At 69.2% G+C, this 57,671-nt stretch carries 32 protein-coding genes (1 of these 32 running past the window's edge); 17 read left to right on the top strand and 15 right to left on the bottom strand.

All coding sequences use genetic code 11. The annotated features are described in order from the left end of the window. From ACXJLU_RS06190 to fabG, 6 genes are all read left to right on the top strand, one after another. A partial coding sequence (locus ACXJLU_RS06190) for an MMPL family transporter (RefSeq protein WP_489742048.1) occupies positions 1-1,129 on the top strand: 1,129 nt, incomplete at its 5' end. A gap of 57 nt (positions 1,130-1,186) precedes the next feature. Continuing rightward, positions 1,187-2,077: a polysaccharide deacetylase family protein gene (locus ACXJLU_RS06195; protein WP_457329574.1), complete on the top strand. Its 891-nt coding sequence runs from the start codon at positions 1,187-1,189 to the stop codon at positions 2,075-2,077. After that, complete coding sequence (locus ACXJLU_RS06200) at positions 2,074-3,270, top strand: beta-ketoacyl-[acyl-carrier-protein] synthase family protein (protein ID WP_457329575.1); 1,197 nt, start codon at positions 2,074-2,076, stop codon at positions 3,268-3,270. The genes ACXJLU_RS06195 and ACXJLU_RS06200 overlap by 4 nt, the downstream gene beginning before the upstream one ends. Further along, positions 3,270-4,061 carry a beta-ketoacyl synthase chain length factor gene (locus ACXJLU_RS06205; RefSeq protein ID WP_457329576.1) on the top strand — a complete coding sequence of 264 codons (792 nt, stop codon included), beginning with the start codon at positions 3,270-3,272 and terminating at the stop codon, positions 4,059-4,061. Before ACXJLU_RS06200 ends, ACXJLU_RS06205 begins: the two co-directional genes overlap by 1 nt. Continuing rightward, positions 4,058-4,516: a hotdog family protein gene (locus ACXJLU_RS06210; protein ID WP_457329577.1), complete on the top strand. Its 459-nt coding sequence runs from the start codon at positions 4,058-4,060 to the stop codon at positions 4,514-4,516. Before ACXJLU_RS06205 ends, ACXJLU_RS06210 begins: the two co-directional genes overlap by 4 nt. Beyond that, positions 4,513-5,250, top strand: coding sequence for a 3-oxoacyl-ACP reductase FabG (gene fabG, locus ACXJLU_RS06215; RefSeq protein ID WP_457329578.1), 738 nt, complete (start codon positions 4,513-4,515; stop codon positions 5,248-5,250). Before ACXJLU_RS06210 ends, fabG begins: the two co-directional genes overlap by 4 nt. Here the strand turns inward: fabG and ACXJLU_RS06220 are convergent. Then, the gene (locus ACXJLU_RS06220) at positions 5,247-5,717 is read right to left on the bottom strand and encodes a nuclear transport factor 2 family protein (RefSeq protein ID WP_457329624.1); all 471 of its coding nucleotides are present in this window, start codon (positions 5,715-5,717) and stop codon (positions 5,247-5,249) included. The two genes, fabG and ACXJLU_RS06220, sit on opposite strands and share 4 nt — an antisense overlap. 104 nt (positions 5,718-5,821) lie before the next feature. Here ACXJLU_RS06220 and ACXJLU_RS06225 point away from each other — a divergent pair, with 104 nt between their 5' ends. From ACXJLU_RS06225 to ACXJLU_RS06240, 4 genes are read left to right on the top strand one after another with little or no spacing between them, the layout of a single operon-like run. Next, entirely contained in the window at positions 5,822-6,499 is a 678-nt protein-coding gene (locus tag ACXJLU_RS06225; RefSeq protein ID WP_073463884.1) for a response regulator transcription factor, read from the top strand. Positions 6,500-6,504: 5 nt separating this feature from the next. Continuing rightward, a complete protein-coding gene (locus ACXJLU_RS06230) occupies positions 6,505-7,983 on the top strand; it encodes a sensor histidine kinase (RefSeq protein ID WP_457329579.1) in 1,479 nt (492 codons plus the stop codon). Continuing rightward, positions 7,980-8,777 (top strand): helix-turn-helix domain-containing protein, encoded by a 798-nt coding sequence (locus tag ACXJLU_RS06235; protein WP_457329580.1) that lies wholly within the window; start codon positions 7,980-7,982, stop codon positions 8,775-8,777. The genes ACXJLU_RS06230 and ACXJLU_RS06235 overlap by 4 nt, the downstream gene beginning before the upstream one ends. 40 nt (positions 8,778-8,817) lie before the next feature. Next, a complete protein-coding gene (locus tag ACXJLU_RS06240) occupies positions 8,818-11,034 on the top strand; it encodes a molybdopterin-dependent oxidoreductase (protein ID WP_457329581.1) in 2,217 nt (738 codons plus the stop codon). A gap of 187 nt (positions 11,035-11,221) precedes the next feature. On the opposite strand, the gene ACXJLU_RS06245 is transcribed toward ACXJLU_RS06240, so the two are convergent. From ACXJLU_RS06245 to purL, 5 genes are read right to left on the bottom strand one after another with little or no spacing between them, the layout of a single operon-like run. Next, positions 11,222-12,046 carry a metal-dependent hydrolase gene (locus ACXJLU_RS06245; RefSeq protein WP_457329582.1) on the bottom strand — a complete coding sequence of 275 codons (825 nt, stop codon included), beginning with the start codon at positions 12,044-12,046 and terminating at the stop codon, positions 11,222-11,224. An 11-nt stretch (positions 12,047-12,057) separates the two neighbouring features. Then, complete coding sequence (locus tag ACXJLU_RS06250) at positions 12,058-13,182, bottom strand: glycosyltransferase family 2 protein (RefSeq protein ID WP_457329583.1); 1,125 nt, start codon at positions 13,180-13,182, stop codon at positions 12,058-12,060. Next, positions 13,179-13,535, bottom strand: a complete 357-nt coding sequence (locus ACXJLU_RS06255; RefSeq protein WP_457329584.1) for a 5-carboxymethyl-2-hydroxymuconate Delta-isomerase — start codon at positions 13,533-13,535, stop codon at positions 13,179-13,181. Before ACXJLU_RS06255 ends, ACXJLU_RS06250 begins: the two co-directional genes overlap by 4 nt. A gap of 10 nt (positions 13,536-13,545) precedes the next feature. Further along, positions 13,546-13,788: a hypothetical protein gene (locus ACXJLU_RS06260; RefSeq protein WP_457329585.1), complete on the bottom strand. Its 243-nt coding sequence runs from the start codon at positions 13,786-13,788 to the stop codon at positions 13,546-13,548. 25 nt (positions 13,789-13,813) lie between these two features. Beyond that, positions 13,814-17,806, bottom strand: coding sequence for a phosphoribosylformylglycinamidine synthase (gene purL, locus ACXJLU_RS06265; RefSeq protein ID WP_457329586.1), 3,993 nt, complete (start codon positions 17,804-17,806; stop codon positions 13,814-13,816). A gap of 97 nt (positions 17,807-17,903) precedes the next feature. Between purL and map the strand changes: the two genes are divergently transcribed. Together map and ACXJLU_RS06275 are read left to right on the top strand one after the other, a co-directional pair. After that, positions 17,904-18,749: a type I methionyl aminopeptidase gene (gene map / locus ACXJLU_RS06270; protein ID WP_457329587.1), complete on the top strand. Its 846-nt coding sequence runs from the start codon at positions 17,904-17,906 to the stop codon at positions 18,747-18,749. Between the two features lie 11 nt (positions 18,750-18,760). After that, entirely contained in the window at positions 18,761-21,397 is a 2,637-nt protein-coding gene (locus ACXJLU_RS06275; protein WP_457329625.1) for a [protein-PII] uridylyltransferase, read from the top strand. Between the two features lie 209 nt (positions 21,398-21,606). Here the strand turns inward: ACXJLU_RS06275 and ACXJLU_RS06280 are convergent, their stop codons facing one another. The 6 genes from ACXJLU_RS06280 to phaC all read right to left on the bottom strand — a co-directional run bounded on the left by ACXJLU_RS06280 (position 21,607) and on the right by phaC (position 30,358). Beyond that, positions 21,607-23,046: an FAD-binding oxidoreductase gene (locus tag ACXJLU_RS06280; RefSeq protein ID WP_457329588.1), complete on the bottom strand. Its 1,440-nt coding sequence runs from the start codon at positions 23,044-23,046 to the stop codon at positions 21,607-21,609. 219 nt (positions 23,047-23,265) lie between these two features. Beyond that, positions 23,266-24,201 carry a LysR substrate-binding domain-containing protein gene (locus ACXJLU_RS06285; protein ID WP_457329589.1) on the bottom strand — a complete coding sequence of 312 codons (936 nt, stop codon included), beginning with the start codon at positions 24,199-24,201 and terminating at the stop codon, positions 23,266-23,268. A gap of 79 nt (positions 24,202-24,280) precedes the next feature. Further along, positions 24,281-26,155 carry a thiamine pyrophosphate-binding protein gene (locus tag ACXJLU_RS06290; RefSeq protein ID WP_457329590.1) on the bottom strand — a complete coding sequence of 625 codons (1,875 nt, stop codon included), beginning with the start codon at positions 26,153-26,155 and terminating at the stop codon, positions 24,281-24,283. A gap of 460 nt (positions 26,156-26,615) precedes the next feature. Further along, positions 26,616-27,353 carry an acetoacetyl-CoA reductase gene (gene phbB, locus ACXJLU_RS06295; protein ID WP_073463871.1) on the bottom strand — a complete coding sequence of 246 codons (738 nt, stop codon included), beginning with the start codon at positions 27,351-27,353 and terminating at the stop codon, positions 26,616-26,618. Between the two features lie 101 nt (positions 27,354-27,454). After that, a complete protein-coding gene (locus ACXJLU_RS06300) occupies positions 27,455-28,633 on the bottom strand; it encodes an acetyl-CoA C-acetyltransferase (protein ID WP_457329591.1) in 1,179 nt (392 codons plus the stop codon). A 99-nt stretch (positions 28,634-28,732) separates the two neighbouring features. Beyond that, a complete protein-coding gene (gene phaC / locus ACXJLU_RS06305; RefSeq protein WP_457329626.1) occupies positions 28,733-30,358 on the bottom strand; it encodes a class I poly(R)-hydroxyalkanoic acid synthase in 1,626 nt (541 codons plus the stop codon). Positions 30,359-30,559: 201 nt separating this feature from the next. Between phaC and ACXJLU_RS06310 the strand changes: the two genes are divergently transcribed. Beyond that, entirely contained in the window at positions 30,560-30,847 is a 288-nt protein-coding gene (locus tag ACXJLU_RS06310) for a hypothetical protein (protein WP_457329592.1), read from the top strand. On the opposite strand, the gene pgeF is transcribed toward ACXJLU_RS06310, so the two are convergent. The 3 genes from pgeF to ACXJLU_RS06325 are packed head-to-tail and all read right to left on the bottom strand — an operon-like array spanning position 30,779 to position 32,926. Beyond that, positions 30,779-31,552 carry a peptidoglycan editing factor PgeF gene (gene pgeF, locus ACXJLU_RS06315; RefSeq protein ID WP_457329593.1) on the bottom strand — a complete coding sequence of 258 codons (774 nt, stop codon included), beginning with the start codon at positions 31,550-31,552 and terminating at the stop codon, positions 30,779-30,781. The genes ACXJLU_RS06310 and pgeF overlap by 69 nt on opposite strands. After that, positions 31,552-32,190, bottom strand: a complete 639-nt coding sequence (maiA, locus tag ACXJLU_RS06320; protein ID WP_457329627.1) for a maleylacetoacetate isomerase — start codon at positions 32,188-32,190, stop codon at positions 31,552-31,554. The genes pgeF and maiA overlap by 1 nt, the downstream gene beginning before the upstream one ends. 28 nt (positions 32,191-32,218) lie before the next feature. Beyond that, a complete protein-coding gene (locus tag ACXJLU_RS06325; RefSeq protein WP_457329594.1) occupies positions 32,219-32,926 on the bottom strand; it encodes a fumarylacetoacetate hydrolase family protein in 708 nt (235 codons plus the stop codon). Positions 32,927-33,006: 80 nt separating this feature from the next. On the opposite strand from ACXJLU_RS06325, the gene ACXJLU_RS06330 reads away from it, so the two are divergent. The 4 genes from ACXJLU_RS06330 to ACXJLU_RS06345 all read left to right on the top strand — a co-directional run. Next, positions 33,007-33,552 (top strand): NUDIX hydrolase, encoded by a 546-nt coding sequence (locus tag ACXJLU_RS06330; protein ID WP_073463867.1) that lies wholly within the window; start codon positions 33,007-33,009, stop codon positions 33,550-33,552. A gap of 60 nt (positions 33,553-33,612) precedes the next feature. Beyond that, positions 33,613-35,844: a type I secretion system permease/ATPase gene (locus ACXJLU_RS06335; protein ID WP_457329595.1), complete on the top strand. Its 2,232-nt coding sequence runs from the start codon at positions 33,613-33,615 to the stop codon at positions 35,842-35,844. Next, the gene (locus ACXJLU_RS06340) at positions 35,841-37,289 is read left to right on the top strand and encodes an HlyD family type I secretion periplasmic adaptor subunit (protein ID WP_457329596.1); all 1,449 of its coding nucleotides are present in this window, start codon (positions 35,841-35,843) and stop codon (positions 37,287-37,289) included. The genes ACXJLU_RS06335 and ACXJLU_RS06340 overlap by 4 nt, the downstream gene beginning before the upstream one ends. A gap of 231 nt (positions 37,290-37,520) precedes the next feature. Next, positions 37,521-57,671, top strand: the 5' portion of a protein-coding gene (locus ACXJLU_RS06345; protein ID WP_457329597.1) for a VCBS domain-containing protein. The gene runs 2,628 nt beyond the window's last position; only the first 20,151 of its 22,779 coding nucleotides appear in the window; its start codon is at positions 37,521-37,523; its stop codon lies off the right edge, out of view.

Here is a 57,671-nt window from a genome sequence, read left to right on the forward strand (position 1 = left end):
GCTGCGCTGGTTCTGGGGCGGCCTCGGCGCGGCCGCGCTGGCGCTGCTGCTGGTGCTGCCGAGCGCCTGGCGCGGCCAGTTGACGCACCTGAGCCCGGTGTCGAAACAGGCGTTGACGCTCGATGCCTCGCTGCGCGCCGACCTGGGTGCGGCCGAGCTGGGCACGCTGGTCGCGATCGAGGCGCCGGACGAAGCGACCGCGCTGCAGCGCGCCGAGCAGGCCAGCGCGCGGCTCGATCCGCTGGTGGCCGCCGGCCTGCTCGCCGGCTATGAATCGCCGACCCGGCTGCTGCCGAGCGCCGCGACGCAGGCCGCGCGCAAGGCCGCGCTGCCCGATGCCGACACGCTGCGCGCCCGGCTGAAGCCCGCCACCGCCGACGGCCTGCTGCCGGCCGACCGGCTCGAGCCCTTCATCGCCGACGTGCAGGCGCAGCGCCAGGCCAGGCCGGTGACGCGCGCCGATTACGACGGCACGCCGCTCGCCACCGCGCTGCAGGCCCAGTTGCTGCCCGGCACGCAGGGCCGGCCATGGACCGTGCTGCTGAGCCTGCGCGCCGGCACGCAGGCGCTGCCCGCGGCACGGCTGCGCGACGCGATGCAGGGCCTGCCCGACACCCGCGTCGTCGAGATCCAGCCCGAACTCGATGCACTCTATGCGCGCTACCTGCGCGAGGCCTTCTGGCAGAGCGCGCTCGGTGCGCTGGCCGTGCTGCTGATCCTGTACGCCGGGCTGCGCTCGCTGCGCCGGCTGTGGCGCGTCGCGCTCCCGCTGGTGGCCAGCGTGGTGCTGGTGCTGGCGGGCCTCACGCTGGCCGGCGTCGCGCTCGGCGTGCTGCACCTGGTCGGGCTGCTGCTGGTGGTCGCGGTGGGGTCGAACTACGCGCTGTTCTTCGACCAGCTGGCGCAGCAAGGGTCGGAACATGGCACGCCGCAGGCGGACGCCGAAACGCTCGCCTCGCTGCTGCTGGCCAACCTGACGATCGTCGCGTCATTCGCGCTGCTGTGCAGCTCCAGCGTTCCACTGCTGGTGGCGCTCGGCGAGGTGGTGGCGCCGGGCACGCTGCTGTGCCTGCTGCTGTCGGCCAGCTGGGCGCGCCGTCCGGACGGTGTGGGACAATCCGAGCCCTGAATTCCCCTGCTGGCGGGCAGTGCTTCCCACCCCGGATTCGACGATTCGACGCATTCGATGACCCCCCTGCAGCCTTCCCCTTCGCTTCCGCCCTCGCCCGCGCTTCGCGTGACGACCTGGCCCGTTCCCGTCTTCCTGCTGCTCAGCGCCGGCCTGCACCTGCTGGCGCTGCTCGCGGTGCTGCGCTCGCCCAGCGACTGGCCGTGGGCGCTGGGCGCGGTCGTGCTGAACCACCTCGCGATCACGCTGCTCGGGCTGTGGCCGCGCTCGACCTGGCTCGGCGACAACATCACGCGGCTGCCCGCAGAGGCCGCGGCGCGCGGCGAGATCGCGCTGACGCTCGACGACGGCCCGGACCCGGTGCTGACGCCGCAGGTGCTGGACCTGCTCGACGCGGCCGGCGTGCACGCCACCTTCTTCGTGATCGCCGAGCGCGCCGCGGCGCAGCCCGCGCTGCTGCACGAGATCGTGCGGCGCGGCCACAGCGTGCAGAACCACAGCTGGCGTCACCCGCATGCGTTCTCGGTGTTCGGCCCGCGCCGCATCGCACGCGAGCTGCAGCAGGCACAGGCCTTCCTGCATGGTGCGACCAGTGAGCGCCCGACGCTGTTCCGCGCGCCGGCCGGCCTGCGCAACGTGTTCCTCGACCCGCTGCTGCACCGCATGGGCTTGCGGCTGGCGAGCTGGACGCGCCGCGGCTTCGACACCCGCGACGGCGACACGCAGCGCGTGCTCGCGCGCCTGACGCGCGGCCTGCGCGGCGGCGACATCCTGCTGCTGCACGACGGCCACTGCGCGAGCACGCCCGAGGGCCGGCCGGTGGTGCTGGACGTGCTGCCGATGCTCATCGCGCAGGCGCAGCAGGCCGGGCTTCGCTTCGTGCGGCTCACCGATGCTTGGCCTGCGCAAACGGCCGTGGCGACGGTCAACGCGTCGGTGACCCCATGAAGCCCGTCGCGATCACCCGGATGACGGTCACGAGCGCGCTCGGGGCCGGCAACGAGACCCACCTGCAAGCGCTGCGCGATGGCCGCAGCGGGCTCGCACCGTGCCGCTTCGAGGACGTGGCGCTGACCTGCCACGTCGGCGAGGTCGCCGGCGTCGATGCGATCGCGCTGCCGGCCGAGCTGGAAACCCACGACTGCCGCAACCACCGCCTGGCCTGGCTCGGGCTGCAGCAGAACGGCTTTCGCGCGGCGGTGCGTGCGGCACGCGAGCGCTACGGTGTGCAACGTGTCGCGGTGCTGCTGGGTAGCAGCACCTCCGGCATCCTGCAGACCGAGCACGCCTACCGCCGGCGCGGCCCCGACGGTGCGCTGCCTGCCGACTTCCACTACGCCGAGACGCACAACACCGGCTCGCTGGCGCGCTTCGTCGCGCTCGCACTGCAGCTCGACGGCCCGCAGTGGGTCGTCTCGACCGCCTGCTCGTCGAGCGCCAAGGTGTTCGCGGCGGCTGCGCGGCTGATGGAACTCGGCTGGATCGACGCGGCGGTGGTCGGTGGCGTCGACAGCCTGTGCCTGACGACGCTGTACGGCTTCAACTCGCTGGAGTTGCTGTCGCCGCAGATCTGCCGGCCCTGGGATGCCGGTCGCAACGGGCTGTCGCTCGGCGAGGCGGCGGCGTTCGCGCTGCTGGAGCGCCAGACGTCAGGAACACCCGAGATGCCCGACCCGCAAGGCTGGCTGCTCGGCACCGGCGAAAGCAGCGACGGTTTCCACATGAGCTCGCCGCTGCCCGACGGCGGCGGCGCGGTCGACGCGATGCAACAGGCGCTGGCCGGTGCCGGGCTGCAGCCGGGCGACATCGACTACATCAACCTGCACGGCACCGCGACGCACAACAACGACGCGGCCGAAGACCGCGCGGTGCAGACCGTGTTCGGCCCGGCGACGCCCTGCAGCTCGACCAAGGGTGCGACCGGCCACACGCTGGGCGCGGCCGGTGGCGTCGAGGCGGTGCTGAGCCTGCTGGCGCTGCAGCACGGCCTGCTGCCCGGCGGGCTGAACCGCTTGCAACCCGATGCCGAGCTGCACTCGAACTACGTCGACCTCAGCCGCGCCGCGCCGCTGCGCCGCGTGCTGAGCAATTCGTTCGGCTTCGGCGGCTCGAACGCCAGCCTCGTGTTCGGAGCCGCCTGATGGCCACGCTCTTCGTGCAAGGCATAGGGTTGTGCGGCCCCGGTCTCACCGACTGGATGCAGGGCGCGCAGGTGCTCGGCGGACACACCGCGTACGCCCGAACCCCCACCGCGGTGCCGCCCCCGGCGCGCTTGCCGGCGGCCGAGCGGCGCCGCGCCGGGGCCGCGATCAAGATCGCGCTGGCTGTCGCCGACGAAGCCTGCCTGCACAGCGGCATCGCCCCGGCGCTGGCGGCCACGGTGTTCGCGTCGTCGAGCGGCGACGGCGCGAACTGCCACGCGCTGTGCGAGGCGCTGGCCGGCAGCGACCGGCTGGTGTCGCCGACGCGCTTCACGAACTCGGTGCACAACGCCGCGGCGGGCTACTGGCACATCGCGGTCACCGGCCGGGCCGCGTCGACCAGCCTGTGCGGCTTCGACACCAGCTTCGCGGCCGGGCTGATCGAGGCCGCGGGCCAGTTGCATTCACAGCCGCAGCCGGTGCTGCTGGTCGCGAGCGACACGCCCTACCCCGAGCCGCTGAACGCGACGCGGCCGCTGCCCGACAGCCTGGGCATCGCGCTGGTGCTGCAGCCGGTGGGCGATCGCGCGATCGCGCGGCTGACACTTGCGGCGCAGGCGCCGCAGCTGTCGACGCCATGCCGCGATGCGGGGCTCGAGGCGCTGCGGCAGCAGATCCCCGCGGCGCGCGCGCTGCCGCTGCTCGAGCTGATCGCCCGCGGCGATGAAGGCCGCATCGTGCTCGACTGCCAGCCCGGGCTGTCGTTGCGCGTCGACGTCCATCGGCCATGAGCGACGAACCGGTGCTGCTCGATCACGCCGGCATCGCGGCGCTGATCCCGCATGCCGGGTCGATGTGCCTGCTCGACGGCCTGCTGGCCTGGGACGCGCAGGCCATCCGCTGCCGCGCGACTGGCCACCGCGCCGCGGAGCACCCGCTGCGCACCGCGTCGGGCCTGCTCGCGACCGCGGCCATCGAGTACGCCGCGCAGGCGATGGCGCTGCATGGCGCGCTGCTCGCGCAATCGACCGGTGCGCCGGCCTCGCCCGGTTTCCTCGCGAGCGCGCGCGGCGTGCACTGCCACCGGCTGCACCTGCACGACCTTGCGGGCGACCTGGAAGTCGTCGCCGAGCGCGTGGCCGGCGACGCCCACCAGCTGCTCTATGCGTTCCGCGTGCAGCATGCCGGCGCGCCGGTGGCCGACGGCCGCGCCGCGGTCGTGCTCCATCCAGGAGAGTCCCGATGAGCGACACCCCTCCCCCGCGCCGCGCGCTGGTCACCGGCGCGAGCGGCGAACTCGGCAGCGCGATCGCCCGCCGGCTGGCGCGCGACGGCTTCCACGTGATCCTGCATGCCAACTCGCGGCCCGAGGCGGTCGAGCTGCTGGCGCTGCAGCTGAAGGCCGCGGGCGGCTCGGCCGAGGCGGTCTGCTTCGACGTGACCGACCGCGCGGCCTGCGAGGCGGCGCTGCTGCCGCTGGCCGAGGCCGGCGCGATCCAGGTGGTCGTCAACAACGCCGGGCTGCACGACGACGCGGTGTTCCCCGCGATGCGCGAGGAGCAATGGCACCGCGTGATCGACGTGTCGCTGCACGGCTTCTTCAACGTCACGCAGCCGCTGGTGATGCCGATGATCCGCACGCGCTGGGGCCGGGTGATCAACATCTCGTCGGTGGCCGGCGTGATGGGCAACCGCGGGCAGACGAACTACGCGGCGGCCAAGGGTGCGTTGAACAGCGCGACCAAGGCCTTGTCGCTGGAGCTCGCGAGCCGCGGCATCACGGTGAACGCGGTCGCGCCGGGGATCATCGCGTCGCGCATGACGGCGCAGGCCTTCGACGACAAGGCGATCGCGCAGCTGGTACCGGCCAAGCGCGCCGGCACGGCCGATGAGGTGGCGGCGCTGGTGGGATTCCTCGCGGGGGACGAGGCCGGCTACATCACCGGGCAGGTGATCTCGATCAACGGCGGGATGGCCTAGGCGGGATTTTTTGCCTTGAATTGAGCCAGGCTGCCGGCCGCCTTCGCCTTGATCTTGTTCTGCAGCAAGCCCGACCACCCGAGCGCCCAGCCCGGGGCCCCGAGCGCCTGCCGCGACCAGGCCCAGAAATCGAAGCGGTCGACGTGCCGCACGATCAGCCCGTCGCGGAACTCGAAGCTCGCGTCGATGATGTTCAGCACCTTGCGCCCGGTCGCCGAGAACGTGTAGTTCGCCTCCCAGTGCGCCGCCCCCTGGCGATCATCGGCCTGGATGCCGGTGTATTCGAGCCGCAGGTCGCGCCCGTTGGTGCACAACATGCGCCACATCATCCCGGCATCGGCGCCATGCAGGTCGAACACCGGGTCGGTGAAGTGGACCTCGCGGTGGTAGCAGGCCCCCATCGCGGACCAGTCGCGGCGGCAGAAGCCTTCGTAGAAGCGTTGGATCAGTGCAGCGTGGTCGTGCATGCGGGCCACCGGGGCAGTCGAGGATCGGTCCAGTGTGCCAGCACCCGGGGCCGTTCGGGTATCCGGCGATGCGGATTCGCCACTGAAGTCTGTAAGCTCCGCCCATGAAGTTGCTGCTCGCCGAAGACGACGCCATCCTTGCCGATGCCCTCAGCGCCAACCTGGCGCTGGCCGGCTTCGAGGTCGACGTGGCCCCGAACGGCGCCGTCGCCGAGTACCTGCTGCTGCGCCAGCAGTTCGACCTCGGCGTGCTCGACCTGGGCCTGCCGCTGGTCGACGGCCTGACCGTGCTGAAGCGCGTGCGCGCCGCCCGGCCGACGCTGCCGATGCTGGTGCTGACCGCGCTCGACGGGCTCGACCACCGCGTCGCCGGGCTGAACGCCGGCGCCGACGACTACCTGACCAAGCCCTTCGACTTCCCCGAGCTGGAGGCCCGCATCCGCGCGCTGCTGCGCCGCAGCCGCAACGTGGCCGCCGCGTCGGCGCAGGAGATGGGGCGGCTGAGCTTCGACCGCGACACCCGCCGCGCCGCGATCGACAACGAGGCGATGGAGCTGTCGCCGCGCGAATGGATGCTGATGGACCTGCTGCTCACGCAGCGTGACAAGGTGGTGACCAAGGAGCAGATCGCCGAGGCCTGGGCGGTGGAGCGCGGCGATGCCAATGCCGGCTCGATCGAGGTCTACATCCACCGGCTGCGGCGCAAGCTGGATGGCTCGGGCCTGGCGATCCGCACGGTGCGCGGCCTCGGCTACCTGCTGGAAGCCGAAGCTAGCAGCTGACCCGGATGCTCTCGCCGTTCAAGCTGGCCCTGCGCCGCGTGCCCGGCGTGACGCCCGGCACGCGCTCGCTGCACCGCCACCTGCTGCTGTGGCTGCTGCTGCCGCAGCTGGTGCTGTGGCTGGCCGCCGCCTACGTCACCTACAACGTCGCCGACCGCTATGCCAACCGGGCGATCGATGCCGCGCTGAAGACCGCCACGCGCGCGCTCGCCCGCCAGGTCAAGCCGATCGGCAACGGGCTGTTCATCGATTTCCCGCGCGCCGCGCAGGACATCATCGAGGCCGACCCGGACGACCGCGTGTACTACATGGTCAGCACGCCGCCCGGCGAGTTCATCCTTGGCAACAACAAGCTGCCGCCGCCGCCGGTCACCGATGCGCGCCTCGGCGAGACCTACTTCTACAACGGCAGCATGAAGGAGCGGACGAGCCAAGAGAAGACGCACCAGCTCGGCATCCGCGTCGCGGCGATGTACCTGTCGTTCGGCGACGAGAACGCGCCGCAGCGCATGCTGGTACAGGTGGCACGCAGCCGCGCCAGCGGCGAGGAGCTCGCGCGCCAGATCCTGGTCGACACCGCGCTGCCGCTGTCGGGGCTGGTGGCGCTGATGTCGGTGATCGTCTGGGGCGGCATCCGCACCGGTCTCGCGCCGCTGGCGCGGCTGCGCGCCGAGGTCGAGGACCGCGCGCCGAACGACCTGGCGCCGATCAAGCTCGAGGCCGCGCCCGAGGAGGTGCGCGCGCTGGTGAAGGCGCTGAACAGCCTGCTGGCCCAGGTGCACGAGAACGTGTCGGTGCAGAAGCGCTTCATCAGCGATGCGGCGCACCAGCTGCGCACGCCGCTGGCGGGGCTGAAGAGCCAGACCGAGCTCGCGCTGACCGAGACCGACAACCCGGCGCTGCAGGCGCGGCTGCGCCGGGTGCACGAGAGCGCGACGCGCAGCGCGCACCTGATCAACCAGTTGCTGACGCTCGCGCGCGCCGAGCCGGAATCGGTGGCCGCGCAGGGCCGCACGCGCGTCGACCTGCGGCGGCTGGCGAGCGAGGTGACGGCCGAGCTGGTGCCGCGGGCCCGGCATGCGGGCGTCGACCTCGGGCTCGATGAGGGCGACGAGAAGCCGATCGAGATCCACGGCAATGCGCTGCTGCTGCGCGAGTCGCTGCTCAACCTGGTCGACAACGCGATCCGCTACGCCGGCGACGGCAGCGTCGTCACGGTGCGGCTGTCGGCGCAGGACAGCCAGGCGGTGCTGGAGGTCGAGGACAACGGCCCGGGCATCGCCGAGGCCGACCGCGAGCGGGTCTTCGAGCGCTTCGCCCGCGCGACGCACGAGGGCAACGGCTGCGGGCTCGGCCTTGCAATCGTCAAGGAGATCGTCGAGCGGCACACCGGCACCGTCGAGCTGCAGCCGGTGCAGCCGCAGGGCCTGCGCGCGGTGGTGCGGCTGCCGCGGATCGTCGAGCGCAAGGCGGTTCCGGCGTGACGCCGGTCGGCGCCCTGCTGCGCGAATGGCGACAGCGCCGGCGCCTGAGCCAGCTCGACCTGGCGAGCGATGCCGACATCTCCACCCGCCACCTGAGCTACGTCGAGACCGGCCGCGCGGCGCCGAGCCGCGCGATGGTGCTGCACCTGGCCGAGGCGCTGGAGGTGCCGCTGCGCGAGCGCAACACCTTGCTGACGGCCGCCGGCTTCGCGCCGCTTTACCGCGAGCGCACGCTCGACGACCCGGCGCTGAAGGCGGCGCGCGATGCGGTCGAGCTGGTGCTGCGGGCGCACGAACCGCACCCTGCCCTGGCCGTCGACCGGCACTGGAACCTGCTGGCGCACAACCGGCCGATGCTGCTGCTGCTCGACGGCGTCGCGCCGCACCTGCTCCAGCCGCCGGTCAACGTGCTGCGGCTGAGCCTGCACCCGGACGGCGTGGCACCGAAGATCGTCAACCTGAACGCGTGGCGCACGCACCTGTTCGCGCGGCTGCGCACGCAGGTCCACCTGAGCGGGGACCCGGTGCTGGCGGCGCTGCTCGACGAGCTGCAGGCCTACCCCGGCGACGACAGCCCGCCCGGCGGCGAGGATTGGAGCGCGGTCGCGGTGCCGCTGCAGATCCGCAGCGCACTCGGCGTGCTGTCGTTCATCAGCACGACCACGGTGTTCGGCACGCCGGTGGACATCACGCTGTCGGAGCTGGCACTGGAGACCTTCTTCCCGGCCGATGCCGAGACGGCGCAGCTGCTGCGTCGCCTCGGTGACGGACAGGCGGCGTCGACGAGCGCATAAAGGCGAGGCTGCGGCAACGATCCGCATCCAGGAGACGACGATGACTTCACGCACTGCCCTGCGCATCTGCCCCTTGTGCGAGGCCTGCTGCGGCCTCGAAGTGCAGGTCGATGACGCCGGGCGCATCGGCACCATCCGCGGCGACGCGGCCGACGTGTTCAGCGCCGGCTTCCTGTGCCCGAAAGGCGTCGCGCTGAAAGACCTGCACGAGGACCCGGACCGCCTGCGCACGCCGCTGATCCGGCGCGGCGCGCGCTTCGTCGAGGCCACGTGGGACGAGGCCTTCGCCGAGATCGAGCGCCGCCTGCTGCCGCTGCGCGAGGCGCATGGCAAGGACAGCATCGCGCTGACGCTGGGCAACCCGTCGGCCCACAAGATGGGGCTGCTGCTGTACATGCCGCGGCTGCTGAAGGCGCTGGGCACGCGCAATTTCTTCTCGGCGTCGACGCTCGACCAGATGCCCAAGCAGCTGTCGAACGGGCTGATGTACGGCCACTGGCTGTCGATGGCGGTGCCCGACATCGAACGCTGCGAGTTCCTGCTGATGCTCGGCGCGAACCCGATGGCCAGCAACGGCAGCCTGTGGACGGTGCCGGATTTCCGCGGCAAGGCGAAGGCGATGAAGGCGCGCGGCGGCCGGCTGGTGGTGATCGACCCGCGCCGCACCGAGACGGCCGCGCTCGCCGACGCGCACCATTTCATCCGGCCGGGCGGCGATGTGTTCCTGCTGCTCGGGATGGTGCACACGCTGTTCGCCGAGGGCTTGGTGAAGCTCGGGCGCCTGGAGCCGCATGTGAAGGGCGTTGACGCGCTGCGCGACGCGGTGCAGCCCTTCAGCGCCGACGCAATGGCCGCGCGCTGCGGGATCGATGCGGGCGTGATCCGCAGCCTCGCGCGCGAACTCGCCGCGGCCGAGCGCGGCTGCGTCTATGGCCGCCTCGGCACCTGCGTGCAGGCCTACGGCACCACCTGCTCGTGGCTGATCGACGTGCTGAACATCCTGGCCGGCCACCTCGACGAGCCGGGCGGCGCGATGTTCCCGCAGGGCGCGGCTTTCGCGGCCAACACCGCCGGCACGCCGGGCCGAGGCCGCGGCATCGTGACTGGCCGGCACCGCAGCCGCGTCAGCGGCGCGCCGGAGGTCTACGGCGAGCTGCCGATGACCTGCCTGGCCGAGGAGATCGAGACGCCGGGTGCCGGCCAGGTGAAGGCGCTGATCACGATCGCGAGCAACCCGGTTCTGTCGGCGCCGAACGGGCCACGGCTGGCGAAGGCGCTGGAGGGGCTCGAGTTCATGCTGAGCCTGGACATCTACCTGAACGAGACGACGCGCCATGCCGACGTGATCCTGCCGGGACTCTCGCCGCTGGAGGACACGCACTACGACGTCGCGTTCCCGCAGTTCAGCGTGCGCAACCACGCGCGCTACAGCCCGGCAGTGCTGCAGCCGCCGGCCGGCACGCCGGCCGAGTGGGAAACGCTGCTGCGGCTGGCCGCGCTGGTGCAGGGGCGCGGCGCGCAGGCCGACATCGACGCGCTCGACGATGCGCTGGTGGCCGAGGACGTGCGCAAGCTGGCCGGTGACCGGGCCGATGCGGTGATGCAGATGGTGTCGGCGCACCGAGGCCCGGAGCGGTTGCTCGACCTGGCCTTGCGCAGCGGCCCGTTCGGCGACGGCTTCGGCGGCAAGCCCGACGGCCTGACGCTCGACAAGCTGAAGGCCGCGCCACACGGCATCGACCTCGGCCCGCTGGCACCGCGCGTGCCCGAGCTGCTGCGCACGCCGTCGGGCTGCATCGAACTCGCGCCACCGAGCCTGCTCGACGACCTGCAGCGGGTGGCCGCCGATGCGCGGGCCGGTACCCACGACGCGGTGATCATCGGCCGCCGCCAGGTGCGCTCGAACAACAGCTGGATGCACAACCTGCCGACGCTCGCGAAAGGCCCGTTCCGCTGCACTGCGCTGGTCCACCCGCAGGACGCCGCGCGCTGGGGCCTGCAGCATGGCGGCCAGGCACGCATCGCCCGGGCGGCGGATCAATCGATCGAGGTGCAGGTGGAGATCAGCGACGAGATGATGCCCGGCGTGATCAGCCTGCCGCACGGCTGGGGCCATGCGTTGCCCGGCGCACGCCTGGCCGTGGCCGCCGAGCGGCCCGGCGCGAACCTCAACGCGGTGCTGGACGATTCGCTGCGGGATCCGTTGTCGGGGAATGCGGTGCTGGGGGGAACCGCGGTGCGGGTGATGCCATGCTGAGTTGCGCACCAACGAAACAGCGCCAACCCGTTCGCCCTGAGCTTGTCGAAGGGTCGGGCTGAGCTTGCCGAAGCCCTCGTGCCATGCGCACCGACCCTTCGACAGGCTCAGGGCGAACGGGGTTTCTTTGCAACTGCCGGGTCCCTTCAACGACCTGATGTGCTCAGGGCGAACGGAGTTTCCCCGGCTACACCTCGCGAAACTGCCCCGCGTTGTCCCGCAGCCAGACCGCCGCCCGCGGCTCGTCCTGCTGCTGCGGATGAAAGTCAGCCCGGAAGTACGCCCGCCACGGCCCGAAGGTGTCGCGCACCAGCCCGCCTTTCGCGAACAGCAGCCGCCATGCGCTGCGCCAGGTGCGGCCCTGCAGCAGCGCACCGTCGTGCCACAGGTTGCGCAGCGTCTGGCGCAGCACGTCGGTGACGAAGAAGAAGGTGACCACGTAGAACCAGCGGAGGCGCCAGCGGTGGTTGCCACCGCTCGCCTGGTAGACGTCGAACGCGGTGCTGCGGTGCTCGGTCTCCTCGGCCGCGTGCCACATCCACATCGTGCGCAGCCGCGGCTCGGCACCGTCGAGCTGCTGCGGGTGCTGCAGCATCCACGCCGCCATGATCGCGGTGAAGTGCTCGTAGCCGGCCGTCACCGCCAGCGCATGGCGCGGATCGCCGCCCTCGAAGCGCGCGATGCGGCGCGCCGCCCGCGGCCCCCAGGTGTTGCGGTGGCCCTGCGCTTCCAGCTGGCCGTTGAACAGCCCGTGGATGCGGCGGTGCGTCGCCTCCTGCCCGATGAAGCCCTGCACCTCGTCGGCAAAGCTCGCCTGCGCGTCGGCCGGCAAGGCCTTCGCGGCAGCCCGCACCGAATCGATGAAGAACTGCTCGCCGACCGGGAAGCTCATCGACAGCGCGTTGAAAAAGGCCGTCAGGAAGGCATCGCCGCCCGCCCAGCGGCGCTCGAACGGCGTCGACAGATCGACGAGCAGCGAGCGAACGGTGTGGTGGACGGGCTGGTGGGCCATGGCCACGGATGCTACTGCGTCGATCGGCGCACGCGGCGCAGGGTTTGCCTCAGGAACTCGATCGCCCCGGGCGGCATCGCCGTCACCAGGTACAGCGCCCACAGCTTCGGCTGCTTCCAGCGCTGGCGCAGGCTGTCGCCGAAATGCCGGTGCGCGGCCGCGTAGTCCTGCCGGTACCACATCTCCATGCCGACCCACTCGTACGCGCTCGCGATGGTCTCGGTCAGCAGCGCCTGCGGCAGGTCGAGCCGGTCTCCCTGGCGTTCGCGCTCGCGTTCGACCTCCGGCAGCAGCGTCTTCAGGTAGTTGCTCGCAATCATCCAGCGGTAGGCCGGCTGGGTCAGCTGGTCGGCCGCGCCCTTGCGGTACAGCACGGCACTCGCGTCCAGCAGCGCGGCCGGGCCGATGCGGCTCGCCTTCAGGTGGTACGCGTGGTCTTCGCCCGACACCATGCTCTCGTCGAAGCCGCCGATCGCGTCGGCACGCTCGCGCGTCAGCATCAGCGTCGACGGCTGGCACAGGTTGCCGATCAGCATGCCCGAGCGCACGTCGCCCCAGTACACGCGCGTGCCGGCCTGCGGCGCCATCGCGCCGGGCACCAGCTCCACGAGCCCCGCCTCGTGCGCGAACACCGGGATCCCGTACTTTTCAAGCTGGCCGTACGCCGAGTACGCATCCCGCAGGTGCGCCTGCTTCACGAGTTGCCCCTGCGCATCGACCACGTCGAGGTTGGTCCACAGCATGCCGACGCCCTGCGGCGCGAGCGCCCGCAGCGTGGCCACCTGCAGCTGCAACTTCCACGGCTGCCACAGGTCGTCGGAATCGAGGAAGGCGATGAACTCGCCGCGCGCCTGCGACAGACCCAGGTTGCGTGCCGACGAGACGCCGCCGTTCGGCTTGCGCAGGTAGCGCAGCCGGGGCTCGTCGGCATAGCGGCGTCCGAGCACGCCGGCGGTGTCGTCGTTGGAGCCGTCGTCGGCGACGATCAGCTCGAAGTCGCCGAAGGTCTGCGCCAGCACCGCGTCGATCGTGCCGGGCAGCAGCGCCGCGCGGTTGTAGGTCGGCATCACGATCGTGACGCACGGCGCGGGCGGCGTCCGGCTGGCGGGCAGCGACTCGCTCCCCAGGCTCTTCACGCGTCGATGCCAGCGTTGCGCCGGTTGCTGAAGGTCGCGCGCTCCATCTCTCGCACGTCGCACGAGACGGCCTGCACCGCCGGCAGCAGCGCCGCCAGCCCGCGCACGATCGCGGCCGACAGCTTCTTGCGGTCGGCCTCGCTGCGGCCGGTCAGCACGTAGGCGAACACATGCACGAAGTCGGCGTTGATGCCACCGACCAGGCTGTGCTCGTGCACCAGCACGCGGATCTTCACGTCGCCGACGGTGAACAGCTCGCTCGCGAGCGCGGCGTCGTGCACGGCACGCATCATCCGGTCGACCGGCACCTGGGCCGCGACCGACTTCGTGCACTCGAGGATGCAATGGGGCATGGAATCGGCCTCAGACGTCGAGGGTGTAGACACGGGCCGCGGCACGCTCGGCGGCACTGTGGCCGCGCAGCGCCTGCGCCCACGCGGTGTCGTTGGCCGAGTGCGCCGGCGTGAGGCCGCGCAGCATCACCGCCACCTCCTCGGAGCCGCCATCGATCTCGTTGAGCTGGTGCAGCTGCTCGTCGAACAGCCGCGCGATCGACGCGCCGGCGGCGTCGATCAGCACAAGGTAGCGGACTGGCTTGCTGTGCATCTTCCGTTCTCCCTGGTTGGTGTTCTCAGCCGATCCACTTTCTGGCGTTGTGGAACATGCGCATCCACGGGCTGTGGGCATTGATGTCACCGGACGTCCAGCTCATCAGCACGTTGCGGAACACCCGCTCCGGGTGCGGCATCAGCACTGTGAAGCGGCCGTCGTCGGTGGTCACCGCGGTCAGGCCGTCCGGGCTGCCGTTCGGGTTGGCCGGGTAGGCTTCGGTCGGCTTGCCGGCGGCATCGACGAAGCGCATCGCGCGCTTGACCTTGGCCGCATCGCCACGCTGCGAAAAATCGGCAAACCCCTCGCCGTGCGCCACCGCGATCGGCAGCCGGCTGCCGGCCATGCCGCCGAAGAAGATCGACGGGCTCTCGAGCACCTCGACCTGCGCCAGCCGGGCCTCGAACTGCTCGCTGCGGTTGCGGGTGAACTTCGGCCAATCCTGCGCGCCGGGAATCATCGGCGACAGCGCCGCCATCATCTGGCAGCCGTTGCACACGCCGAGCGCGAAGGTGTCGCTGCGCCCGAAGAAGGCCGCGAACTGCTCGGCCAGCACCGGGTTGAACATCACCGAGCGCGCCCAGCCTTCGCCGGCGCCCAGCGTGTCGCCGTAGCTGAAGCCGCCGCAGGCGACGAAGCCCTGGAACTGGTCGAAGCGCGCGCGGCCGGTCTGCAGGTCACTCATGTGCACGTCGAAGGTGTCGAAGCCGGCCTGCGCCATCGAGTAGCTCATCTCGAGGTGGCTGTTGACGCCCTGCTCGCGCAGGATCGCCACCTTCGGGCGCGCGGTGTTGACATACGGCGCGATCGCTTCCGACGGGTCGAAGCCCAGCTGCAGGTGCAGCCCGGTGTCGTCGGCGCGGCCGGCGGCCTCGTGCTCGGCGTCGGCACAGGCCGGGTTGTCGCGCAGCTTCGCGATGCGCCAGCTGACGTCGTCCCAGGCCTGGTGCAGGTCGCGCAGCGGCGCGCTGAACACCGCCTTCGCATCGCGCCAGACCTCGACGACGCCGCGCGGGTTGGTCTTGCCGATGGCATGGCTGTGCTTCGACAAGCCGTGCTCGCGCAGCACCTGCATCACCTCGTCGCGTGCCTCGGTGGGCACCTGGATCACGGCGCCCAGCTCTTCGTTGAACAAGGCCTTCAGCGTCAGCTCGGTGCGGCGCGCGCCGACCTGCCCGGCCCAGTTCTTCGAGTCGCCATGCTCGGCGCGGCTGTCGGCAATGCCGTCGCTCTCGGTGACCAGCATGTCGACGTTCAGGCTCAGGCCCAGGTGGCCGGCGAAGGCCATCTCGCAGGCCGCCGCCCACAGGCCGCCGTCGCTGCGGTCGTGGTAGGCCAGCAGCCGGCCCTGGCTGCGCAGCTGGTTGATCGCGGCGACCAGCGACTTCAGCAGCGCCGGGTCGTCCAGATCGGGCACCTCGTCGCCGAACTGGTTCAGCACCTGGGCCAGCATCGAGCCGGCCATGCGGTTCCTGCCTTGGCCGAGGTCGATCAGCACCAGCGTGGTGTCGCCCGGCTGCAGCTGCGGCGTCAGCGTGCCGCGCACGTCGGCCAGCGTCGCGAAGGCGGTGACGATCAGCGAGACCGGCGCCGTCACCTGTTTCGCATCACCGGCGTCACTCCAGCGCGTGCGCATCGACAGGCTGTCCTTGCCGACCGGCACGCTGATGCCGAGCGCCGGGCACAGCTCCATGCCGACCGCCTTCACGGTGTCGTACAGCGCGGCGTCTTCGCCGGGTTCGCCGCAGGCGGCCATCCAGTTGCAGCTGAGCTTGATGCGCTCCAGCTCGATCGGCGCGGCCAGCAGGTTGGTGATGGCCTCGCCGACCGCCATGCGGCCAGAGGCCGGCGCATCGAGCGTCGCGAGCGGCGTGCGCTCGCCCAGGCTCATCGCCTCGCCGCGGAAGCCGCGGAAATCGGCCAGCGTCACCGCGCAATCGGCCACCGGCACCTGCCACGGGCCGACCATCGGGTCGCGGTGGTTCAGCCCGCCGACGGTGCGGTCGCCGATCGTGATCAGGAAGCGCTTGCTCGCCACCGTCGGGTGGCGCAGCACGTCGAACGCCACCTTGTCGAGCGACACGTCGGTGAGCTGCAGCGCCGGCAGCGTGCGCGCGATGCGCTTCACGTCGCGGTGCATCTTCGGCGGCTTGCCGAGCAGCACCTCCATCGGCATGTCGATCGGCGTGTCGTCGCTGCCGGGGTTGTCCAGCACCAGCTGCTTTGCCGCGGTCGTCACGCCGACCACCGCGAACGGGCAGCGCTCGCGCTCGCACATCGCGCGGAAGATCGGCAGCGCCTCCGGCGACACCGCCATCACGTAGCGCTCCTGGCTCTCGTTGCACCAGATCTCCTTCGGGGCCAGGCCGCTTTCTTCCAGCGGCACCTGGCTCAAGTCGAAGCGCGCACCCAGGCCCGCGCCGTCGACCAGCTCGGGGAAGGCGTTCGAGATGCCGCCGGCGCCGACGTCGTGGATCGCGAGGATCGGGTTCGACTCCCCCAGCGCCCAGCAGTGGTTGATGACCTCCTGCGCACGGCGCTCGATCTCGGGGTTGCCGCGCTGCACCGAATCGAAATCGAGCTCGGCCGCGTTTGCGCCGGCCGCCATCGAACTGGCCGCACCGCCGCCCATGCCGATGCGCATGCCCGGGCCGCCCAGCTGGATCAGCAGCGTGCCGGCCGGGAACTGGATCTTGTGCGTCTGGCTGGCCGAGATGCTGCCCAGGCCGCCGGCGATCATGATCGGCTTGTGGTAGCCGCGGCGCTGGCCGTCGACCGTCTGCTCGTAGACACGGAAATAGCCGGCCAGGTTGGGCCGGCCGAACTCGTTGTTGAACGCGGCGCCGCCGAGCGGGCCGTCGACCATGATCTGCAGCGGGCTCGCGATGTGCTCCGGCTTGCCGTAGGGCGACTGCTCCCAGGGCTCGCTGGTGCCCGGCAGGTGCAGGTTCGAGACGCTGAAGCCGGTCAGGCCCGCCTTCGGCTTGGAGCCGCGACCGGTCGCGCCTTCGTCGCGGATCTCGCCGCCGGCACCGGTCGACGCGCCGGGGAACGGCGAGATCGCCGTCGGGTGGTTGTGCGTCTCGACCTTCATCAGCACATGCACGGTGTCCTCGCGCGGGCCGTACAACGGCGCATTGGTGTAGCCCTGCGGCAGCCAGCGCTGCGTGGGGCCGCCTTCCATCACCGACGCGTTGTCGCTGTAGGCGACCACCGTGTGCTGCGGCGCGAGCTGGTGGGTGTTGCGGATCATCGCGAACATCGAGCGCTGCTGCTCGACGCCGTCGATCGTGAAGCCGGCGTTGAAGATCTTGTGCCGGCAGTGCTCGCTGTTGGCCTGCGCGAACATCATCAGCTCGACGTCGGTCGGGTTGCGCTTCAGGCCGGTGAAGGCGGCGACCAGGTAGTCGATCTCGTCGTCGCTCAAGGCCAGGCCGAAGTCCTTGTTGGCGGTCTCCAGCGCTGCGCGGCCCGAGCCGATCACGTCGACATGCTCCATCGCCTTGCCGGCCTGCTCGTCGAACAGGTGGGCGGCGTCGCCCCGCTGCAACAGCACGCTTTCGGTCATGCGGTCGTGCAGCAGCGCGGCGGCCTGCTGCAGTTCGCCGGCGTCGAGCGGCTTGGCAGCGCCCAGCAGCCCGGCCAGGCCGGTTTTCAGCACCAGCCGGTATTCCGTCACGCGTTCGACGCGGCGGATCGCGAGGCCGCAGTTGTGGGCGATGTCGGTGGCCTTGCTGGCCCACGGCGACACGGTGCCCAGGCGGGGCGCCACCAGCACCAGCGCGCCGTCTGACGGACCGGCGTAGGCATCGCCGTAGGTCAGCAGCGCGGCGAGCTTGTCGTGGGCGTCGCGCGGCAGCGGCTGGTCGCTCCAGGCCCAGTGAACGTGCCGGGCGTGCACGGCGGTGATGCGCGGGCTGATCGCCTGCAGCCGCGGCAGCAGGGCCTGGGCGCGGAAGGCGGACAAGGCGTTGCCGCCCTCGAAGTGCAGCAGATGCTTGGGTGTGGACGTCACGTTGGGGCCAGCTTCGGGTTCTGGAGACCGGGTCGTGTTCAGGGACTGCCGGTGGAAACCCGGGATTTTACGGGGGTCGGTGCAATAATTCCGCCCCATGACGATCACGATCAAAACCGCCGAGGATGTCGCAGGCATGCGCATCGCCGGGCGGCTCGCCTCCGAAGTGCTGGACATGCTCACGCCGCACGTGAAGCCGGGCATCACCACCGAGCAGCTCGACAAGCTGGCGCACGACCACATCGTGGACGTCCAGCAAGGCATTCCGGCCCCGCTGAACTACGCGCCGCCGGGCTACACGCCCTACCCGAAATCGATCTGCACCTCGATCAACCACCAGGTCTGCCACGGCATCCCGAACGACCGGCCGCTGAAGGCGGGCGACATCGTCAACATCGACGTCACCGTCATCAAGGACGGCTGGCATGGCGACACCAGCCGGATGTTCGTCGTCGGCCACGGCTCGATCGCTGCCAACCGCCTGTGCCAGATGACGTATGACGCCATGTGGAAGGGCATCGTCAAGGTGAAGCCCGGCATCCACCTGGGCGACATCGGCCACTCGATCCAGACCTTCGCCGAGAACGCCGGCTTCTCGATCGTGCGTGAGTTCTGCGGGCACGGCATCGGCCGCAAGTTCCATGAAGAACCTCAGGTGCTGCACTACGGCCGCCCCGGCACGCTCGAGGAGCTGGTGCCGGGCATGGTGTTCACGATCGAGCCGATGATCAACGCCGGCCGGCGCGACATCCGCGAGGCCGGCGACGGCTGGACCATCGTCACGAAAGACCGCTCGCTGTCGGCCCAGTGGGAGCACACGATCCTGGTCACCGAGACCGGCTACGAGGTGCTGACGGTGTCGGCCGGCAGCCCGCCGCCGCCGGCCTTCGTCGGCGCCGCTGGAACCGCGACGGCAGCCAGCGCCTCCACCACCGCCGCCTGACGGTGGCCTCGATGGCGATGACGGTGGACACACCGGCGCCCGCTGCCGCGCGCAGCCTGGCGGAGCAGCGCAGCCGCTTCCGCGAGGGCAAGGCGGCGTTGATGACGCACTTCCGCGAGTCGCGCGCCACCGCGCCGGCCGCGACCCGGCTGGTGCGCGCGCTGGCCCGCCACGTCGACCAGACGCTGCTCGGCCTGTGGCAGCACGCGATGATGCCGCCGGGTGCCGCGCTGCTGGCGGTCGGCGGCTACGGGCGCGCCGAGCTGTACCCGCATTCCGACGTCGACGTGCTGGTGCTGCTGCCGCCCGGCGATGCGCTGCACAACGCCCGCATCGGCGCGCCGGGTTCCGACAACGACGCGCTGAAATCCTCGGTCGAGGGCTTCATCACCGCCTGCTGGGACCTGGGGCTCGAGATCGGCTCCAGCGTGCGCACCGTCGACGAATGCGTCGCCGAGGCGCATGGCGATGTCACGGTGCAGACCGCGCTGCTCGAATCGCGCTACCTGTGCGGCTCCAAGCGGGTGTTCAACGCCTTCCGGCGCGCCAATGCCGCCGCGATGGACCCGAAGGCCTTCCTGCGCGCGAAGACGCTCGAGATGCGCCAGCGCCACCAGAAGTACGAGGACACGCCCTACTCGCTCGAACCCAACTGCAAGGAAAGCCCCGGCGGCCTGCGCGACCTGCAGATGGTGGTCTGGATCGCACGCGCGGCCGGCCTCGGCCGCACCTGGACCGAGCTGGCCGCGAAGGGACTGATCACGCCCTTCGAGGTGAAGCAGCTGCAGCGCAACGAAGGCCTGCTGCGCCTGATCCGCGCCCGGCTGCACATGGTGGCCGGCCGCCGCGAGGACCGGCTGGTGTTCGACCTGCAGACCGCGGTGGCCGAGAGCTTCGGCTACGAGACCACGGCGGCGCGCCGCGCCTCGGAGCAGCTGATGCACCGCTACTACTGGGCGGCCAAGGCGGTGACGCAGCTGAACCAGATCCTGGTGCTGAACATCGAGGAGCGCATCAACGGCTCGCAAGACGCGCCGATGCGCCCGATCAACCCGCATTTCCTCGACCGCGCCGGCATGCTCGAGGTGGCGAGCGACGACCTGTACGAGCGCGAGCCGCACACCATCCTCGAGACCTTCCTGGTCTACCAGCAGACGCCGGGCATCAAGGGGTTGTCGGCGCGCACGTTGCGGGCGCTGTACAACGCCCGCGAGGTGATGGACGGCGATTTCCGGCGCGATCCGGCGAACCGCGCAACGTTCATGCAGATCCTGCGCCAGCCCGAAGGCCAGACGCATGCCTTCCGGCTGATGAACCAGACCAGCGTGCTGGGCCGCTACCTGTGGGTGTTCCGGCGCATCGTCGGGCAGATGCAGCACGACCTGTTCCACGTCTACACGGTGGACCAGCACATCCTGATGGTGCTGCGCAACGTGCGGCGCTTCTTCATCCCGGAGCATGCGCACGAGTACCCGTTCTGCTCGCAGCTCGCGTCCACCTGGGACCGGCCGTACGTGTTGTACATCGCCGCGCTGTTCCACGACGTGGCCAAGGGCCGCGGCGGCGACCACTCCGACCTGGGGGCGGTGGAGGTGCGCCGCTTCTGCCGCGACCATGGGCTCGACAAGGACGACACCGCGCTGATCGAGTTCCTGGTCAAGGGCCACCTGACGATGTCGCGGATCGCCCAGAAAGAAGACCTGAGCGACCCGGAGGTGATCGAGAACTTCGCGCGGCTGGTCGGCACCGAGCGCCGGCTGACCGCGCTGTACCTGCTGACGGTGGCCGACATCCGCGGCACCAGCCCGAAGGTGTGGAATGCCTGGAAGGGCAAGCTGCTCGAAGACCTGTACCGGCTGACGCTGCGCGCGCTGGGCGGTGCCCGGCCCAACATGGACGCCGAGATCGAGGCGCGGCGGCAGGATGCGCGGCACACGCTGAACCTGTATTCGCTGCTGCCGGGCACCGAGGTGCCGCTGTGGAAGACGCTGGAGCTGAGCTACTTCGCGCGGCACGATGCCGGCGACATCGCCTGGCATGCGCGCTCGCTGTTCCGCCACGTCACCAGCACCGAGCCGATCGTGCGGGCGCGGCTGTCATCGGTCGGCGAGGGGCTGCAGGTGCTGGTGTACGCGCCCGACCGCCCCGACCTGTTCGCCCGCATCTGCGGCTACTTCGACGGCGCCGGCTTCAACATCCTGGACGCGAAGATCCACACGACGCGCGCCGGCTATGCGCTGGACACCTTCCAGGTGATCAGCCCGCAGATGGAGCATCACTACCGCGACCTGATCTCGCTGGTGGAGAACCAGGCCACGCTGGCGCTGAAGGCCGACGGCCCGCTGCCCGAGCCGAGCCGCGGCCGGCTCTCGCGCCGCGTGAAGTCGTTCCCGATCACGCCGCGGGTGCTGTTGCGGCCCGATGAACGCGGCCAGCGCTGGCTGCTGTCGGTGTCGACCAGCGACCGCTCCGGCCTGCTCTATGCCATCTCGCGGGTGCTGGCGCGGCACCACATCAACCTGCAGCTCGCGAAGATCACGACGCTCGGCGAGCGGGTCGAAGACACCTTCCTGATCGACGGGTCGGCGCTGCAGCAGAACCGGGCGCAGATCGAGATCGAGAGCGAGCTGCTGGACGCAATCACTTGATCACTTGGCGTGCGGCGGGCATGGGCGCGAGCAAAGGCGCGGGCGGGGGGTGTGGGGCTCGTTGGCAAAGAAACACCGTTCGCCCTGAGCTTGTCGAAGGGTAGGACTGAGCTTGGCGAAGGCCCTGCGTGCGCCGGGCACAACCCTTCGACGGGCTCAGGGCGAACGGGTGTTTGTGTACGCACAGAGCCGCCTTTGCCGCGCCGAGATCACTCCGGAATCGCGATCACCTTGCCAGGATTCAGGATGTTCAACGGATCCCACGCCCGCTTCAGCTGCCGCATCAGGTGCACCGCATTGGCATCGAACTCTTCCGTCAGCAGCACCACCTTCTGCGCCCCGATGCCGTGCTCGGCGGTGCAGGTTCCTTCCATGCGCATCGCGCGGCTCATCATGCGCTGGTTCAGGCGCTCGGCCTCGGCCATCTCGTCCGGATTGTCGGGGTCGGCAATCAGGATGCACAGCAGGTGCCCGTCGCCGACGTGGCCGAACAGCGGGCACAGCAGCGACGACCGCCGCGTGTCCTCGATGGTCTCCTCGATGCACTGCGCCAGCCGCGACAAGGGCACGCAGGCATCGGTCGTGAAGGTGCGCCAGCCGGGGCGCAGCAGCTCACAGGCGTTGAACGCGGTGTGGCGCGCGCTCCACAGCCGCGTGCGGTCTTCGGGCTGGTCGGCCCAGTCGTAGTCGTCGGCGCCGTGCTCGCGCGCGATATCGTGCACGATCTCGGCCTGCTCGGCCACGCCGGCCGGCGTGCCGTGGAACTCGAGGAACAGCGTGGGCCGCTCCTTGAACGAGGTCTCGGTGTGCAGGTTGACGGCGCGCAGCGCCAGCGCATCCATGAACTCGGCGCGCGCCACCAGCACGCCGGTCTGGATGGTCTGGATCACGGTGTCGACCGCGCTGCGTGCGTCGGCAAAGGTGCACACCGCCGTCGCGATCGCCTCGGGCCTCGGGTACAGCCGCACCGTCACCTCGGTGATGATGCCCAGCGTGCCTTCGCTGCCGACGAAGATGCGCGTCAGGTCGTAGCCGGCAGACGACTTCTTGGCCCGGCGCGCGGTGCGGATGATCTTGCCCTCGGCCGTGACCACGGTGAGCGCCATCACGTTCTCGCGCATCGTGCCGTAGCGCACCGCGCTCGTGCCACCGGCGCGCGTCGCGGCCATCCCGCCGAGCGAGGCCTTCGAGCCCGGGTCGATCGGAAAGAACAGGCCGGTGTCCTTCACCTCGGCGTTCAGTTGCGAACGGGTGACGCCGGCCTGCACCGTCGCGGTCAGGTCCTGCGCATTGATCGTCAGCACCTCGTCCATCTCGGACAAGTCGATCGAGATCCCGCCCGCATGGCCCAGCACATGGCGTTCGAGCGACGAGAACACGCCGAACGCAGTCACCGCGACGCGGTGCTGCGCGCACAGCCGCACGACCTCGGCCACCTCCTCGGTCGTGTGGGCGAACACGACGCCGTCAGGCGCCGTCGTGTCGGACGACGCTCCCTCGCAGCCGTGCTGCTCGCGCATCGCACGGCCGAGCTTGAAGCGCAGGCTGAAGCGATGGCGCAGCGCATCGAGCAGCGCCATCGGCGCGCCCGTCAGGGCGGTGGCGGGCGGGGCCGCGAAGGCGGCAGCGGCAGTGGCAAGATCGATCATGGTGGTCCTCTCTGAGACGGCAAGTGAGACAGCCGTGAAACACGACGCCTGTTGGCCGGCGCTCGGCAGAAGGGAAGGCTAGCGACGAATCATCGTGAGCGCGCCGGCCACGCCATAGCTTTTCGAGAACGCGCCATCTGCTGCAACGATCCCCTTCGGCGATCGGTGCAGCGAGGCTGCAATTTCTTGCAGTCACGCGGCGTGTTCGCCCGGCTGAAGTCATGCGCCGGCGCTCAGCAGGCGCACGCCGCGCCACGACGCATTGCGCACCGCATGGCGAATCGCGGTGGTGGCCGCCGCCAGCACGCATTCGGCGGCACGCGTCTGCTTGACGACGGTGGTGGCGCACACCGACACCGTGCGCGTGATCGACGGCCGCGTGATCTCGATCACCGCGAGCTTCTTCTGCTGCACCTCGACCTCGATGCTGGGCCACGACAGGATGGTCGCGGCGAGGTTGGTCGTGACCGCCTGCTTGAGCAGCGTCAGCGAGTTCATCTCGGCGATGACGATCGGCGGCGACAGGCCCTCGCGCATCATCACGCGCTCGACACGGTGGCGAACGCCCTGCTCCAGCCCCGGCAGCACCAGCTCGATGCCCTGCAGCTCACGCAGCGTGATGACCTTGCGCCGCGCCAGCCGCGACTTCGGGTTCACGACGAGGAACAGGCGCTCCTCCATCACGCGCACCATGTCGAGCCCTTCGAGGTTGCCGTCGTCAAACGCGATGCCCAGCATCAGCCGGCCGCTCTTGACCCATTCGAGCACCGTGCCGCTCAACTCCTCGTAGACCTGCAGCCGGATCGCCGGATAGCGCGTGCGGACCTCGTTGAAGATGGCCAGGCCGAGCGGCGCGACCATGCACAGCGGCATGCCGATGCCGACGTGCCCGGTCGGCTCGGTCGAGCAGCTGGTGACCGCATCGTGCGCATCGTCGGCATGCTTCAGGATCGCCTGCGCATAGCGGTACAGGTGCAGCCCGCACTCGGTGGGCGACACGCCGCGCGAGCTGCGGTTGAGCAGCAGGCTCTTGAACTCGTCTTCCAGTGCGGCCACCTGATGGCTGAGGGCGGATTGCGCAACGTGCAGCACACCGGCCGCGCGAGACAGGCTGCCCATGTCCACGATGCGCACGAAGTAGCGGAGCTGTCTCAACTCGATTTTCTCGTCCTCCTGGGTCGCCTTGGCACCGCCCTTCCCGCCCTGCCCGCCGTGGTGGCCGTGGTGGTGACCATCACCGCTGGCGCGCCAGCGCAGGCCGGGCCTGCACCGGCTCGACCACCAGCTCGACCGTCGGCCCGCTCGCCGGCTCGACGCGCAACGCGTCGGCCAGCGACAGGTCGACCTGCAGCAGGTAGGGCTCGTCGCTGGCCAGGCAGTCGGCCACCGCACGTTCGATCGCGGCGGCCGACTTCAGCCGGTGGATTCGCCAGCCGAAGGCACGCGCCACCGCCGCGATGTCGGGCCGCTGGATCATCACGGACGGCGCCGCCGCGCAGGCCGCGGCACTGCGCCGCAGGTCGGCCACCGGTGGCGGGAACACGATCAGCTTCAGCGGCCAGCCATGGTCGTAGACCGACTGCAGTTCGTGCAGGGTCGGCAGCAAGGCGTTCGCATCGCTCAGGCACACCACCGGCCGCAGCGGCTGCGCCGCCAGCACGCCGATCGCCGCCGGCAGCGCGAAGCCCGGCATGCCGACACCCGCCGACACCAGCCAGCGGCCCGGGCCCCGGTGCTGCAGGTGGCGTGCACCGGCCTGCTGCGCCAGACCGTCGTCGACGGTCACGACCGCGTCGAGCGATGCCAGCGGCTCGCGCAGCGCGCGCAGCACCTGGTCGGCGATCGGGGGCCGGGGCTGCTGTTGTGGCTGCTGTTGCGACACCTCGGCGAGCGCCGCCTCGTGCCGCCAGCCGTCGATCATCTGCCACCAGGCGTCCAGCCGGCCGGCCGCGCCGCCTTCGGGCGCGGCGTGAAACCCGGGGTTCTGCAGCCAGTGCTGCCCCAGCCCCTTCAACACCTCGCCGCAATCGCCGACCAAGGGCGTCGCGGCCGGAATGATCTTGTTGATGCTGGTCGGGTCGATGTCGACATGGATCAGCGCGCAGGGCAGGGTTTCGTCGCGCGGCCACGAGCGCTCGTCGAGGCGCGTGCCGATGCAGATCAGGAGATCGGCCTGCCGCAGCGCCCGGTTCGCGACCGGGCTGCCCTGCTCGCCCGGGCAGCCCAGGCAGCGCCGATCAGCAGACGGCAGCGCGCCGAGCGCCGCCATCGTCAGCACGCACGGCAGATCGGCCACCCGCGCGAACTCGGCCAGCGCTTCACTGGCGGCCGCACCGGAGCGGATCACGCCGCCGCCGGCGTACAGCAAGGGCCGGCGCGCGGCGCGGATCTGCGCGACCGAGTGGACGAGCCGCCGCTCCGGTGGTGACCTCGGCACCTGGCCCGCACGCAGGCTGCTGGCCGCGGCTGTTGCTGCCGCTGTCGCCAACCGCCGCACCGGCACCTGGGTGCGCTGCACGTCGATCGGCATCTCGAGCAGCACCGGCCCGCAACGCCCGTTGCGCGCCACCTGCACCGCACGGTCGACGATGTCGGCCGCATCGTGCGCCAGGTCGATGCGCCGGCTCCATTTGGTCACCGAACGGGTGATGCCCAGCGCGTCGCACTCGCGGAACGCATCGGTGCCGATCAGCGCCGAGTCGACCTGCCCGGCAATGCACAGCACCGGCACCGAATCGGCCATCGAGCTCATCAACCCCGCCACGGCCGCCGCCACGCCGGAGCCGCCCGACACCAGCACCGCCGCCATCTGCCCGGTCGCCTTGGCGTAGCCCTCGGCCGCGTGCACCGCCGCCCGCTCCTGCGACAGGCGCACGACACGCACCCCGGCGCGTGCGCTGAGCGCCTCGCACAGCGGTGCGATCAAGGCGCCTCCGCTGCACAGGAAGAACATCGTCACGTTGTGATCGACCAGCGCCTGGATGACGGCCTGCGATCCGCTCTGGCGGCGTGCCGTCAGCTCGAGCCGGTGAGACCGCGGTCGACCGGTGCCGGACGCTTCGGGCTCGTGTTCGGGAAGGGAGGGGGCGGGGGGTTGGGAGTGCTCCATGCGGGGGGCTCTGCACGCTGACGGGACAAGGGGGGAGGCAAGGCACAACAACGAGGGACTGCGACGAGGGAAGCGACAAGGGACTGCGACAAGGGACGGCGCGGCGATCGGGTACCGCGGGGTGGCCGACAAACCCGGGACAGAACAACCACCGGGGCGCCAGCTTGCGTCTGAATTGCGGGGAAATCATGCAGGCCGATGGGCCGGGTTCCCCGCCGCCTGCGGACTGGTGAATCCGGCGGCGCGTAGCGAATGGGTGCGAATGCTAGTGAGCTTTCGCGCAGCGGGCCATATCCTCTGTCGATAGCGCCATCTGGAAAATCGATGGCCCCTGCCGAGGGGGCTCAGCGTCGTGCAAGAAAGTGCACGTGTACCTGCCGCGGAAAGAAAACAGCCCCGGCCACCAGCGTGCTGGCAACCGGGGCTGCGGGGAACAGCGGTCGGTGGAACGCGACGGGCGTCAGCCCATGTGCAGGCCGCCGTTGACCGAGAAGTCGGCACCGGTCGCGAAGCCGGATTCATCCGACGCGACCCACGACACGATCGACGCGATGTCGTCCGGCGTGCCCAAGCGCTTCACCGGGATGCCGGCGACGATCTTGTCGAGCACATCCTGGCGGATCGACTTGACCATGTCGGTCGCGATGTAGCCCGGCGACACGGTGTTGACCGTCACGCCCTTGTTGGCCACTTCCTGCGCCAGCGCCATCGTGAAGCCGTGCATGCCGGCCTTCGCGGCGGAGTAGTTGGTCTGGCCGAACTGGCCCTTCTCGCCGTTGACCGAGCTGATGTTGATGATGCGGCCCCAGCCCTTCTCGAGCATGTCGTCGATCACCTGCTTGGTGACATTGAACAGGCTCGTGAGGTTGGTCTCGATCACCGCATCCCAGTCGGCGCGGCTCATCTTGCGGAACATGCCGTCTCGCGTGATGCCGGCGTTGTTGACCAGCACGTCGATCGGGCCGAGTTCGGCCTTGGTCTTCTGGAACGCCGAGACGGTGGAGTCCCAGTCGCCGACATTGCCGACCGACGCGTGGAAGCTGTAGCCGAGCGCCTTCTGCTCGTTCAGCCATTTCGTGAAATCGCGGCTCGGGCCGCAGCCCGCGACGACGATGAAGCCGTCCTTGTGCAGGCGCTGGCACATCGTGGTGCCGATTCCGCCCATGCCGCCGGTGACGTAGGCGATCTTCTGACTCATGTTTTTCTCTCCTGAAAAGGTGTGCAGACACCCGAGCGTCGTCGCGCCCGCGTGCCGCGTCAACCGGGTTCGCCCTCAGCTCACCCTGGCTTAACCAATGTTCAACGCTCGACCGTCAAGGCAACACCCATGCCACCGCCGATGCACAGGCTGGCGATGCCCTTCTTCGCGTTGCGGCGCTGCATCTCGTGCAGCAGGGTCACCAGGATGCGGCAACCGGATGCACCGATGGGGTGCCCGATCGCGATCGCGCCGCCGTTGACGTTCACCTTGCTGACATCCCAGCCCATCTCGGTGTTGACCGCACACGCCTGGGCCGCGAAGGCTTCGTTGATCTCGAGCAGGTCGAGCTCGCCGGGCTTCCAGCCGGCGCGCTGCAGCGCCTTCTGCGAGGCCGGCACCGGGCCGATCCCCATGAAGGCCGGGTCGAGCGCCACGGTCGCGTAGCTCTTGATGCGCGCAAGCGGCGTCAGCCCGAGCTGGTCGGCCTTCTTCGCGGTCATCACGACCACGCCGGCCGCGCCGTCGTTCAGGCCTGACGCATTGCCAGCCGTCACGCCGCCGGCCTTGTCGAAGGCCGGGCGCAGGCCCGCCAGCGCTTCGGCGTTGGTCTTGCGGTTGATGAACTCGTCGGCCGCGAAGACGACCGGATCGCCCTTCTTCTGCGCGATGCTGAACGGCACGATCTCGTCGGTGAAGCGCCCGGCATCCTGCGCGGCCGCGGCCTTCTGCTGCGAGGCCAGCGCCAGCGCGTCCTGCGCCTCGCGGCTGACGCCGAACTTCTTCGCGACGTTCTCGGCGGTGATGCCCATGTGGTACTGGTTGTACACATCCCACAGGCCGTCGGTGATCATCGAGTCGACCAGCTTCCAGTCGCCCATGCGCTGGCCCTCGCGCGAGTTCGGCAGCACGTGCGGTGCGAGGCTCATGCTCTCCTGGCCGCCGGCGATCACGATCTCGGAATCGCCGTCGCGGATGGCCTGGGCCGCCAGCATCACCGCCTTCAGGCCGGAGCCGCAGACGGCGTTGATGGTCAGCGCCGGCACCGACTGCGGCAGGCCGCTCTTGATGACGGACTGGCGCGCCGGGTTCTGGCCCGAGCCGGCGGTGAGCACCTGGCCGAGGATGACCTCGTTGACCTGGTCGCCGCTGAGCTTCGCGCGCTTCAGCAGCTCGACGATGACGGCCGCGCCCAGCTCGGGCGCCGGTGTCTTGGCGAGGCTGCCACCGAACTTGCCGACGGCGGTGCGGGTGGCGGCGACGATGACGATGTCGGACATGGAGGTCTCCTGTTGACGGATGTGCGGGTGGGTGTTGAACGGAATGTGGTGCCGTGCGAGGCCGGGGTCAAGCGCGGGGCTGGACAGAAGGCGTCGACCTCAGGCTTTTTGCTTCACGTAGCGGCCGGGCGCCGGCTCGATCGGCTTGTGCCTGCGGCTGCCAGGGTTTTTCGGGGCCGGCACCTGCTCGCCGGCGTGGCCGGCCAGCCACGCGTCCCAGTCGGTCCACCAGCTGCCGGGGTGCTCGGTGGCGCTCGCGAACCAGGCGTCGGCGCTGGCCGGCTGGGGCCCCGGGGAGTGGCTGATCCAATGGCTGCGCTTCTTCTTGGCCGGCGGGTTGATGACGCCGGCGATGTGGCCGGACGCGCCCAGCACGAAGCGCGTCTTCGCCTTCTTCAGCACCTGGGTGTTCCGCCAGGCCGCGTCCCACGGCACGATGTGGTCCTCGCGCGAGCCGTACACGTAGGTCGGCGTGTCGACCTGGTTCAGGTCGAGCTTCTCGCCGCACACCGTCAGGCGGCCCGGCTTCACCAGGTTGTTCTCGAGGTAGGTGTTGCGCAGGTACCAGCAGTACATCGGCCCCGGCAGGTTGGTGCTGTCGCTGTTCCAGTACAGCAGGTCGAACGGCGGCGGCGTCTCGCCCTTCAGGTAGTTGCCGACGACGTAGTTCCACAGCAGGTCGTTCGGGCGCAGCGCGCTGAAGGTGGAGGCGAGCTCCTGCCCCTTGAGCAGCCCGCCGCCGTTCGGGCTGGCCGGGCCGAGCGTCATCTCGCGCAGCTGCACCATCGCCTCGTCGACGAACAGGTCGAGCACGCCGGTGTTGCCGAAATCGAGGAAGGTGGTCAGCAGCGTCATGCTGGCGGCGGGCTTTCGGCCACGCGCGGCCAGCACCGCGAGCGCGGTGGCGAGGATGGTGCCGCCGACGCAGAAGCCCAGCGTGTCGAGGGTCTCGGCGCCGGTGATCTCCTGCACCACGTCGATCGCCCGGATGGCGGCATCTTCGATGTAGTCGTCCCAGCCGAGGTGCGACAGGCTCGCATCGGCATTGCGCCAGCTGACGACGAACACCCGGTGGCCTTGCGCGACCGCATGGCGGATCAGCGAGTTCTCGGGCTGCAGGTCGAGGATGTAGTACTTGTTGATGCACGGCGGCACCATCAGCAGCGGCCGCTCGAACACGGTCTTCGTCAGCGGCTTGTACTCGAGCAGCTGGAACAGCTCGTTCTCGAACACCACGCTGCCTTCGGTGGTGGCGACGTTGCGGCCGACCTCGAACACGCTTTCGTCGGTCTGCGAGACGTGGCCCTGCTGCAGGTCCTGCACCAGGTGCTGCACGCCGTGCAGGATGCTCTCGCCCTGCGTCTTCAGCGCGAGCTGCAGCGCCTCGGGGTTCAGCGGCAGGTAGTTGCTGGGCGAGGCGGCCGCCACGTACTGCTGCACCGCGAAGCGGATGCGCTCGCGCGTCTTCTCGTCGCCTTGCACGCTGTCGGCCAGGCCCATCAGCGTGCGGGCGTTCAGCAGGTACAGCCGCGCGGTGAACGAGGCCATCGGGTTGTCGGCCCACGCGGGGTTGCTGAAGCGGCGATCGTTCAGCGGCGCCGGCGGCTCGGCGCCCGCACCGGCCGGCGCGGCGCCGACGCTCTGGTTCCACAGCGCGCTGGCCTGCGCCACGTAGTCGGCCTGCAGCGCGCTCAGTTGGGGCATCGGCAGGCTCAGCCCGCTCATCGACTTGAAGACCTCACCGATCGTCGCGCCGAATGCGTCCGCACTCTGGTTGGCAACCGCATTCCCGTTGGCAACCGCATCGGCCACCGCTGCTGGATTCTTCACAGGTCTCCTTGCCGGCCTCGTGCGGGCCGCTGTGGGGTCAGTTGAGTTTCGGGTCACACTCTTCGCTTCGACACCAGCCGCCCGTCGGCCTCAAAAATGTACCTCGTCGCGATTGCCTGGATGTACGTGGTTGTCATGATGGCGATCGCCGAGGCGACCAGCTCGCAAGGCACCGTGCTCGGTGCGGTCTTCACGCTGCTGCTGTACGGCGTGCTGCCACTGTCCATCGTGCTGTACCTGCTGGGCACGCCGTCGCGCCGGCATGCGCGCCGCGCGGCCGAGGCCGCCGAGATCGCCGCGGCCATCACCCCACCGTCAGCGCAGCCAGACGGCGGCGGCCATCCGGCCGGTGATGCGGTCGCGCCGGAACGAAAAGAACCGTGACGCATCATCGGCGGTGCACCATGCGCCGCCCTTGACCTGGGTCACGCCCAGACCCGCGAGGCGGCGGCGCGCCAGTTCGGACAGGTTGGCCATCCACTTGCCGGCCGCGTGGCTGCGGAACAGCGCGGGATCCGCATGCTGCGGGTCTTCGCCGAAGGCCTGCAGCACGTCGGGTCCCACCTCGAAGCGCCCAGGGCCGATGCAGGGCCCGAGCCAGGCCACCAGCTCGCCCGGTTCGCAGCCGGAGGCCTGGCACAGCGCCGCCACCGTGTTGTCGAGCACGCCGCCGGCCAGGCCGCGCCAGCCGGCATGGGCCGCACCCACCGCCTGCAGCGCCGGCGCGCCGGTCGTCGCCAGCAGCACCGGCAGGCAATCGGCCACCTGCACCGTGCAGGCCAGGCCGCGCTCGGTGGTGATCGCGGCATCGGCCTCTTCGAGTGGCGCGCCCACCGAGGCCCGCACCAGCCGCAACACCCGCGTGCCATGCACCTGCTTCATGAAGACCGGCGCCGCGCCGGTGGCGGCCGCGAAGCGGGCCCGGTTCGCGTCGACCGCCTCCAGGTCGTCGCCGACCGCGATGCCGAGGTTCAGGCTGGCCCACGGCGGCGCGCTCAGCCCGCCGCGGCGCGTGCTCATCAGCGCGCCCACATGGTCGAGTGCCCAGTCGGGGTGCAGGGCATCCTGCAGCGGGGTGGTGTTCGACATCAGGTGGCGTCCGGGCAGGCCGACGGCTGCGCGCCGCTGAACGCCTCGAGCCGCATGCATTCGTCGAACACGCGCATCACGGTCGGCACGTGGTCGAGCCGGCAGTTCAGGCGCTGCGCGTTGAAGATCTGCGGCACCAGCGTGATGTCGGCCAGCGTCGGCTTGTCGCCATGGCAGAAGCGGCCGGTCTCGGGCTGGCTCGCGAGCTGGCGCTCGACCGTCTCGAGGCCGGTCTCGCACCAATGGCGGTACCAGCGGTTCTTGTCGTCCTCGCTGACGCCCAGGTCGTGCAGCAGGTAGCGCAGCACGCGCAGGTTGTTCAGCGGGTGGATCTCGCAGGCGACGTCCATCGCCAGCGCACGCACGCGCGCCCGGCCGAGCGGGTCGGCGGGCAGCAGCGGCGGCTGGGGGTGGGTTTCGTCGAGGTACTCGATGATCGCGAGCGACTGCGACAGCAACGCGCCGTCGTCCTTCAGCACCGGCACCAGCCGCCCGGGCGACAGCGCGGCGAATTCCGGCTGCGTCTGCTCGTTCTTGACCAGGTGCACCGGCACGTAGTCGTAGGCCAGCCCCTTCAGCGCGAGCGCGACCCGCACGCGGAACGAGGCCGACGACCGGAAGTAGCTGTAGAGCTGCATGCCCGCCGTGCTGGTCATCGGGTCACCATCAGCGTGCCACCAGCCGGACCTGCAGGCTGCCGACGCCGTCGACCTGCGCGCTCAGCGTGTCGCCGGCGACCACCGCGGCCACGCCCTCGGGCGTGCCGGTGAAGATCAGGTCGCCCGGGGCCAGCTCCCACAGCCCGGAGAGCTGCTCGATGACCTCGGGAATGCTCCAGATCAGCTTGCCGATCACGCTGTGCTGGCGCACGGTGTCGTTGACCTTCAGCTCGATGCGCGTGGCGGCGCCGATGTTGCATTGCGCGGCCGGCCGCACCGGGCCGATCGGCGCCGATTCGTCGAAGCCCTTGCCGCTGCACCACGGGCGGCCCTGCTTCTTGGCCTCGCCCTGCAGGTCGCGGCGCGTCATGTCGAGCCCGACGGCATACCCATACACGTGGTCGAGCGCCTGCGCGGCCGGAATGTTGCGCCCGCCCTTGCCGATCGCCACCACCAGCTCGACCTCATGGTGCAGGTCCTTCGTGGCGCTCGGGTAGTGCATCTGCCCGGTCGTTCCCTCGGCCACCGGCAGCACCGCGTCGGCGGGCTTCATGAAGAAGAACGGCGCCTCGCGGCCGCTGTGGCCCATCTCGATCGCATGGTCGACGTAGTTCCGGCCGACGCAGTAGATGCGGCGCACCGGAAAGGTGTCGCCGGGTTGCGCGCCGACGACGGGCACGGAAGGGGTGGCCGGAACCGGCACGACGTGGCTCATGGAAAGCACTCCGCAGAGAGTCAGTGGGGGATGGCGGGATGATGCCACGAGGGCTGAAACCTCACGGCTAAACTGCCCGCATGTTCAAGGCCCGAAGCTTCAAGCATTGCAAGGCGTGCGGATCGCCGATCACCTACAGCGTGCCGCCCGACGACAACCGCGAACGCGCGACCTGCGGCGCCTGCGGTGCCATCCACTACGAGAACCCGCTGAACGTCGTCGGCACGCTGCCGGTGTGGAACGATCAGGTGCTGCTGTGCCGACGCAACATCGAGCCGCGCCACGGCTTCTGGACACTGCCGGCCGGCTTCATGGAGCTCGGCGAGACCACCGCCGCGGGCGCGCTGCGCGAGACCGATGAAGAGGCCGGCGCCCGCATCGAGATGCAGGCCTTGTTCACGCTGCTGAACGTGGTGCGTGTCGGCCAAGTGCACTTCTTCTACCGCGCCCGCCTGCTCGACACCGATTTCGCGCCCGGCCCCGAAACCATCGAGGCCCGCCTGTTCCACGAGAACGAAGTGCCGTGGGACGAGCTCGCGTTCCCGACCGTGCGGGAAACCCTGAGACGATTCTTCGAAGACCGACGCCGGGGTCAATTCGGCTTTCATATGGCCGATATCGATTGACGGCGCACCCTGTCGCCGTTCGAATAGGTCGACGCCAGACTTTCCGATACCGCGACACCGATGACCGATCCCCGTCCCCTGCCCTCCGCCGCTGCCGCCTACCCTCCCGCCGACAAGCCGGCGGAGGCCTCACCGCTGCGGATGCGCGAAGACCTGATCCATCCCGACCCGCTGCTCGACTGCCTGGTCGAGATCTGCCGGCTGAACGGCCAGGCCGCGTCGCGGGCCTCGTTGTCGGCCGGTCTGCCGCTGGGTGACAGCGGCAAGGGCAAGCTGACCATCCAGCTCACCGAGCGGGCCGCGGCACGCGCCGGCATGGCGACCAAGCTGCAGCGCCTGGCGCTGCCGCGCATCGACGCCGCCGCGCTGCCGGCCATCCTGATCCTGAAAGACAACCAGGCCTGCGTGCTGCTGCGCTTCGAAGACGGCGGCAAGGACGGCCGAGTGGCCCGCGTGCTGCTGCCCGAGACCGGCCAGGGCTCGATCGTGCTGCCGCTCGCCGACCTGCAGCAGCGCTACACCGGCGTGGTGCTGTTCGTGCGCCCGCATTTCCGCTTCGATGCCCGCACGCCCGAGGTGCGCGCGGTGCGCCAGCGCCACTGGTTCTGGGGCGCGGTGCTCGAGCAGCGCATCGTCTACCGCGACGTGCTGTGGGCCGCGCTGCTGGTCAACGTGTTCGCGCTGGTGTTTCCGCTGTTCTCGATGAACGTCTACGACCGCGTGGTGCCGAACAACGCGGTCGAGACGCTGTGGGCGTTGTCTATCGGCGTCGTGCTGATCATGTGCGGCGACCTGTTCATGCGGCTGCTGCGCAGCCACTTCGTCGACGAGGCCAGCGCGCGCATCGACGTGCAGATTTCCGCCACGCTGATGGAGAAGGTGCTCGGCATGCGGCTCGAGAACCGGCCCGAATCGGTCGGCTCGTTCGCGTCGAACCTGCGCGGCTTCGAGCAGGTGCGCGACTTCATCGCGTCGGGCACCGTCACCGCGCTGATCGACCTGCCGTTCGCGCTGCTGTTCGTCATCGTGCTGGCCTGGATCTCGCCGTGGCTCGCGGTGCCGGTGGTCACGGCCTTCCTGCTGATCCTGGTGATCGGCTACGTGCTGCAGCACCGGCTGCACGAGCTGTCGCAGACCACCTACCAGGCCTCGGCACAGCGCAACGCGACGCTGATCGAGAGCCTGACCGGCATCGAGACCATCAAGTCGCTGGGCGCCGAGAGCGTCGTGCAGGCCAAGTGGGAGCGCGCCAACGCCTTCCTCGCGGTCACCAACGTGCGCATGCGGGCGCTGTCGTCGGCGGCCAACTACGGCACCAACTGGCTGTCGCAGGGCGTCACGGTCGCGATCGTGATCGTCGGCGTGTACCTGATCAGCCAGCGCGAGCTGACGATGGGCGCGCTGGTGGCGTCGTCGATGCTCGCATCGCGCGCACTGCAGCCGGCCGGGCAGATCGTCGGGCTGCTGATGCAGTACCAGGGCGCCCGCACCGCGATGGAGTCGCTCGACAAGATCATGGAGAAGCCGGTCGAGCGGCCGCCCGGCGCGAACTTCGTGCAGCGCGCGCAGCTGCGCGGCGACATCGAGTTCCGCAACGTCAAGTTCGCCTACCCCGGCCGGCAGGATGCCGCGCTGGACGGCCTCAGCTTCAAGATCCAGGCCGGCGAGCGGGTCGCGCTGATCGGGCGGGTCGGCTCCGGCAAGTCGACCATCGAGCGGCTGATCATGGGCCTGTACCAGCCGACCGACGGCGCGGTGCTGCTCGACGGCATCGACCTGCGCCAGCTCGACCCGGCCGACGTGCGCCGCAACCTGGGCTACGTGTCGCAGGACGTGACGCTGTTCTACGGCAGCCTGCGCGACAACATCACCTTCGGGCTGCCGTATGCCGACGATTCGGCCATCGTCGCGGCGGCCGAGCTGGCCGGCATGAGCAGCTTCATCGACCGCCACCCGCGCGGCTTCGACATGACGGTCGGCGAACGCGGCGAATCGCTCTCGGGCGGGCAGCGCCAGGGCATCGGCCTGGCGCGCGCGGTGCTGCACAACGCGCCGATCCTGCTGCTCGACGAGCCGACCAGCGCGATGGATTTCTCCACCGAGGCGCAGATCACGCACAACATCGGCAACTTCGCGCAGAACAAGACGGTGGTGCTGGTGACGCACCGCACCTCGCTGCTCGCGATGGTGACGCGCGTGATCGTGATCGACGGCGGCAAGATCGTCGCCGACGGCCCGCGCGACCGGATCATGGAAGCGCTGCAGAGCGGCCGCATCGCGAGGGCCGCATGAGCGCGCGGCACGAAGGCGGCCTGAACCGCGTCCTGATCAAGATCGGCCTGGCCGTGATGTGGGTGCTGGAGCGCATCCGCCTGCTGCTCGACCCGATCACGCGGCGCCTGCTCGGCCCGGCGGTCACGCCCGACAACGCCGGCGATGCCGGTTTCCGCAGCTTCGAGGCCGAAGCCGACCAGGTGATGTCGCGCAGCGGCACCCACCATGCGCAGTCCATCGTGCGCGCGGCGTTGCTGATCGTCGTGCTGCTGATCGGCTGGGCCGCGCTGGCGCATGTCGACGAGGTGACCAAGGGCGACGGCAAGGTGATCCCGTCGCGCCAGTTGCAGGTGGTGCAGTCGCTCGATGGCGGCGTGGTCTCGGAGATCCTGGTGCGCGAAGGCCAGGTCGTCGAGGCCGGCCAGCTGCTGCTGAAGATCGACGAGACCCGCGCGACCTCGGGCGTGCGTGAGAGCAATGCCACCGGCCTCGCGCTGAAGGCCCGCCAGGCGCGGCTGCAGGCGCTGGCCGACGGCTCGGTGTTCACGCCGCCCGTGTCGGCCGACCCGGACGAGCAGCGCATCCTGCTCGGCGAGCGGCAACTCTATGAAGCCAAGCGCTCCGAGCTGGAGACGCTGCTGTCGATCAACAGCCAGCAGTTGCAGCAGCGCCAGCAGGAGCTGACCGAGATGCGCGCCCGCAAGGCCTCGGCCGACCGGGGGCTCGAGTTCGGCCAGCAGGAGCTCGCGAAGACGCGGCCGCTGCTGGCCAGCGGCGCGGTGTCGGAGGTCGACATCCTGCGGCTCGAACGCGAGGTGGCGCGCTCGCGCGGCGACTCCGAGCAGTCGGCAGCGCAGATCGCCCGGGTGCAGGCGGCCATCGGCGAGGCGCAGCGCAAGAGCCAGGAGACCGAGATCGGCTTCCGCAACGAGGCACGCAAGGAGCTGGCCGAGGTGGCCGGCAAGCTGAATGCGTTGAACGAAGGCGCGGTGGCACTGACCGACAAGGTCACGAAATCGCAGGTCAAGTCGCCGGTGCGCGGCCGGGTGCAGCGGCTGCTGGCCAACACCGTGGGCGGCGTGGTCCAGCCGGGCAAGGACATCGTCGAGATCGTGCCGCTGGACGACCAGTTGGTGCTCGAAGCGCGCATGGCGCCGAAAGACATCGCCTTCATCCGCCCTGGCCAGCAGGCCACCGTCAAGTTCACCGCCTACGATTTCTCGATCTACGGCGGCCTGGATGCTGAGGTCGAGAACATCAGCCCCGACACCATCACCGACGAGCGCGGCAACGCGTTCTACCTGGTGCGGGTGCGCACCACGCGCTCCAACTTCAGCGAGAAGATGCCCATCATCCCGGGCATGACGGCCGAGGTGAACGTGCTGACCGGCCAGAAGACCGTGCTCGCCTACGTGCTGAAGCCGGTGCTGAAGATCAAGGCGAACGCGCTGCGCGAACGCTGACAAAGGTTTCTCAAGTTTTCATCCCTCGGGTCGAAAACCCGATCAGCTGGGAGTTTCGAACTCGCCCGAAACCCTTTGAACGGGGCCGAACAACCCAAGCTTATTGCCCCACAAAGGGCCAGTTTCGGTGATTCAGGTCACGAACCGAGGCGGTAGATTCATCCATAAGCGCTGGGTTTCTGGATATCCTGACTGGTAAGTTCTGGCCAGTTTTGTGTCCGAGGAAATCCCATGCCCACCATCGTCCAAACCCAACACGGCAAGGTGACTGCACTGTGGGGTGCCGCCTTGATCCGCACGCCCGACGGCCACGTCCGGGCGCTGCAGGTGGGCGATGTCGTCGAAAAGGGCGACGTGATCCTGACGACGCAAGACGGCATCGTGCGGCTCGACGACCTCGACGCACCGACGATGGCCGCGGCACCGAAGATTCCGGAACCGGTCGACACCGACATCGATCGCGTGATCGCCGAGTTGAACCAGCCCGATTCGCTGACGGCCCCGGCCGCCGGCCTGACCGGCGGTGGCGGTGGCGGCTTGACCCCCGGCCTGCGCGTCGACCGGATCTCCGAAGCCACGACCAGCGACAGCCTGGGCTTCAGCGACACCGCGGCACCGGCCGCAACCACGCCTCCCATCGTCTCGACGAGTGCCAACGGCGCTGAAGCGGCCGCCGCGCCGGCACCTGTTGCAGCCCCTGCACCCGCCCCGGCCCCTGCACCCGCTCCGGCACCAGGACCCGCTCCTGCACCCGCCCCCGGTCCAGCCCCTGCCCCCGCGCCGGCACCCGATCAGGCGCCGGTCGGCCGGGCCGACACCATCAATGCGGTGGAAGACACGCGGGTCACCTTCGACCCGCGCGCCAACGACACCGACGGCGATTCGCCGTCGCTGGCCATCGTCTCGGTCGGCGGCCAGCCGATCGCGGTCGGCACGCCGGTCGTGCTGCCCCAGGGCACCGTGACGCTGAACCCGGATGGCACGCTGAGCTTCACGCCGGCGCACGATTTCAATGGCTCGCTGAACGTGCCGTACACCGTCAGCGACGGCAGCCTGCAGTCATCGTCGAGCCTGACGATCAACGTGGCGGCGGTCAACGACGCCCCGGTCGCCGCGAATGACAGCGTGTCGAGCGCGATCAACCTGCCGGTCACCATCCCGGTGCTGGCCAACGACACCGACGTCGACGGCGACACGCTGAGCGTCAGCAACCCGGTGCTGGGCAACCCGGCACTCGGCAGCGTGGCGGTCAACGGCAACGGCGAACTGGCGTTCACGCCCGCCACCAATGTCAGCGGCCCCGTCACCATCACCTACACCGTGTCCGACCCGTCGGGCGCAACAGCCAGCGCCACCGTCACTGTCAACGTCGGCGCGAACACGCCGCCGAGCGGCACCGACGGCGCGCACACGCAGAACGAAGACAGCGCGTACAGCCTGCAGGCGAGCGACTTCGGCTTCAGCGACCCGGACGCCGGCCAAGCCTTCGCCGGCGTGCGCATCGACGCGCTGCCGGCCGCCGGCAGCTTGCTGCTCAACGGCGCGTCGGTGACGGCCGGCACCGTCGTCTCGGCCGCGGACATCGCCGCCGGCCACCTGGTGTTCACGCCGGCCGCCGATGGCAACGGCAGCGGCTACGCCAGCATCAGCTTCAGCGTGCAGGACAGTGCTAGCGCCTTCGACGCCACGCCGAACAATTTCAGCTTCAACGTCACGCCGGTCAACGATGCGCCGCGGGCGCAGGGCGACGCGGTCTCGGCCACCGAAGACACGCCGGTCACCTTCGACCCGCGTGCCAACGACACCGATGTCGACAGCCCGGCCCTCGCGATCACCCAGGTGGCCGGCCAGCCGATCGCGGTCGGCACGCCGGTGAGCCTGCCCGAAGGCAGCGTGTCGCTGAACCCGGACGGCACCCTCACCTTCACGCCCGCGCCCGATTTCAACGGCCCGGTCAGCATTCCGTACACCGTCAGCGACGGCACGACGCCGGCCACATCGACCATCACCGTGCAGGTCGCGGCGACGCCCGATGCGCCGGTGATCACCGGGCCGCTGGCCGGCAGCGTCACCGAAGACCTGGTGCCGGGCAGCACCGGCAAGCTGAACATCACCGATCCGGACGGCCCCGCCGAATCCGCCTTCGTCGCGCAAACCGGAACGACCGGCAGCTACGGCAGCTTCACGCTCGCGAGCGACGGCACCTGGGCCTACACGCTCGACAACGCGGCACCGAACGTGCAGGCGCTGGCGGCCGGCAGCAGCGTCACCGAGAGCTTCACCGTCACCACGGCCGACGGCAGCAGCCGCAGCGTCGTGATCACCGTCAACGGCAGCAACGATGCGCCGGTGGCCGTGAGCGACACCGGCCATGCCACCGAAGACAGCCCGCTGGTGGGCAACGTGCTCGCGAACGACAGCGACGTCGACGCCGGCAGCAGCCTGTCGGTGACGCAGTTCAGCGTCGGCGGCAACACCTACACGGCGGGCCAGGCCGCGACCATCGCCAACGTCGGCACGCTGCTGATCGCGACCGACGGCGGCTACATCTTTGCGCCGCTGCCGAACTACAACGGCGCGGTGCCGGCCGTCATCTACACCGTGAGCGACGGCAGCGCGAGCTCGAGCGCCTCGCTCAGCCTCACCGTGAGCGCGGTGAACGATGCGCCGGTGGGCGTCAACGACAGCCTGAGCGTCGGCGAAGACAGCACCGCCAGCGGCAACGTGCTGGCCAACGACACCGACGTCGACCACGACGCGCTGTCGGTGACGCAGTTCAGCTTCAACGGCAACACCTACGCGGCCGGGCTGACGGCGGTCGATCCGGCCACCGGCTCGCTGCGTATCAATGCCGACGGCAGCTACAGCTTCACGCCCAACCCCGACTACCACGGCGCCGTGCCGGTCGTCACCTACACGCTGAGCGACGGCACGACCACCTCGACCGCACAGCTCACGCTGACGATCACGCCGGTGAACGACGCGCCGGTGGCGGTCGACGACGTGGCCTCGACCGCGATCAACAGCGCGGTGACGATCGACGTGCTGGCCAATGACCGCGACATCGACGGCGACACGCTGACCGTCAGCAACCCGGTGCTGGCCAACCCGGCCCAGGGCACGGTGTCGGTCGACGCGAGCGGCCACGTGGTCTTCACGCCGGCCACCAATTTCAGCGGCGCGGTGCAGATCCAGTACACCGTGACCGACCCGAGCGGCGCGAGCGCCACGGCGAACGTCACCGTGAACGTCGGCACCAACACGCCGCCGACCGGTGCGGACGTGACCCGCACGCTGGCGGAGGACAGCAGCTACACGGTGCAATCGGGCGACTTCGGCTTTGCCGATGCGGATGCCGGGCAGACGCTCGTGAACGTTCGCATCGACACGACGCCGGCCGCCGGCACGCTGCTGCTCAACGGCGTGGCCGTGGCGGCGGGCCAGATCATCTCGGTGGCCGAGATCAACGCCGGGCACCTGGTGTACGCGCCGGCTGCCAATGGCAACGGCGCGCCGTACGCGTCGTTCAGCTTCAGCGTGCAGGACGGCGCGGGCGCCTTCGATGCGGCACCGAACACGCTGAGCCTGAACGTGACGCCGGTGGCCGATGCGGCCGTGATCACCCCGGGCTCGGGCGCGGTCACCGAAGACACGGCGGTCGACGTGGGCGGACAGCTCAAGACGGGCGGCACGCTGGCGATCGCCGATCCGGATGCGGGCGAGGCGGCGTTCCAGCCGCAGGCTGCCACGGCGGGGACCTACGGCACCTTCACGCTGGGCGCAAATGGGGTGTGGGTCTATGCGGCGGCGAACAACAACGCGGCGATCCAGGCATTGCCCGCGGGGCAATCGCTGACCGAGACCTTCACGGTGAAGAGCGTCGACGGCACCTCGTCGACCGTCACCGTCACCATCCACGGCACCAACGATGTCGCGGTGATCAGCGGCGCCACGTCGGGCTCGGTCACGGAAGACACGAGCGTCAACGGCTCCGGCAGTCTCACCACAGGCGGCACCCTCGCCGTCACCGATGTCGATACCGGTGAAGCGGCCTTCCAGCCGCAAGCCTCCACGGTGGGTACCTACGGTTCGTTCACCCTTGCCGCCAACGGCACGTGGACTTATGCCGCGGCCAACAACAACACCGCGATCCAGGCGCTCGGCGCCGGTCAATCGCTGACCGAGACCTTCACCGTCAAGAGCGCTGACGGCACGTCGTCGAGCGTCACCGTCACCATCAATGGAACGAACGATGTCGCCGTGATCGGCGGTACCGCGTCCGGCGCCGTGACCGAAGACACGGGCGTCACCGCTGGCAACCTGACGACCGGCGGCACGCTCTCGGTCGCCGACGTCGACACCGGCGAAGCAGCCTTCCAGCCGCAGGCCTCCACTGCCGGCACCTATGGCACGTTCACGCTCGGCACCAACGGTGCCTGGACCTACACGGCCGCCAACAGCAATGCGGCCGTCCAGGCCCTGCCCGCTGGTCAATCACTCACCGAGACCTTCACGGTCAAGAGCGTGGATGGCACGTCGTCGACGGTCACCGTCACGATCCATGGCACCAACGATGTCGCCGTGATTTCCGGAGCGACCGCTGGCAGCGTCACGGAAGACACCGGCGTCACCGGTGGCAACCTGACCACCGGCGGCACGCTCTCGGTGACCGACGTCGACACTGGGGAAGCGGCATTCCAGCCGCAAGCCTCGACAGCAGGCACCTACGGCTCGTTCACGCTCGCCTCCAATGGCACGTGGACCTACGCCGCGGCCAACAACAACGCGACCATCCAAGCACTGGGTGCCGGTCAATCGCTGACCGAGACCTTCACGGTCAAGAGCGTTGACGGCACCTCATCGACCGTCACCGTCACGATCAACGGCACCAATGACACCGCCGTGATCGGCGGCACTTCGACCGGCAACGCCACGGAAGACAGTGCCGTCAACGGCGCCGGCAACCTGACGACCGGCGGCACGCTGAACGTCTCCGATGTCGACACCGGCGAAGCGGCGTTCCAGCCGCAGGCCTCGACGGCCGGCACCTATGGCTCATTCACACTCGGCACCAATGGCGCCTGGAGCTATACCGCAGCCAACGGCAACGCGGCCGTCCAGGCACTGCCGGCTGGCCAGTCGCTGACGGAGACCTTCACCGTCAAGAGCGTCGACGGCACGTCGTCGAGCGTCACCGTCACCATCCATGGCACCAACGATGTCGCCGTGATTTCCGGCGCCACTTCGGGCGCTGTCACGGAAGACACGGCTGTCAACGGTTCGGGCAACCTCACGACGGGCGGCACGCTGAGCGTCGCCGACATCGACACGGGCGAAGCAGCCTTCCAGCCGCAAGGTTCCACCGCCGGCACGTATGGCAGCTTCACCCTCGCCTCCAACGGCACGTGGACCTACGCCGCGGCGAACAACAACCCGACCATCCAGGCCCTGGGTGCCGGCCAGTCCCTGACCGAGACCTTCACGGTCAAGAGCGTCGATGCCACATCGTCGTCGGTCACTGTCACGATCCACGGCACCAACGATGTCGCGGTGATTTCCGGCGCGACCGCTGGCAGCGTCAAGGAAGACACGGGTGTCGCCGGCGGCAACCTGTCGACGGGCGGCACGCTCTCGGTCACCGATGTCGACACCGGCGAAGCGGCCTTTCAGCCACAAGCCTCGACGGCCGGCTCCTACGGCAGCTTCACGCTCGCATCCAACGGCGCGTGGACCTATGCAGCAGCGAACAACAACGCGACCATCCAGGCGCTCGGCGCGGGTCAGTCACTGACCGAGACCTTCACCGTCAAGAGCGTCGACGGCACCTCGTCGACCGTCACCGTCACGATCAACGGCACCAACGACGTGGCCGTGATCAGCGGCGCCAACTCCGGCGCCGTCACGGAAGACACTGCCGTCAACGGTGCAGGCAACCTGACGACCGGCGGCACGCTGAGCGTCGCAGATGTCGACACCGGCGAAGCGGCGTTCCAGGCGCAAGCCTCGACCGCTGGCAGCTACGGAACCTTCGCGCTCGGCTCGAACGGCGCGTGGACCTACACGGCGTCCAACGGCAACGCGGCCGTGCAGGCACTGCCTGCAGGCCAGTCGCTGACGGAGACCTTCACGGTCAAGAGCGTCGATGGCACCTCGTCGTCGGTCACCGTCACGATCCACGGCACCAATGATGTCGCCGTGATCTCCGGCGCGACCGCTGGCAGCGTCACCGAAGACACCGGCGTCACCGGCGGCAACCTGTCGACAGGCGGCACGCTCTCGGTGACCGATGTCGACACCGGCGAAGCGGCCTTCCAGCCGCAAGCTTCGACGGCCGGCACGTACGGCTCCTTCACGCTCGGCTCGAACGGCGCGTGGACCTACACGGCCTCGAACAGCAACGCTGTGATCCAGGCGCTGCCTGTTGGCCAGTCGCTCACCGAGACGTTCACCGTCAAGAGCGCCGATGGCACCTCGTCGGCCGTCACGGTCACCATCCATGGCACGAACGACGTTGCCGTGATCTCCGGCATCACGTCCGGCTCGGTCACGGAAGACACGGCCGTCAACGGCGCTGGCAGCCTGACCACCGGGGGGGCGCTCAGCGTCACCGACGTCGACACCGGCGAAGCGGCATTTCAGGCGCAAGCTTCCACCGCCGGTACCTATGGCAGCTTCACGCTGGCTTCCAACGGCACGTGGACCTACGCCGCGGCGAACAACAACCCGACCATCCAGGCGCTGGGCGCCGGTCAATCGTTGACGGAAACGTTCACGGTCAAGAGCGTCGACGGCACCTCGTCGAGCGTCACCGTCACGATCAACGGCACCAATGACACCGCCGTGATCGGCGGCGCCTCGACCGGCAGCGTCACGGAAGACAGTGCCGTCAATGGCGCCGGCAACCTGACGACGGGCGGCACGCTGACCGTCTCCGACGTGGACACCGGCGAAGCGACCTTCCAGCCGCAGGCCTCGACGGCCGGCACCTACGGCACGTTCACGCTGGGCACCAACGGTGCCTGGACCTACACGGCGGCCAACAGCAACGCGGCTCTCCAGGCCCTGCCGGCTGGCCAGTCGTTGACGGAAACCTTCACCGTCAAGAGCGCCGACGGCACCTCGTCGAGCGTCACCGTCACCATCCATGGCACCAACGACGTCGCGGTGATCTCGGGCGCGACCTCGGGCGCCGTCACGGAAGACACGGGCGTCACTGGCGGCAACCTGACGACGGGTGGCACCCTCGCGGTCGCCGATGTCGACACGGGTGAAGCGGCTTTCTCGCCGCAAGCCTCCACCGCCGGCACCTACGGCTCGTTCACGCTCGGCACCAACGGTGTCTGGACATACACGGCCGCAAACAGCAACGCGGCGATCCAGGCACTGCCGGCCGGTCAGTCACTCACCGAGACCTTCACGGTCAAGAGCATCGATGGCACCTCGTCGACGGTCACCGTCACGATCCATGGCACCAACGATGTCGCCGTGATTTCCGGCGCGACCGCTGGCAGCGTCACGGAAGACACGGGGGTCGCCGGCGGCAACCTGTCGACGGGTGGCACGCTCACCGTCACCGATATCGATGCCGGTGAGGCGGCCTTCCAACCGCAAGCCTCCACCGCGGGCACCTACGGCTCCTTCACGCTCGCATCCAACGGCGTGTGGACCTATGCAGCAGCGAACAACAACGCGACCATCCAGGCGCTCGGCGCGGGTCAGTCGCTGACCGAGACCTTCACCGTCAAGAGCGCTGATGGCACTTCATCGACAGTCACGGTCACGATCAACGGCACCAACGATGTCGCCGTCATCAGCGGTGCCAACTCCGGCGCCGTCACGGAAGACACCGCTGTCAATGGCTCGGGCAACCTGACGACCGGCGGCACGTTGAGCGTCGCCGATGTCGACACCGGCGAAGCGGCCTTCCAGGCGCAAGCCTCGACCGCTGGCACCTACGGAACCTTCGCGCTCGGCTCGAACGGCGCGTGGACCTACACGGCGTCCAACGGCAACGCGGCCGTCCAGGCACTGCCTGCGGGCCAGTCGCTGACGGAGACCTTCACGGTCAAGAGCGTCGACGGCACCTCGTCGACCGTCACCGTCACCATCCATGGCACCAACGACGTCGCTGTGATCAGCGGCGCCACGTCGGGCTCGATCACGGAAGACACGGCCGTCAATGGCGCCGGCAACCTGGCGACGGGTGGCACGTTGGCGGTCGCCGATGTCGACACTGGGGAAGCGTCCTTCCAGCCGCAAGCGTCCACCGCCGGCACCTACGGTTCGTTCACGCTGGCTTCCAACGGCACGTGGACCTATGCCGCGGCCAACAACAACGCGACCATCCAGGCACTGGGCGCTGGTCAATCGCTGACCGAGACCTTCACGGTCAAGAGCGTCGACGGCACCTCGTCGAGCGTCACCGTCACGATCAACGGAACGAACGATGTCGCCGTGATCGGTGGCACCGCGTCCGGCTCCGTGACCGAAGACACAGGCGTCACCGGTGGCAACCTGACGACAGGCGGCACGCTCTCGGTCGCCGATGTCGACACCGGCGAAGCGGCATTCCAGCCGCAGGCATCTACAGCAGGCACCTACGGCAGCTTCACGCTCGGCTCGAACGGCGTGTGGACTTACACGGCTTCGAACAACAGCGGCGCTGTCCAGGCACTGCCCGCCGGCCAGTCGCTCACCGAAACCTTCACCGTCAAGACCATTGACGGCACGTCGTCGAGCGTGACGGTCACCATCCATGGCACCAACGACGTCGCCGTGATCTCCGGCGCGACCGCTGGCAGCGTCACCGAAGACACCGGTGTCACCGGCGGCAACCTGTCGACAGGCGGCACGCTCTCCGTGACCGACGTCGACACCGGCGAAGCGGCCTTTCAGCCGCAAGCTTCGACGGCCGGCACATACGGCTCCTTCACGCTCGGCTCGAACGGCGCGTGGACCTACACCGCCTCCAACGGCAATGCCGCGATCCAGGCACTGCCGGCCGGCCAGTCGCTGACCGAGACCTTCACGGTGAAGAGCGTCGATGGCACCTCGTCGACGGTCACCGTCACGATCCACGGCACCAACGATGTCGCCGTGATTTCCGGCACGACCGCTGGCAGTGTCACGGAAGACACGGGTATCGCCGGCGGCAACCTGTCGACGGGCGGCACGCTCAGCGTCACCGACGTCGACACCGGCGAAGCAGCCTTCCAGCCGCAAGCCTCGACCGCCGGCACCTACGGCTCCTTCACGCTGGCCGCCAATGGCGCGTGGGCCTACGCCGCGGCCAACAACAACGCGACCATCCAAGCACTGGCCGCTGGTCAATCGCTGACCGAGACCTTCACGGTCAAGAGCATCGATGGCACCCTGTCGACCGTCACGGTCACGATCAACGGCACCAACGACGCCGCTGTGATCTCTGGCGCGACCTCTGGCAGCGTCACGGAAGACACCGGCGTCACGGGCGGCAACCTGACGACCGGCGGCACGCTGGCCGTCACCGACGTCGACACCGGCGAGGCGGCCTTCCAGCCGCAGGCCTCCACTGCCGGCACCTATGGCACGTTCACCTTGGGCGTCAATGGCGCCTGGACCTACGCCGCAGCGAACAACAACGCCACGATCCAGGCACTGGGTGCCGGTCAATCACTGACCGAGACCTTCACCGTCAAGAGCGCCGACGGCACCTCGTCGAGCGTCACCGTCACGATCAACGGCACCAACGACGTCGCGGTGATCAGCGGCGCCAACTCGGGCTCGGTCACGGAAGACACCTCCGTCAACGGCGCCGGCAACCTGACGACCGGTGGCACGCTGAACGTCGCCGATGTCGACACCGGCGAAGCGGCCTTCCAGCCGCAAGCCTCGACCGCTGGCAGCTACGGCACGTTCACGCTCGGCTCGAACGGCGCGTGGACTTACACGGCGTCCAACAGCAACGCGGCCGTCCAGGCACTGCCTGCAGGCCAGTCGCTGACGGAAACCTTCACTGTCAAGAGCGCTGATGGCACCTCGTCGACTGTCACGGTCACGATCAACGGCACCAATGACGTGGCCGTCATCAGCGGCGCCACGTCCGGCTCGATCACCGAAGACACGGCCGTCAACGGCGCCGGCAACCTCAGCACCGGTGGCACGCTGAGCGTCGTCGATGTCGACACCGGCGAAGCGGCCTTCCAGCCGCAAGCGTCCACTGCTGGCACCTACGGCTCCTTCACACTCGGCGCGAACGGCGCGTGGGCCTACGCCGCCTCCAACGGCAATGCCGCGATCCAGGCACTGCCGGCCGGTCAGTCACTCACCGAGACCTTCACGGTCAAGAGCGTCGATGGCACGTCGTCGACGGTCACCGTCACGATCCATGGCACCAATGATGTCGCCGTGATATCCGGCGCGACCGCTGGCAGCGTCACGGAAGACACGGGGGTCACCGGCGGCAACCTGTCGACGGGCGGCACACTCTCGGTCACCGATGTCGACACCGGCGAAGCGGCCTTCCAGGCGCAAGCCTCGACCGCTGGCACCTACGGAACCTTCGCGCTCGGCTCGAACGGCGCGTGGACTTACACGGCCTCCAACGGCAACGCGGCCATCCAGGCGCTGCCTGCAGGCCAGTCGCTGACGGAGACCTTCACCGTCAAGAGCGTCGATGGCACACCGTCGACGGTCACGGTCACCATCAACGGCACCAATGATGTCGCCGTGATCAGCGGCGCCACGTCCGGCTCCGTGACGGAAGACACCGCCGTCAATGGCAGCGGCAACCTGGCCACGGGCGGCACGCTGGTCGTGACCGATGTCGACGCGGGCGAAACGGGCTTCCAGCCGCAGGCCTCGACGGCCGGCACCTACGGTTCGTTCACGCTGGCCACCAATGGCACGTGGACCTACGCTGCTGYCAACAACAACGCCACGATCCAGGCGCTGGGCGCTGGTCAATCGCTGACCGAAACGTTCACCGTCAAGAGCGTCGATGGCACCTCGTCGACTGTCACCGTCACGATCAACGGCACCAACGACGTCGCGGTGATTTCCGGCGCCACGTCCGGCGCGGTCACGGAAGACACAGCCGTCAACGGATCGGGCAACCTGACGACCGGCGGCACGCTGGCCGTCACCGATGTGGACACCGGCGAAGCGACCTTCCTGCCCCAGGCCTCGACTGCAGGCACCTACGGCACGTTCACCTTGGGCGCCAGTGGCGCCTGGACCTACGCCGCAGCCAACAACAACACCACCATCCAGGCGCTCGGCGCGGGTCAATCGCTGACCGAGACCTTCACCGTCAAGAGCGCTGATGGCACTTCGTCAACCGTCACCGTCACCATCAACGGTACCAATGACGTGGCGGTCATCAGCGGCGCCAACTCTGGCGCCATCACCGAAGACAGCGGAGTCGCAAACGGCAACCTGAGCACCGGCGGCACGCTGAACGTCACCGATGTCGACACCGGCGAGGCAGCCTTCCAGCCGCAAGCCTCGACCGCCGGCACCTACGGAACCTTTGCGCTCGGCTCGAACGGCGCGTGGACTTACACGGCCTCCAACGGCAACACGGCCGTCCAGGCACTGCCTGCCGGCCAGTCGCTGACGGAGACCTTCACCGTCAAGAGCGTCGACGGCACCTCGTCGAGCGTCACCGTCACCATCCACGGCACCAACGATGTCGCCGTGATTTCCGGCGCCACTTCGGGCGCCGTCACGGAAGACACGAGCGTCAACGGCTCCGGCAACCTCACCACAGGCGGCGCCCTCGCCGTCACCGACGTCGACACGGGCGAAGCGGCCTTCCAGCCGCAGGCTTCGACCGCTGGCACCTACGGCTCCTTCACGCTGGCCACCAATGGCACGTGGACCTACGGCGCAGCCAACAACAACGCCACGATCCAGGCACTGGGTGCCGGTCAATCGCTGACCGAGACCTTCACGGTCAAGAGCATCGATGGCACCCCGTCGACCGTCACGGTCACGATCAACGGCACCAACGATGCAGCCGTGATCGGTGGCACCTCGACGAGCAGCGTCGCGGAAGACACGGCGGTCAATGGTTCGGGCAACCTGACCACCGGCGGCACGCTCACGGTTTCCGACGTCGACACCGGCGAGGCGGCTTTCCAGCCGCAGGCCTCGACCGCCGGAACCTACGGAACCTTCGCACTTGGCTCGAACGGTGCCTGGACTTACGCAGCATCGAACAACAACGCCTCGATTCAAGCGCTGGGCGCTGGCCAATCGCTGAGTGAGACCTTCACGGTCAAGAGCGTCGACGGCACCTCGTCGACGGTCACCGTCACCATCCACGGCACTAACGATGTCGCAGTGATCAGCGGCGCCACATCGGGCTCCGTGACCGAAGACACCGCCATCAATGGCAGCGGCAACCTGACGACGGGCGGCACGCTGATCGTTGCCGACGTCGACACCGGTGAAGCGGCCTTCCAACCGCAGGCCTCGACTGCTGGCACGTACGGCTCCTTCACGCTCGCTTCCAACGGCACCTGGACCTACGCAGCTGCAAACAACAACCCGACCATCCAGGCGCTGGGCACTGGCCAATCGCTGACCGAGACCTTCACGGTCAAGAGCGTCGACGGCACCTCGTCGACGGTCACGGTCACGATCAACGGCACCAACGACGCCGCCGTGATCGGTGGCACGTCGACTGGCAGCGTCAACGAAGACACGGCCGTCAACGGCGCTGGCAACCTGACGACCGGCGGCGCGCTGAACGTCACCGACGTCGACACCGGCGAAGCGACCTTCCAGCCCCAGACCTCGACCGTCGGCACCTACGGCAGCTTCACGCTCGGTGCCAGCGGCGCCTGGACGTACACCGCGAGCAACAGCAACCCGACGATCCAGGCCTTGCCTGCCGGGCAATCGCTCACCGAGACTTTCACGGTCAAGAGCGCTGATGGCACCCCGTCGACCGTCACCGTCACCATCCACGGTACCAACGATGTCGCGGTGATCTCTGGTGCGACTTCTGGCAGCGTCACGGAAGACACCACCGTCACCAGCGGCAACCTGACGACGGGCGGCACGCTCTCGGTTGCCGATGTCGACACCGGCGAAGCAGCCTTCCAGCCGCAAGCCTCCACTGCTGGCACCTACGGTTCGTTCACGCTGGCCTCCAACGGCACGTGGACTTACGCCACCGCCAACAACAACGCGACCATCCAGGCACTGGGCGCCGGTCAGTCGCTGACCGAGACCTTCACCGTCAAGAGCATCGATGGCACCCCGTCGACCGTCACCGTCACGATCAACGGCACCAACGATGTCGCCGTCATCAGCGGCGCCAACTCCAGCGCCGTCACGGAAGACACCGCCGTCAATAGCTCGGGCAACCTGACGACAGGCGGCACGCTGAGCGTCGCCGATGTCGACACCGGCGAAGCGGCCTTCCAGCCGCAAGCCGCGACCGCCGGCACCTACGGTTCGTTCACGCTCGCCTCCAACGGCACGTGGACCTACGCCGCGGCCAACAACAACGCGACCATCCAGGCACTGGGCGCTGGTCAATCGCTGACCGAGACCTTCACGGTCAAGAGCATCGACGGCACCTCGTCGACGGTCACCGTCACCATCAACGGTACCAATGACACCGCCGTGATCGGCGGCACCTCGACCGGCAGCGTCACGGAAGACAGTGCCGTCAACGGCGCCGGCAACCTGACGACGGGCGGCACGCTGACCGTCTCCGACGTGGACACCGGCCAGGCGACCTTCCAGCCGCAGGCCTCGACGGCCGGCACCTATGGCTCGTTCACGCTCGGCGCCAATGGCGCCTGGAGTTACACGGCCGTCAACGGCAATGCGGCCATCCAGGCCCTGCCCGCTGGCCAATCGCTCACCGAGACCTTCACGGTCAAGAGCGTCGACGGCACCTCGTCGACCGTCACCGTCACGATCCACGGCACCAACGACGTCGCCGTGATCTCCGGCGCGACCGCCGGCAGCGTCACCGAAGACACCGGTGTCAGCGGCGGCAACCTGTCGACAGGCGGCACGCTCTCGGTGACCGACGTCGACACCGGGGAAGCGGCCTTCCAGCCGCAAACCGCCACCGCTGGCGCTTACGGCTCCTTCACGCTCGGCTCGAACGGTGCGTGGACGTACACCGCCTCCAACGGCAGCGCAACCGTCCAGGCGCTGCCTGCAGGCCAGTCGCTCACCGAGACCTTCACGGTCAAGAGCGTGGATGGCACGTCGTCGACGGTCACCGTCACGATCCACGGCACCAACGATGTCGCAGTGATCTCCGGCGCAACGTCTGGCTCGGTCACGGAAGACGCGGCCGTCAATGGCGCGGGCGACCTCACCGCCGGCGGCACGTTGGCCGTCACCGACGTCGACACCGGCGAAGCAGCCTTCCAGCCGCAGGCTTCGACTGCCGGCACGTACGGCTCCTTCACGCTCGCCTCCAATGGCGCGTGGACGTATGCAGCGGCGAACAACAACGCTTCGATCCAGGCACTGGGTGCCGGTCAATCGTTGACCGAGACCTTCACCGTCAAGAGCGTCGACGGCACCTCGTCGACGGTCACGGTCACCATCAACGGCACCAACGATGCAGCCGTCATTGGCGGCACGTCGACCAGCAGCGTCACGGAAGACACCGCCGTCAACGGAGCCGGTAACCTGACCACCGGCGGCACACTCACGGTTTCGGATGTCGACACCGGCGAGGCGACCTTCCAGGCGCAAGCCTCGACCGCCGGCAGCTACGGCACGTTCACGCTCGGCACGAACGGTGTCTGGACCTACACGGCCGCGAACAGCAATGCGGCTGTGCAGGCACTGCCTGCAGGCCAGTCGCTGACGGAGACCTTCACGGTCAAGAGCGTCGACGGCACGTCGTCGTCGGTCACCGTCACCATCCATGGCACCAACGACGTCGCTGTGATCAGCGGCGCCACGTCGGGCTCCGTGACCGAAGACACGGCCGTCAATGGCGCCGGCAACCTGACGACCGGCGGCACGCTGAACGTGTCCGATGTCGACACGGGTGAAGCGGCCTTCCAACCGCAAGCTTCCACCGCCGGCACCTACGGCTCGTTCACGCTCGCCTCCAACGGCGCGTGGACCTACGCCGCGGCGAACGGCAACTCGACCGTCCAGGCCCTGGGCGCAGGTCAGTCGCTGACCGAGACCTTCACGGTCAAGAGCGCCGATGGCACCTCGTCGACCGTCACGGTCACGATCAACGGCACCAACGATGCAGCCGTGATTGGTGGCACCTCGACCAGCAGCATCAAGGAAGACACCGCCGTCAACGGCTCGGGCAACCTGAGCACCGGTGGCACGCTCACGGTTTCCGATGTCGACACCGGTGAGGCCTCTTTCCAGCCGCAAGCCTCGACCGCCGGCACGTATGGCTCCTTCACGCTGGCCGCCAACGGCACGTGGACATACGCCGCGGCCAACAACAACACCGCGATCCAGGCACTGGGCACCGGTCAATCGCTGACTGAGACTTTCACCGTCAAGAGCGCGGATGGCACGCCGTCGAGCGTCACGGTCACCATCAACGGCACCAATGACGTGGCCGTGATCAGCGGCGCCAACTCCGGCTCCGTCACGGAAGACGCGGCCGTCAACGGTGCCGGCAACCTGGCCACCGGCGGCACCCTGGCCGTCACCGATGTCGATACCGGCGAAGCGGCCTTCCAGCCGCAAGCCTCGACCGCCGGCACGTACGGCTCCTTCACGCTCGCCTCCAATGGCACCTGGACGTATGCAGCGGCGAACAACAGCGCTGCGATCCAGGCCCTGCCGGCCGGCCAGTCGCTCACCGAGACCTTCACGGTCAAGAGCATCGACGGCACGTCATCGACCGTCACCGTCACGATCCACGGCACCAACGATGTCGCGGTGATCTCAGGCGCGACCGCTGGCAGCGTCACGGAAGACACCGGCGTTGCAGGTGGCAACCTGTCGACCGGCGGCACGCTCAGCGTCACCGACATCGACACCGGCGAAGCAGCCTTCCAGCCGCAAACCTCCACCGCTGGTGCGTACGGCTCCTTCACGCTGGGCACCAACGGCGCCTGGACCTACACAGCCTCAAACGGCAATGCGGCAGTCCAGGCACTGCCTGCTGGCCAGTCGCTGACCGAAACGTTCACCGTCAAGAGCGTTGACGGCACGTCGTCAACCGTCACCGTCACGATCCATGGCACGAACGACGTTGCCGTCATCTCCGGTGCGACGACCGGCAGCGTCACCGAAGATGCCGGCGTCTCCGGTGGCAACCTGTCGACCGGCGGCACGCTCAGCGTCACTGATGTCGATACCGGCGAAGCGGCCTTCCAGCCGCAAACCTCCACTGCAGGCACCTACGGCAGCTTCACGCTCGGCTCGAACGGCGCGTGGACCTACACCGCCTCCAACGGCAGCGCAGCCATCCAGGCGCTGCCTGCAGGCCAATCGCTGACGGAGTCCTTCAGCGTCAAGAGCGTCGACGGCACCTCGTCAACCGTCACCGTCACGATTCACGGCACGAACGATGTCGCCGTGATCAGCGGCGCCACCTCCGGCTCCGTGACTGAAGACACCGCCATCAATGGCGCGGGCAACCTGGCGACCGGTGGCACGCTGGCCGTCGCCGATGTCGACACCGGCGAAGCGAGCTTCCAGCCGCAAGCCTCGACCGCCGGCACCTACGGCACGTTCACGCTCGCTTCCAATGGCACGTGGACGTACGCAGCGGCGAACAGCAACACCACGATCCAGGCGCTGGGCGCCGGTCAATCGCTGACCGAGACCTTCACGGTCAAGAGCTTCGACGGCACCTCGTCGACCGTCACCGTCACCATCCACGGCACCAACGACACCGCCGTCATCGGCGGCACCTCGACCGGCAGCGTCAAGGAAGACACCGCCATCAATGGCGCGGGCAACCTGTCGACGGGTGGCACGCTCACCGTCACCGATGTCGACACCGGCGAAGCGAGCTTCCAGCCGCAAGCCTCGACCGCCGGGACCTACGGCACGTTCAGCCTGGGCACCAACGGTGCCTGGACCTACACGGCCGCCAACAACAACGCCACCATCCAGGCGCTGGGTGCCGGTCAATCGCTGACCGAGACCTTCACCGTCAAGAGCGCGGACGGCACGCCGTCGACCATCACGGTCACCATCAACGGCACCAATGATGTCGCCGTGATCAGCGGCGCCAACACCGGCGCCGTCACGGAAGACACGGCCGTCAATGGCGCCAGCAACCTCACCACCGGCGGCACGCTGGCCGTCACCGATGTCGACACTGGCGAAGCGGCCTTCCAGCCGCAGGCCGCGACCGCCGGCACGTACGGCTCCTTCACGCTGGCTTCCAATGGCGCGTGGACCTACGCCGCAGCGAACAACAATGCTTCGATCCAGGCGCTCGGCGCCGGCCAGTCGCTGACCGAGACCTTCACGGTCAAGAGCATCGATGGCACGTCGTCGACGGTCACCGTCACGATCAATGGCACCAACGACACCGCCGTCATTGGTGGCACGTCGACGGGCAACGTCACCGAGGCGGGCGGCGCCAACAACGGCACCGCGGGCACGCCGACCGCTTCGGGCTCGCTCACCGTGACCGATGTGGATGCAGGCCAGGCTTCGTTCGCCACGCCAGCCAGTCTGGCTGGCACGTACGGGACGTTCACGTTCAACACCGCCACCGGCGCCTGGACGTATGCACTCGACAACACGAAGGTGGCGACGCAAGCATTGACCGCCGGTCAAACGGCGCAGGACACGCTGACCGTCACGAGCGCCGATGGCAGCGCCTCGCAGCAGATCAACATCACCGTCACCGGTTCCAACGACAACGCGGTCATCGGCGGCACGGCTACCGGCAACGTCGTCGAAGCGGGCGGAGCGAACAACGCTACCGCTGGTACCCCGAACGCTTCTGGCAGCTTGACGATCACCGATGTGGATGCGGGCCAAGCCTCGTTCGCCACGCCGGCCAGCCTGGCCGGCACCTACGGCACGTTCACCTTCAACACCGCCACCGGTGCCTGGACGTATGCACTCGACAATACCAAGGCGGCCACGCAAGCACTGACCGGCGGTCAGACCGCGCAGGACACGCTCACCGTCACCAGCTCCGACGGCAGCGCTTCGCAGCAGATCAACGTCACAGTCACGGGTGCGAACGACACCGCCGTCATCGGCGGCACTGCCACTGGCAACGTGGTTGAAGCAGGTGGCGTCAACAACGCCACCGCCGGCACGCCCACCGCCTCGGGCAGCCTGACCATCTCCGATGTCGACGCCAGCCAAGCCTCATTCGCTACACCGGCCAGTCTGGCCGGCGCTTACGGCACGTTCACGTTCAACACCACCACCGGTGCCTGGACCTACGCGCTGGACAACACGAAGGTCGCGACCCAAGCGCTGACGGCAGGCCAGACAGCGCACGACACGCTGACCGTGACCAGCTCCGATGGCAGCGCCTCGCAGCAGATCAACGTCACGGTCACCGGCGCCAACGACAACGCCGTGATCGGTGGCACGGCCACGGGCAACGTCGTCGAAGCGGGTGGCGCCAACAACGCGACCGCCGGTACGCCGAACGCTTCGGGCTCGCTCACCGTGACCGATGTGGACGCAGCCCAGGCTTCGTTCGCCACGCCGGCCAGCTTGGCTGGCGCGTACGGCACATTCACCTTCAACACTGCCACTGGCGCCTGGACCTACGCGCTCGACAACACCAAGGCTGCAACCCAAGCGTTGATCGCGGGCCAGACCGCGCACGACACGCTGACAGTCACCAGCTCCGACGGCAGCGCTTCTCAGCAGATCGACGTGACGGTCACCGGCTCCAACGACAACGCGGTCATCGGCGGCACGGCTATCGGCAACGTCGTCGAAGCGGGCGGCGCCAACAACGCCACCGCCGGCACCCCGAATGCGTCGGGCGCGCTCACCATCACCGATGTCGACGCCAGCCAAGCCTCGTTCGCCACGCCAGCCAGTCTGGCCGGCACGTACGGGACGTTCACGTTCAACACCGTCACCGGCGCCTGGACGTATGCCCTCGACAACACCAAGGCGGCCACGCAAGCACTGATCGCTGGTCAGACGGCGCAGGACACGCTCACCGTCACGAGCGCCGATGGCAGCGCCTCGCAGCAGATCAACGTCACCGTCACCGGCTCCAATGACAACGCGGTGATCGGTGGCACGGCTACCGGCAACGTCGTCGAAGCAGGCGGCATCAGCAACGCCGCTGCTGGCACGCCGAACGCCTCGGGCAGCTTGACGATCGCCGACGTGGACGCAGGCCAGGCCTCGTTCGCCACGCCGGCCAGCTTGGCCGGCACCTATGGCACGTTCACGTTCAACACCGCCACCGGCGCCTGGACGTATGCCCTCGACAACACGAAGGTGGCGACGCAAGCACTGACCGCCGGTCAGACGGCGCAGGACACGCTGGCCGTCACGAGCGCCGATGGCAGCGCCTCGCAGCAGATCAACATCACCGTCACCGGCTCCAACGACAACGCGGTCATTGGCGGCACCGCCACCGGGAATGTGATTGAAGCGGGTGGCGCGAACAACGCCACCACCGGTACGCCGAACGCTTCGGGCTCGCTCAACGTGACCGACGCCGATGCAGGCCAATCGTCGTTCGCGACGCCGGCCAGCCTGGCAGGCACCTACGGCACGTTCACGTTCAACACCGCTACTGGTGCCTGGACTTACGCGCTCGACAACACGAAGGCGGCGACGCAAGCGCTGATCGCTGGCCAGACCGCGCACGACACGCTGACCGTGACCAGCTCCGACGGCACCGCCTCGCAGCAGATCGACGTCACCGTCACCGGCTCSAACGACAACGCCGTGATCGGCGGCACCGCCACCGGCAACGTCGTCGAAGCGGGTGGTACCAACAATGCCACCGCCGGCACACCGAACGCTTCGGGCAGCTTGACCATCAGCGATGTCGACGCCAGCCAAGCCTCGTTTGCAACGCCGTCGAGCCTCGCTGGCACCTACGGCACGTTCACGTTCAACACCGCCACCGGCGCCTGGACGTACGCACTCGACAACACGAAAGCCGCAACCCAGGCGCTGACCGCCGGCCAGACCGCGCATGACACGTTGACAGTCACCAGCTCCGACGGCAGCACCTCGCAGCAGATCGACGTCACCGTCACCGGCTCGAACGACAACGCCGTCATCGGTGGTACCGCCACGGGCAACGTGGTCGAAGCAGGCGGCGCGAACAACGCCACCGCCGGCACCCCGAACGCTTCGGGCAGCCTGACCATCACCGACGTCGACGCCAGCCAGGCCTCGTTCGCCACGCCGGCCAGCCTGGCTGGCACCTACGGCACGTTCACCTTCAACACCGCCACCGGTGCCTGGACGTAT

The organism is Rhizobacter sp. P5_C2 (assembly GCF_054049715.1).

Excerpts from the sequence above, each read along its gene's own strand:
- ACXJLU_RS06200 (WP_457329575.1), top strand. The coding sequence starts at position 2,074 with ATGAAGCCCGTCGCGATCACCCGGATGACGGTCACGAGCGCGCTCGGG.
- ACXJLU_RS06290 (WP_457329590.1), bottom strand. The coding sequence starts at position 26,155 with ATGGAGCACTCCCAACCCCCCGCCCCCTCCCTTCCCGAACACGAGCCC.
- ACXJLU_RS06245 (WP_457329582.1), bottom strand. The coding sequence starts at position 12,046 with ATGGCCCACCAGCCCGTCCACCACACCGTTCGCTCGCTGCTCGTCGAT.
- ACXJLU_RS06310 (WP_457329592.1), top strand. The coding sequence starts at position 30,560 with ATGTACCTCGTCGCGATTGCCTGGATGTACGTGGTTGTCATGATGGCG.
- phaC (WP_457329626.1), bottom strand. The coding sequence starts at position 30,358 with ATGAGCGGGCTGAGCCTGCCGATGCCCCAACTGAGCGCGCTGCAGGCC.
- ACXJLU_RS06325 (WP_457329594.1), bottom strand. The coding sequence starts at position 32,926 with ATGAGCCACGTCGTGCCGGTTCCGGCCACCCCTTCCGTGCCCGTCGTC.
- ACXJLU_RS06205 (WP_457329576.1), top strand. The coding sequence starts at position 3,270 with ATGGCCACGCTCTTCGTGCAAGGCATAGGGTTGTGCGGCCCCGGTCTC.
- ACXJLU_RS06330 (WP_073463867.1), top strand. The coding sequence starts at position 33,007 with ATGTTCAAGGCCCGAAGCTTCAAGCATTGCAAGGCGTGCGGATCGCCG.
- maiA (WP_457329627.1), bottom strand. The coding sequence starts at position 32,190 with ATGCAGCTCTACAGCTACTTCCGGTCGTCGGCCTCGTTCCGCGTGCGG.
- ACXJLU_RS06255 (WP_457329584.1), bottom strand. The coding sequence starts at position 13,535 with ATGCCCCATTGCATCCTCGAGTGCACGAAGTCGGTCGCGGCCCAGGTG.
- pgeF (WP_457329593.1), bottom strand. The coding sequence starts at position 31,552 with ATGTCGAACACCACCCCGCTGCAGGATGCCCTGCACCCCGACTGGGCA.
- ACXJLU_RS06225 (WP_073463884.1), top strand. The coding sequence starts at position 5,822 with ATGAAGTTGCTGCTCGCCGAAGACGACGCCATCCTTGCCGATGCCCTC.
- ACXJLU_RS06240 (WP_457329581.1), top strand. The coding sequence starts at position 8,818 with ATGACTTCACGCACTGCCCTGCGCATCTGCCCCTTGTGCGAGGCCTGC.
- ACXJLU_RS06335 (WP_457329595.1), top strand. The coding sequence starts at position 33,613 with ATGACCGATCCCCGTCCCCTGCCCTCCGCCGCTGCCGCCTACCCTCCC.
- ACXJLU_RS06340 (WP_457329596.1), top strand. The coding sequence starts at position 35,841 with ATGAGCGCGCGGCACGAAGGCGGCCTGAACCGCGTCCTGATCAAGATC.
- ACXJLU_RS06230 (WP_457329579.1), top strand. The coding sequence starts at position 6,505 with ATGCTCTCGCCGTTCAAGCTGGCCCTGCGCCGCGTGCCCGGCGTGACG.
- ACXJLU_RS06280 (WP_457329588.1), bottom strand. The coding sequence starts at position 23,046 with ATGATCGATCTTGCCACTGCCGCTGCCGCCTTCGCGGCCCCGCCCGCC.
- fabG (WP_457329578.1), top strand. The coding sequence starts at position 4,513 with ATGAGCGACACCCCTCCCCCGCGCCGCGCGCTGGTCACCGGCGCGAGC.
- ACXJLU_RS06195 (WP_457329574.1), top strand. The coding sequence starts at position 1,187 with ATGACCCCCCTGCAGCCTTCCCCTTCGCTTCCGCCCTCGCCCGCGCTT.
- map (WP_457329587.1), top strand. The coding sequence starts at position 17,904 with ATGACGATCACGATCAAAACCGCCGAGGATGTCGCAGGCATGCGCATC.
- phbB (WP_073463871.1), bottom strand. The coding sequence starts at position 27,353 with ATGAGTCAGAAGATCGCCTACGTCACCGGCGGCATGGGCGGAATCGGC.
- ACXJLU_RS06210 (WP_457329577.1), top strand. The coding sequence starts at position 4,058 with ATGAGCGACGAACCGGTGCTGCTCGATCACGCCGGCATCGCGGCGCTG.
- ACXJLU_RS06275 (WP_457329625.1), top strand. The coding sequence starts at position 18,761 with ATGGCGATGACGGTGGACACACCGGCGCCCGCTGCCGCGCGCAGCCTG.
- ACXJLU_RS06260 (WP_457329585.1), bottom strand. The coding sequence starts at position 13,788 with ATGCACAGCAAGCCAGTCCGCTACCTTGTGCTGATCGACGCCGCCGGC.
- ACXJLU_RS06300 (WP_457329591.1), bottom strand. The coding sequence starts at position 28,633 with ATGTCCGACATCGTCATCGTCGCCGCCACCCGCACCGCCGTCGGCAAG.
- ACXJLU_RS06220 (WP_457329624.1), bottom strand. The coding sequence starts at position 5,717 with ATGCACGACCACGCTGCACTGATCCAACGCTTCTACGAAGGCTTCTGC.